This window comes from Photobacterium sp. BZF1 (assembly GCF_014349205.1).
Classification (GTDB): domain Bacteria; phylum Pseudomonadota; class Gammaproteobacteria; order Enterobacterales; family Vibrionaceae; genus Photobacterium.
Genome location: NZ_JACSOF010000026.1, coordinates 1 through 53,765 on the forward strand (window position 1 = coordinate 1; position 53,765 = coordinate 53,765).

Annotated in this window: 57 protein-coding genes and 1 other RNA gene; 33 read left to right on the forward strand and 25 right to left on the reverse strand. The window is 51.8% G+C overall.

The annotated features are described in order from the left end of the window. Window positions 1-170 precede the first annotated feature (170 nt). From mgtE to BIZ37_RS07705, 12 genes are all read right to left on the reverse strand, one after another. On the reverse strand, window positions 171-1,529 hold the full coding sequence (mgtE, locus tag BIZ37_RS07650) for a magnesium transporter (RefSeq protein WP_187461024.1): 1,359 nt from the start codon (window positions 1,527-1,529) through the stop codon (window positions 171-173). Between the two features lie 206 nt (window positions 1,530-1,735). Further along, entirely contained in the window at window positions 1,736-2,011 is a 276-nt protein-coding gene (locus BIZ37_RS07655) for an HPr family phosphocarrier protein (RefSeq protein WP_187461025.1), read from the reverse strand. Further along, window positions 2,008-2,862 carry an RNase adapter RapZ gene (rapZ, locus tag BIZ37_RS07660; RefSeq protein ID WP_187461026.1) on the reverse strand — a complete coding sequence of 285 codons (855 nt, stop codon included), beginning with the start codon at window positions 2,860-2,862 and terminating at the stop codon, window positions 2,008-2,010. The genes BIZ37_RS07655 and rapZ overlap by 4 nt, the downstream gene beginning before the upstream one ends. Before the next feature lie 39 nt (window positions 2,863-2,901). Next, window positions 2,902-3,351, reverse strand: a complete 450-nt coding sequence (gene ptsN, locus BIZ37_RS07665; RefSeq protein ID WP_107300000.1) for a PTS IIA-like nitrogen regulatory protein PtsN — start codon at window positions 3,349-3,351, stop codon at window positions 2,902-2,904. Window positions 3,352-3,354: 3 nt separating this feature from the next. Further along, window positions 3,355-3,642, reverse strand: a complete 288-nt coding sequence (gene hpf, locus BIZ37_RS07670) for a ribosome hibernation promoting factor (protein WP_107300001.1) — start codon at window positions 3,640-3,642, stop codon at window positions 3,355-3,357. Between the two features lie 26 nt (window positions 3,643-3,668). After that, on the reverse strand, window positions 3,669-5,159 hold the full coding sequence (locus BIZ37_RS07675; RefSeq protein WP_187461027.1) for an RNA polymerase factor sigma-54: 1,491 nt from the start codon (window positions 5,157-5,159) through the stop codon (window positions 3,669-3,671). 109 nt (window positions 5,160-5,268) lie between these two features. Beyond that, window positions 5,269-5,994, reverse strand: a complete 726-nt coding sequence (lptB, locus tag BIZ37_RS07680; RefSeq protein WP_107300003.1) for an LPS export ABC transporter ATP-binding protein — start codon at window positions 5,992-5,994, stop codon at window positions 5,269-5,271. Window positions 5,995-6,000: 6 nt separating this feature from the next. Then, the gene (gene lptA, locus BIZ37_RS07685; RefSeq protein ID WP_187461028.1) at window positions 6,001-6,504 is read right to left on the reverse strand and encodes a lipopolysaccharide transport periplasmic protein LptA; all 504 of its coding nucleotides are present in this window, start codon (window positions 6,502-6,504) and stop codon (window positions 6,001-6,003) included. Continuing rightward, window positions 6,491-7,048, reverse strand: coding sequence for an LPS export ABC transporter periplasmic protein LptC (gene lptC, locus BIZ37_RS07690; protein ID WP_187461029.1), 558 nt, complete (start codon window positions 7,046-7,048; stop codon window positions 6,491-6,493). Before lptC ends, lptA begins: the two co-directional genes overlap by 14 nt. Then, window positions 7,045-7,596 carry a 3-deoxy-manno-octulosonate-8-phosphatase KdsC gene (kdsC, locus tag BIZ37_RS07695; protein WP_187461030.1) on the reverse strand — a complete coding sequence of 184 codons (552 nt, stop codon included), beginning with the start codon at window positions 7,594-7,596 and terminating at the stop codon, window positions 7,045-7,047. The genes lptC and kdsC overlap by 4 nt, the downstream gene beginning before the upstream one ends. Continuing rightward, the gene (locus tag BIZ37_RS07700; RefSeq protein ID WP_187461031.1) at window positions 7,596-8,567 is read right to left on the reverse strand and encodes a KpsF/GutQ family sugar-phosphate isomerase; all 972 of its coding nucleotides are present in this window, start codon (window positions 8,565-8,567) and stop codon (window positions 7,596-7,598) included. The genes kdsC and BIZ37_RS07700 overlap by 1 nt, the downstream gene beginning before the upstream one ends. Before the next feature lie 14 nt (window positions 8,568-8,581). Continuing rightward, entirely contained in the window at window positions 8,582-9,550 is a 969-nt protein-coding gene (locus BIZ37_RS07705; RefSeq protein ID WP_187461032.1) for a calcium/sodium antiporter, read from the reverse strand. Between the two features lie 457 nt (window positions 9,551-10,007). Here BIZ37_RS07705 and mlaF point away from each other — a divergent pair, with 457 nt between their 5' ends. Genes mlaF through murA form a run of 7 tightly spaced genes read left to right on the forward strand, consistent with a single transcriptional unit; the run spans window position 10,008 to window position 14,631 of the window. Further along, complete coding sequence (gene mlaF / locus BIZ37_RS07710) at window positions 10,008-10,832, forward strand: phospholipid ABC transporter ATP-binding protein MlaF (protein WP_187461033.1); 825 nt, start codon at window positions 10,008-10,010, stop codon at window positions 10,830-10,832. Continuing rightward, window positions 10,829-11,611 (forward strand): lipid asymmetry maintenance ABC transporter permease subunit MlaE, encoded by a 783-nt coding sequence (gene mlaE / locus BIZ37_RS07715; protein ID WP_370577320.1) that lies wholly within the window; start codon window positions 10,829-10,831, stop codon window positions 11,609-11,611. The genes mlaF and mlaE overlap by 4 nt, the downstream gene beginning before the upstream one ends. A 37-nt stretch (window positions 11,612-11,648) precedes the next feature. Beyond that, window positions 11,649-12,125, forward strand: a complete 477-nt coding sequence (mlaD, locus tag BIZ37_RS07720; RefSeq protein ID WP_107300011.1) for an outer membrane lipid asymmetry maintenance protein MlaD — start codon at window positions 11,649-11,651, stop codon at window positions 12,123-12,125. Window positions 12,126-12,137: 12 nt separating this feature from the next. Next, window positions 12,138-12,782: a phospholipid-binding protein MlaC gene (mlaC, locus tag BIZ37_RS07725; protein ID WP_187461034.1), complete on the forward strand. Its 645-nt coding sequence runs from the start codon at window positions 12,138-12,140 to the stop codon at window positions 12,780-12,782. Next, the gene (locus tag BIZ37_RS07730; RefSeq protein ID WP_187461035.1) at window positions 12,775-13,086 is read left to right on the forward strand and encodes a lipid asymmetry maintenance protein MlaB; all 312 of its coding nucleotides are present in this window, start codon (window positions 12,775-12,777) and stop codon (window positions 13,084-13,086) included. The genes mlaC and BIZ37_RS07730 overlap by 8 nt, the downstream gene beginning before the upstream one ends. A gap of 20 nt (window positions 13,087-13,106) precedes the next feature. Continuing rightward, window positions 13,107-13,364: a BolA family iron metabolism protein IbaG gene (ibaG, locus tag BIZ37_RS07735; protein ID WP_107300014.1), complete on the forward strand. Its 258-nt coding sequence runs from the start codon at window positions 13,107-13,109 to the stop codon at window positions 13,362-13,364. A gap of 10 nt (window positions 13,365-13,374) precedes the next feature. After that, window positions 13,375-14,631, forward strand: coding sequence for a UDP-N-acetylglucosamine 1-carboxyvinyltransferase (gene murA / locus BIZ37_RS07740; protein WP_187461062.1), 1,257 nt, complete (start codon window positions 13,375-13,377; stop codon window positions 14,629-14,631). A gap of 202 nt (window positions 14,632-14,833) precedes the next feature. Here the strand turns inward: murA and degS are convergent, their stop codons facing one another. The 3 genes from degS to zapG all read right to left on the reverse strand — a co-directional run bounded on the left by degS (window position 14,834) and on the right by zapG (window position 18,015). After that, window positions 14,834-15,901 (reverse strand): outer membrane-stress sensor serine endopeptidase DegS, encoded by a 1,068-nt coding sequence (gene degS / locus BIZ37_RS07745; protein WP_107300016.1) that lies wholly within the window; start codon window positions 15,899-15,901, stop codon window positions 14,834-14,836. A gap of 189 nt (window positions 15,902-16,090) precedes the next feature. Further along, window positions 16,091-17,458 (reverse strand): Do family serine endopeptidase, encoded by a 1,368-nt coding sequence (locus tag BIZ37_RS07750; protein WP_187461036.1) that lies wholly within the window; start codon window positions 17,456-17,458, stop codon window positions 16,091-16,093. A 107-nt stretch (window positions 17,459-17,565) separates the two neighbouring features. After that, window positions 17,566-18,015 carry a Z-ring associated protein ZapG gene (gene zapG, locus BIZ37_RS07755; RefSeq protein WP_187461037.1) on the reverse strand — a complete coding sequence of 150 codons (450 nt, stop codon included), beginning with the start codon at window positions 18,013-18,015 and terminating at the stop codon, window positions 17,566-17,568. Between the two features lie 243 nt (window positions 18,016-18,258). Here zapG and zapE point away from each other — a divergent pair, with 243 nt between their 5' ends. From zapE to sspB, 8 genes are all read left to right on the forward strand, one after another. After that, window positions 18,259-19,356, forward strand: coding sequence for a cell division protein ZapE (gene zapE / locus BIZ37_RS07760; RefSeq protein WP_187461063.1), 1,098 nt, complete (start codon window positions 18,259-18,261; stop codon window positions 19,354-19,356). Window positions 19,357-19,641: 285 nt separating this feature from the next. After that, window positions 19,642-20,070: a 50S ribosomal protein L13 gene (gene rplM / locus BIZ37_RS07765; RefSeq protein WP_107300019.1), complete on the forward strand. Its 429-nt coding sequence runs from the start codon at window positions 19,642-19,644 to the stop codon at window positions 20,068-20,070. A gap of 15 nt (window positions 20,071-20,085) precedes the next feature. Continuing rightward, complete coding sequence (gene rpsI, locus BIZ37_RS07770) at window positions 20,086-20,478, forward strand: 30S ribosomal protein S9 (RefSeq protein ID WP_107300020.1); 393 nt, start codon at window positions 20,086-20,088, stop codon at window positions 20,476-20,478. A gap of 446 nt (window positions 20,479-20,924) precedes the next feature. Beyond that, a complete protein-coding gene (gene petA, locus BIZ37_RS07775; protein ID WP_107300021.1) occupies window positions 20,925-21,515 on the forward strand; it encodes a ubiquinol-cytochrome c reductase iron-sulfur subunit in 591 nt (196 codons plus the stop codon). Next, the gene (locus BIZ37_RS07780; RefSeq protein ID WP_107300022.1) at window positions 21,515-22,780 is read left to right on the forward strand and encodes a cytochrome bc complex cytochrome b subunit; all 1,266 of its coding nucleotides are present in this window, start codon (window positions 21,515-21,517) and stop codon (window positions 22,778-22,780) included. The genes petA and BIZ37_RS07780 overlap by 1 nt, the downstream gene beginning before the upstream one ends. Next, entirely contained in the window at window positions 22,777-23,514 is a 738-nt protein-coding gene (locus BIZ37_RS07785; protein ID WP_107300023.1) for a cytochrome c1, read from the forward strand. Before BIZ37_RS07780 ends, BIZ37_RS07785 begins: the two co-directional genes overlap by 4 nt. A gap of 85 nt (window positions 23,515-23,599) precedes the next feature. Then, window positions 23,600-24,238 carry a stringent starvation protein SspA gene (gene sspA / locus BIZ37_RS07790; protein WP_107300024.1) on the forward strand — a complete coding sequence of 213 codons (639 nt, stop codon included), beginning with the start codon at window positions 23,600-23,602 and terminating at the stop codon, window positions 24,236-24,238. Between the two features lie 2 nt (window positions 24,239-24,240). Next, entirely contained in the window at window positions 24,241-24,735 is a 495-nt protein-coding gene (sspB, locus tag BIZ37_RS07795) for a ClpXP protease specificity-enhancing factor (RefSeq protein WP_187461064.1), read from the forward strand. Between the two features lie 101 nt (window positions 24,736-24,836). Here sspB and BIZ37_RS07800 read toward each other — a convergent pair whose 3' ends face one another. From BIZ37_RS07800 to BIZ37_RS07815, 4 genes are read right to left on the reverse strand one after another with little or no spacing between them, the layout of a single operon-like run. Next, window positions 24,837-25,373, reverse strand: a complete 537-nt coding sequence (locus BIZ37_RS07800) for a BON domain-containing protein (RefSeq protein ID WP_187461038.1) — start codon at window positions 25,371-25,373, stop codon at window positions 24,837-24,839. A gap of 20 nt (window positions 25,374-25,393) precedes the next feature. Further along, window positions 25,394-25,984 (reverse strand): phosphoheptose isomerase, encoded by a 591-nt coding sequence (locus tag BIZ37_RS07805; protein ID WP_107300027.1) that lies wholly within the window; start codon window positions 25,982-25,984, stop codon window positions 25,394-25,396. A 3-nt stretch (window positions 25,985-25,987) separates the two neighbouring features. After that, window positions 25,988-26,356, reverse strand: coding sequence for a YraN family protein (locus tag BIZ37_RS07810; RefSeq protein WP_187461039.1), 369 nt, complete (start codon window positions 26,354-26,356; stop codon window positions 25,988-25,990). Continuing rightward, window positions 26,340-28,166 carry a penicillin-binding protein activator gene (locus tag BIZ37_RS07815; RefSeq protein ID WP_187461040.1) on the reverse strand — a complete coding sequence of 609 codons (1,827 nt, stop codon included), beginning with the start codon at window positions 28,164-28,166 and terminating at the stop codon, window positions 26,340-26,342. Before BIZ37_RS07815 ends, BIZ37_RS07810 begins: the two co-directional genes overlap by 17 nt. A gap of 61 nt (window positions 28,167-28,227) precedes the next feature. On the opposite strand from BIZ37_RS07815, the gene rsmI reads away from it, so the two are divergent. Beyond that, window positions 28,228-29,088, forward strand: coding sequence for a 16S rRNA (cytidine(1402)-2'-O)-methyltransferase (gene rsmI / locus BIZ37_RS07820; RefSeq protein WP_187461041.1), 861 nt, complete (start codon window positions 28,228-28,230; stop codon window positions 29,086-29,088). Window positions 29,089-29,267: 179 nt separating this feature from the next. On the opposite strand, the gene BIZ37_RS30410 is transcribed toward rsmI, so the two are convergent. Beyond that, window positions 29,268-29,396: a hypothetical protein gene (locus BIZ37_RS30410; protein ID WP_255526701.1), complete on the reverse strand. Its 129-nt coding sequence runs from the start codon at window positions 29,394-29,396 to the stop codon at window positions 29,268-29,270. Between the two features lie 37 nt (window positions 29,397-29,433). Here BIZ37_RS30410 and rnpB point away from each other — a divergent pair. From rnpB to lpxC, 15 genes are all read left to right on the forward strand, one after another. Then, window positions 29,434-29,822: RNase P RNA component class A (rnpB, locus tag BIZ37_RS07825), an RNA gene on the forward strand. Between the two features lie 312 nt (window positions 29,823-30,134). Continuing rightward, window positions 30,135-31,082, forward strand: coding sequence for a 16S rRNA (cytosine(1402)-N(4))-methyltransferase RsmH (gene rsmH / locus BIZ37_RS07830; protein ID WP_187461042.1), 948 nt, complete (start codon window positions 30,135-30,137; stop codon window positions 31,080-31,082). Then, on the forward strand, window positions 31,079-31,399 hold the full coding sequence (gene ftsL / locus BIZ37_RS07835) for a cell division protein FtsL (protein ID WP_187461043.1): 321 nt from the start codon (window positions 31,079-31,081) through the stop codon (window positions 31,397-31,399). Before rsmH ends, ftsL begins: the two co-directional genes overlap by 4 nt. After that, entirely contained in the window at window positions 31,399-33,177 is a 1,779-nt protein-coding gene (locus BIZ37_RS07840) for a penicillin-binding transpeptidase domain-containing protein (RefSeq protein WP_187461044.1), read from the forward strand. Before ftsL ends, BIZ37_RS07840 begins: the two co-directional genes overlap by 1 nt. Continuing rightward, window positions 33,164-34,675 (forward strand): UDP-N-acetylmuramoyl-L-alanyl-D-glutamate--2,6-diaminopimelate ligase, encoded by a 1,512-nt coding sequence (gene murE / locus BIZ37_RS07845; protein ID WP_187461045.1) that lies wholly within the window; start codon window positions 33,164-33,166, stop codon window positions 34,673-34,675. The genes BIZ37_RS07840 and murE overlap by 14 nt, the downstream gene beginning before the upstream one ends. Further along, window positions 34,672-36,063 carry a UDP-N-acetylmuramoyl-tripeptide--D-alanyl-D-alanine ligase gene (gene murF / locus BIZ37_RS07850; protein WP_187461046.1) on the forward strand — a complete coding sequence of 464 codons (1,392 nt, stop codon included), beginning with the start codon at window positions 34,672-34,674 and terminating at the stop codon, window positions 36,061-36,063. Before murE ends, murF begins: the two co-directional genes overlap by 4 nt. Continuing rightward, window positions 36,060-37,142, forward strand: coding sequence for a phospho-N-acetylmuramoyl-pentapeptide-transferase (gene mraY / locus BIZ37_RS07855; protein ID WP_107300036.1), 1,083 nt, complete (start codon window positions 36,060-36,062; stop codon window positions 37,140-37,142). The genes murF and mraY overlap by 4 nt, the downstream gene beginning before the upstream one ends. A gap of 1 nt (window position 37,143) precedes the next feature. Further along, the gene (gene murD, locus BIZ37_RS07860) at window positions 37,144-38,508 is read left to right on the forward strand and encodes a UDP-N-acetylmuramoyl-L-alanine--D-glutamate ligase (protein ID WP_187461047.1); all 1,365 of its coding nucleotides are present in this window, start codon (window positions 37,144-37,146) and stop codon (window positions 38,506-38,508) included. Further along, window positions 38,508-39,716, forward strand: a complete 1,209-nt coding sequence (ftsW, locus tag BIZ37_RS07865; RefSeq protein WP_187461048.1) for a cell division protein FtsW — start codon at window positions 38,508-38,510, stop codon at window positions 39,714-39,716. Before murD ends, ftsW begins: the two co-directional genes overlap by 1 nt. After that, the gene (gene murG / locus BIZ37_RS07870; protein WP_187461049.1) at window positions 39,703-40,776 is read left to right on the forward strand and encodes an undecaprenyldiphospho-muramoylpentapeptide beta-N-acetylglucosaminyltransferase; all 1,074 of its coding nucleotides are present in this window, start codon (window positions 39,703-39,705) and stop codon (window positions 40,774-40,776) included. Before ftsW ends, murG begins: the two co-directional genes overlap by 14 nt. Before the next feature lie 14 nt (window positions 40,777-40,790). Further along, entirely contained in the window at window positions 40,791-42,248 is a 1,458-nt protein-coding gene (murC, locus tag BIZ37_RS07875; RefSeq protein WP_187461050.1) for a UDP-N-acetylmuramate--L-alanine ligase, read from the forward strand. A gap of 216 nt (window positions 42,249-42,464) precedes the next feature. Next, window positions 42,465-43,232 carry a cell division protein FtsQ/DivIB gene (locus tag BIZ37_RS07880; protein WP_187461051.1) on the forward strand — a complete coding sequence of 256 codons (768 nt, stop codon included), beginning with the start codon at window positions 42,465-42,467 and terminating at the stop codon, window positions 43,230-43,232. Window positions 43,233-43,284: 52 nt separating this feature from the next. Next, window positions 43,285-44,541, forward strand: coding sequence for a cell division protein FtsA (ftsA, locus tag BIZ37_RS07885; RefSeq protein WP_187461052.1), 1,257 nt, complete (start codon window positions 43,285-43,287; stop codon window positions 44,539-44,541). 34 nt (window positions 44,542-44,575) lie between these two features. Then, the gene (gene ftsZ / locus BIZ37_RS07890) at window positions 44,576-45,769 is read left to right on the forward strand and encodes a cell division protein FtsZ (RefSeq protein WP_187461053.1); all 1,194 of its coding nucleotides are present in this window, start codon (window positions 44,576-44,578) and stop codon (window positions 45,767-45,769) included. Window positions 45,770-45,884: 115 nt separating this feature from the next. Further along, the gene (gene lpxC, locus BIZ37_RS07895) at window positions 45,885-46,802 is read left to right on the forward strand and encodes a UDP-3-O-acyl-N-acetylglucosamine deacetylase (protein WP_187461054.1); all 918 of its coding nucleotides are present in this window, start codon (window positions 45,885-45,887) and stop codon (window positions 46,800-46,802) included. Window positions 46,803-46,868: 66 nt separating this feature from the next. Here the strand turns inward: lpxC and BIZ37_RS07900 are convergent, their stop codons facing one another. Continuing rightward, on the reverse strand, window positions 46,869-47,333 hold the full coding sequence (locus BIZ37_RS07900; protein WP_187461055.1) for a DUF721 domain-containing protein: 465 nt from the start codon (window positions 47,331-47,333) through the stop codon (window positions 46,869-46,871). 434 nt (window positions 47,334-47,767) lie between these two features. On the opposite strand from BIZ37_RS07900, the gene secA reads away from it, so the two are divergent. After that, window positions 47,768-50,494, forward strand: coding sequence for a preprotein translocase subunit SecA (secA, locus tag BIZ37_RS07905; RefSeq protein WP_187461056.1), 2,727 nt, complete (start codon window positions 47,768-47,770; stop codon window positions 50,492-50,494). A 130-nt stretch (window positions 50,495-50,624) separates the two neighbouring features. Next, window positions 50,625-51,032, forward strand: coding sequence for an 8-oxo-dGTP diphosphatase MutT (gene mutT, locus BIZ37_RS07910; RefSeq protein ID WP_187461057.1), 408 nt, complete (start codon window positions 50,625-50,627; stop codon window positions 51,030-51,032). A 125-nt stretch (window positions 51,033-51,157) separates the two neighbouring features. Here the strand turns inward: mutT and yacG are convergent, their stop codons facing one another. From yacG to BIZ37_RS07930, 4 genes are read right to left on the reverse strand one after another with little or no spacing between them, the layout of a single operon-like run. Beyond that, window positions 51,158-51,376 carry a DNA gyrase inhibitor YacG gene (gene yacG / locus BIZ37_RS07915; RefSeq protein ID WP_039459319.1) on the reverse strand — a complete coding sequence of 73 codons (219 nt, stop codon included), beginning with the start codon at window positions 51,374-51,376 and terminating at the stop codon, window positions 51,158-51,160. 8 nt (window positions 51,377-51,384) lie between these two features. Further along, complete coding sequence (gene zapD / locus BIZ37_RS07920) at window positions 51,385-52,122, reverse strand: cell division protein ZapD (protein ID WP_187461058.1); 738 nt, start codon at window positions 52,120-52,122, stop codon at window positions 51,385-51,387. 19 nt (window positions 52,123-52,141) lie between these two features. Continuing rightward, window positions 52,142-52,762: a dephospho-CoA kinase gene (gene coaE / locus BIZ37_RS07925; RefSeq protein ID WP_187461059.1), complete on the reverse strand. Its 621-nt coding sequence runs from the start codon at window positions 52,760-52,762 to the stop codon at window positions 52,142-52,144. Between the two features lie 3 nt (window positions 52,763-52,765). Further along, window positions 52,766-53,635, reverse strand: a complete 870-nt coding sequence (locus BIZ37_RS07930; RefSeq protein ID WP_187461060.1) for an A24 family peptidase — start codon at window positions 53,633-53,635, stop codon at window positions 52,766-52,768. Window positions 53,636-53,765 lie beyond the last annotated feature (130 nt).

Consider the following 53,765-nt stretch of genomic DNA (forward strand, 5'->3'; position numbering starts at 1 on the left):
GACTGAGTCCCATGATGTACGAACTGAGAAATTAACCCCCGTGTCTACTTTACGGGGGTCATATCAACCCAGGACCCAGGACCCAGGACCCAGGACCCAAAAACAAGCGAGAGGCTTTCACCTCTCGCTTTTTTAATGGTTGTCGTTCGGGCTAGCCGCTTACAAAGTGTTTAGACAAGAAAGAGGGTCGCTAAGCCAAGGAAGACCGAAAGGCCGACAATGTCGGTAATGGTGGTCAGGGCCATACCGCCCGCCAGCGCCGGGTCGATGTTCATCTTCTTGAGCATGATCGGGATACATACCCCGGCAACTCCGGCAACCAGTAGGTTGGTCAGCATAGCCCCGGCGATAATCGCCCCGAGTAACAGGTTACCTTTCCACAGCACGACAACTCCACCGATAATAGCGGCCCACAGCACACCGTTTAGTAGGCCTACCCGTGCTTCTTTACTCAACAGCCAGCGGGTATTGGTCTCACCGATATGGCCTACGGCCAAACCACGGATCACTAGGGCGACTGTCTGGTTACCGGCAACACCACCCATTGATGGGACAATCGTCATCAGGATAGCAATCGCCGCCATTTGCTCCAGCGTGTCTTCGAATAGGTTGGAGACCGATGCGGCGGCCAGTGCCGCGAGCACGTTGACCCCAAGCCAGATGCTACGTCGTTTGGCTGATTTGACTACAGGGGCAAAGGTATCTTCATCGTCATCCATACCGGCCATACTCATCATCGAGTGCTCGGCATCTTCACGGATAATATCAACCACGTCATCGATGGTGATACGGCCGACCAGTTGGTCGTCGGCATCAACCACCGGGGCCGAGAGCCAGTTACGGCGTTCGAATAGGTTAGCGACTTCACCATCATCCATATCAAACGGAATAGCCTCGTCGGCATCATCCATCACATCATGGATTTCGGTATCCGGTTGGGTGGTGATCAGGGTGGCTAATGACAGGTGGCCGATAAGCTTTTCGTTCTGATCGACTACATACAGGGCATCCGTCGCTTCTGGCAATTCACCTTTCATCCGCAGGTAACGCAGTACCACATCTGCAGTGACATCACCCCGGATGGTGATAAAGTCGGTGCTCATGATCCCGCCGGCAGTTTCCTCCGGGTAGGCCAGAGCTTTCTCGACCCGGTGCCTATCGGTGGCATCCATCTGGGCAAGTACCTCTTGGTACTTGCTATCAGGCAGGCTACGCAGGACGTAGGCAACGTCATCGGTTTCCATGCCTTCGGTCACCGCTGCCAGTTTGTCCGGTGCCATCTGGGCAACAATGCCGTCTTTAACGTCTTCTGATAGCTCGTCGAGGATCTCGCCCTGCTCTTCAGGATCGGTTAACTGCCAAAGTACTTGACGTTCTTTGGGGGGAGAAGCTTCTAGCAGGTGGGCAATATCTTCCGGCTCCATATCCTGAAGCATACGGCGGACATGGACAAACATGCCGTTTTCAAGCGCTTGGTTAACTTCTTGCAGCGTTTGATGAGTTTGATCTTGATCGATGACATCGGCCATTGTTTGCAGTACCCCAAATGACTCTGATGTGAAATACCCCAGTGTCCTGAATGCGAATGGTGGACAGGTGGACGGTATATCAGCGCAATAAATTGAATTTTAACGCAATCGTTAGGGTGTTGTCTCACCAGAAGTGAGAGGAATTGATGAATTATTGAAGAAATGCCTGCCCGGAGAACGGCGGGTAGGGGGAGTTCGGCCTGTGACTAGCTTTCTTCGTCAAAGCCAGCTTCGATGAGCTCGCTGACCGCATTGAGGGCTTGCTCGGCATCGCCACCCTCTGCACAAACTAATACTTGCTGGCCTTGGGCCGACTCAAGCATCAAAAGTCCCATCACACTGTCTGCGGTGGCACTCTTCTCGCCATTGCTGATGGTGATGCAGGATTCAAAGCTCTGCGCCAGCTCAACCAGTTTAATGGCTGCCCGGGCATGGAGACCCAGGCGATTTTTGATAAACAGCTCACGCGAGAAAATGGTCATGACTTTGTAGTTTCCAGAGTACGGTGCCTAACCTGGACTTGGTGTCCCTCATAGCGGAAGTACTCTGCCAGTTGCTGGGTAATGTAGACCGAACGGTGTTGACCTCCGGTACAGCCGATCGCCACCGTGAGGTAACTGCGGTTGTTCTTTTCCAGCATCGGTAGCCAAGTCTCGATGAAGTTGCGTATCTGGTAGATAAGCTGGCTGACTTCAGCATGGCCAGAGAGGTAGTCTTTGACTTCCTGATCTAGGCCGGTCAGGGGCTTGAGCTCTGGGATCCAATGAGGGTTAGGCAGGAAACGGACGTCAAAGACATAGTCAGCATCATTCGGTAGGCCGTGTTTGAAACCAAATGACTCGAACACCATGATCAGCTCGCGGGCGTCGCGGCCAAGTACTCGTGAACGAACCGTTTCACTCAGGTCATGAATCGACTTGGTGGTGGTATCAATCACCAGATCTGCCCGGGCTTTTAAGCTAGACAACTGGGTACTCTCGGACAAGATTGCCTGCTCGAGCGTCATGCCATGTCGAGAAAGTGGGTGTAGGCGGCGGGTTTCGCTATAGCGCTTGACCAGGGTTTTGTCATCGGCGTCAAGGTAAATCACATTGACGTCGACATCGTCACCAAGGGTGTCCAGGGTATGGCTGATTTCCTCGGGATCTTCCGGCATATTGCGCACATCAATACTGACGGCAATATTTTGCTGGTTACCTTGCTGGGTCTCGATAAATTGAGGAAGCAGGTTGACCGGCAGGTTATCAACACAGTAGTAGCCCAGATCTTCTAATACTCGCAGGGCAATAGATTTACCTGAGCCCGAGCGTCCGCTTACGACCATTAACATCATGGCTAGCTGTCCTTAACATTCATGGGTGGTTGAAGGTCATTATGAATCACAGGTGAGTATTTGATAAAGCTCTTCGTCGCTTTTTGCGGTACGTAGTTGCTTACAAACCTGCTTGTTGCTGAGCTTTTCAGCCATGCTAGAGAGGGTTTTGAGGTGCTGTTGGCACTGTTCGTCGGGTACCAGCAAGGCAAACAGAAGGTCGACGGGTTGATTGTCGATAGCATCAAACTGAATCGGGTCCTGACATTGGATCAGGACGGCGATTGCTTGATCACTGCTGCTGATTCGACCGTGAGGGATAGCGATACCGTTGCCGATCCCGGTGCTGCCCATTTTTTCGCGGTTGAGCATACACTCGAACAACGGCTGGGGGTTTTGGTCTAGGTGCTTGGCAGCGACTTCGCTGATGATTTCCAAGGCACGTTTTTTACTGGAGCAAGGGACTGCACTTTTCGTGCAGTCCAGGCTCAATACATTACTCAGTTGCATGATTCAGTGGCTTTTGAGCTTATCTTTGTGTTTGTTAAGTTGACGCACCAGTTTATCAGTTAATGCATCAATAGCGGCATACATATTTTCCGAATCCGCTTTGGCGTGGATTTCTCCAGCGTTAATATGCAACGTTGCTTCAGCCACTTGCTGTAGCTTTTCCACGTTCAGAATGACTTGAACATTATTGATCTTATCGAAAAACCGCTCCAGCTTATCGAACTTCGTCTCCACGTACTCACGCATGGATGGGGTGATTTCAACATGGTGGCCAGTAAGATTGATTTGCATAGACAACTTCCTTCTTGTGGCGTCTGTTAGAGCAGACGTTTTCGCTGATTGGACGGCGGGATACCCAGCGATTCACGGTATTTGGCAATGGTCCGTCTTGCTACCATGATCCCTTGTTCCGCCAGTAATGTCGCTATCTTGCTGTCACTCAGCGGTTTGGCCTGGTTTTCGGCGGCAACCAGCTTTTTCACCAAGGCCCGGATAGCGGTGGATGAACACTCGCCACCGTTGTCGGTGCTGACGTGACTGGAGAAGAAGTATTTCAGTTCAAAAATCCCACGCGGTGTATGCATGTATTTCTGCGTTGTAACGCGTGAGATGGTGGACTCATGCATGTCGACCGCCAGGGCGATGTCGTTAAGTACCATAGGCTTCATGGCTTCCTCGCCATATTCGAAGAAGTCCTGTTGGTGCTCGACAATGCAGCGGGCGACCTTCAATAAGGTTTCGTTGCGGCTTTCTAGGCTCTTGATCAGCCATTTGGCATCTTGCAAATGGGTACGGATAAATTGGCTGTCGGCCGAGTTACGGGTATTTTTGCTAAGGGCTGCATATTGCTCGTTGACCTTAATACGCGGCACGCTATCTGGATTGATGGTCACGACCCACTTGCCATGATCTTTGAATACCGACACATCCGGCACCACGTACTCAGTGTCGGAAGCAACCACGCGGTTACCCGGTCGAGGGTCAAGGCCGTGGATCAGTTGCATCACCTGCTTGAGTTCAGGCTCTTTGAGCTTGGTGTCACGCATTAACTGGCGGTAATCACGGTTGGCCAGCAGGTCGATATAATCGGTCAGCAGCATCCGGGCTTCTGGAAGCCAAGGCGTATCGGGTTGGAAGGTTGCAAGTTGGAGCAAGAGGCATTCCTGCAAGTTGCGTGAGGCCACCCCGAGCGGGTCGAACTGCTGGATCCGTTTAAGTACGGCTTCAACTTCGTCGAGCTCGACTTCGTCATCGCCCAGGCTTTCAAGGATGTCTTCGGCTGAGCAGGTTAGGTAACCTTTCTCGTCGATGGCATCAATGATCGCCGTGGCAATAGTACGGTCAGTTTCACTAAAAGGAGTTAGTTCGACCTGCCACATTAGGTAATCCTGCAGGCTTTCGGTGGTTTCACCTTGGTAAACCGGCATGTCATCATCTAGCGCGATACCGGTATTGCCCGTGCTGGCACTGTAGACATCATCCCAGGTCGTATCGACTGGGAGATCTTCTGGCATTTCCTGTTGCTCGATGGCATCGGACGTATCGAAAGCTTCGCTGTCGGCGACTTCGGACAGGCCGTCGTCATTGCCGCTATCGCTGGCTTCAGCTGTTGCTGAGTTGCTTTCGTCTTCGCTGTTGGTGGCTTCAGGGGTCCCTTCTTCCAGCTCGAGTAATGGGTTTGCATCCAATGCTTCCTGGATTTCTTGTTGTAAATCCAGGGTAGATAGCTGCAACAAGCGGATAGCTTGCTGAAGCTGTGGCGTCATTGCCAATTGTTGACCAAGTTTAAGCTGGAGCGAGGTTTTCATATTATTGTACGTACCTTATTTTTATCGCTGGTTCTTGCTGCCTAGTACCCTAAATGGTGATCAAATCCCCTGCTTCCGCGTAGACTTCCATGAAGCATCTATAAATTAACTATAGACGGAACTGGTCACCCAGATAGACTCGTTTTACATGTTCATCATTGAGTACTTCTGATGGCGTACCATGGGCGATTAATTGCCCCTGGCTGACGATGTAGGCTTGCTCACAGACATCCAGCGTTTCCCTAACATTATGATCGGTGATCAGTACGCCAAGCCCACGATCGCGCAAATGTTCTATGATTTTCTTGATATCGATCACGGATATAGGGTCAACGCCGGCAAAAGGTTCATCCAGTAGGATGAATTTTGGGTTTGCGGCTAGCGCGCGAGCGATTTCTACCCGGCGTCGTTCACCCCCTGATAGTGCCATACCTAAGCTGTTACGAATGTGCTGTATGTTGAATTCATCCAACAATTCTTCCAGTTTTTCCTGGCGCTCAAGCTTGGTTAGCTCTTTACGGGTCTGCAGGACCGCCATCAGGTTATCGTGCACCGAGAGTTTGCGGAAAATAGAGGCTTCCTGCGGCAGGTAGCCGATACCCATGCGCGAACGGTTGTGCATAGGCTGCAAACTGATGTCGGTATCATCAATGGTGATAACCCCTTCATCGCGGGCGACAAGACCAACAATCATGTAGAAAGAGGTGGTCTTACCGGCACCGTTGGGGCCAAGCAGGCCGACAATCTTGCCCGACTCAACTTGAAGGCTGACATCAGAAACCACTTTGCGGCCATTATAGCTTTTGGCCAAATGCTGTGCTTTTAAGGTTGCCATGCGTGGTTACTTCTTGTCGTTGTTTAGCTGGTTAGGCTGGAGGATCGTGGTAACGCGCTGCTTCTTGCCGCTTTCTGCCACCAGTTTTTGCTGGTCGATACGGTAGCTGATCACATTACCTTTGATTTCGCTGCCTTCTTGGATCAGAACGGCATCCTCGGTCATCTTGAGGAACTCAGTAGCCGTTTCGTAACGCATTTTCTTGGCTGCGCCGTCAATAGGTTTGCCGTCATCCATGACCTGATGGAAGGTGGCTGGATTACCATAGGCATCGATGGTCTCTTTACCTTCCTCGCCGCCAGGGCGGGTGACAACGACTTTGTCGGCTCGGATATCGATACTGCCTTGGCGCAGGATGACATTGCCGGTGAAGGTGACGACATTCTTCTGAATGTCCAACTCCTGGTTATCTGAGTCGATATAGATAGGCTGCTCAGTGTCATTACTCAGTGCCCAGCTGGCTGTGCTCAGGCACAGGCAGAGCAGGGTGGTTAATTTATAGCGCTTCATATCTACCTTTTACATTATTCAATAAGGTGGCGATGTTACGGTCCATGTTGCCTTTCATGCCGATCCCTTCGTTTTGGAAGGCATCACCGGTAATAATGACATGATCCTGTGTGTCAAAATCCTTGCTGATTAAATCCAAACGCAATGTATCGGTCTGGATAACGCGTACCGCGGACTCTGGAAGCAAGTTGAAGATACGCACATTACCTGTCATCTGCAGGATATGGTCTTTGTCCAAACGCGCTTCATTGGAACTGATCCGCCATTCAGTCTCGCTGCCGTCTTTGTATACCCACAAGACCGGTTCAACAAAGTCCGTATTACCGCTCTGGCTAAAATGCTCTAGGTAATCAGCATCTATCTGATAGCTGCGCAGCCCTGATTCATTGTAGGCCGTATTGACAACGGACTTACCGGTAAAGATTGGTTTCTCTGCATCCGGAGCAACCTGGACATCTTCAGCCCAGTGTTTTTCCAGCAGGTAATAGCCTGTCCATGCACAAAAAACAATGAGTAGTGCATAGAATAGCCGCTTTAAGGTCATATACTTAAGCCTTTATGTTTATCTAATTCCCCTCGGGCTTCAAGGATCAGATCACACACTTCGCGCACGGCACCGAAACCGCCTTGGATACGGGTGACAAAGTCTGCACGTTGAGCCAGTAGGGGGTGCCCGTCGGCAACGCACACGGACAGGCCGATTTTTTCCATTACCGGCCAGTCGATCAGGTCATCGCCAATGTAGGCGGTGTGCTCAGGGGAGATACCCAGGTTGGCCATGATGTCTTCATAAGCCGCTAGCTTGTTGTCCTGTCCCTGGTAAACATGTTTGATACCCAGGGCGGACATACGGTTTTCGACAATTGCTGATTTGCGGCCAGTAATGATGGCGACCTCGATGCCGGCACCCATTAGGGATTTGATGCCATAGCCATCACGGGTATGGAAGGTCTTCAGCTCCTCGCCATCATTGCCCATGTAGATGCGGCCGTCGGAAAAGACACCGTCGACATCACAGATCAGTAGCTGGATAGTACGGGCACGGGAGAATATAGCTTGGCTAACTGGGCCATAAAGCGTTTCGATTTGCATTACATCACTCCCGCTTTTAATAGATCATGCATATTTAGCGCACCGACAAGCTTGCCATTGTCGGTAACCAGTAGTCCGCTAATCTTGCGATCTTCCAGTAACTTCAGTCCTTCAGCTGCCAGTACGTCGGCACTAATGGTCGCTGGGTTACGGGTCATCACCGCACCAATGGTTGTCGAATGAATGTCTACGCGGTTATCCAGTAAGCGGCGCAGGTCACCATCGGTAAAGATACCAAGTAGTTGTTGGTCTTTATCAATGATAGCTGTCATTCCCAAGCCTTTGCGAGAGACTTCGAGCAAGGCATCTTTGATCAGCGCTTCTTCGCCAACCAATGGAAGGCGTTCGCCCGTGTGCATGATATCGCTGATACGGAGTAGCAGCTTGCGGCCCAGCGCACCACCTGGATGGGAGAGGGCAAAGTCATCAGCGGTAAAGCCACGCGCCTCCATAAGGGCTATTGCAAGGGCATCGCCCATTGCTAGGGTCGCTGTCGTGCTGGACGTTGGCGCGAGGTTCAGCGGACAGGCTTCTTTGTTGACAGTGATCTGCAAGTGGATCTGAGACAGCTGTGCCATGCTGGATTCTGGCTTGCCCGTCATGCTGATCAATGGGATACCCAAGCGTTTGATCACAGGAAGCAAGGTCAGAACCTCCGATGCTTCTCCTGAGTTAGAAATTGCCAGAACCACATCGCCTTTTTCTATCATGCCTAAATCACCATGGCTGGCCTCGCCAGGGTGAACAAAGAAGGCTGGTGTGCCGGTGCTGGCCAAGGTTGCGGCAATCTTGTTACCGATATGGCCCGACTTCCCCATCCCCATCACGATGACTTTGCCGTTACATTCATGAATGAGCTGGCAAGCCTGAGTGAAGCTGCCATTGATGTAATGGGTCAGGCCATGAAGCGCTTCTGCTTCAATTTCAATAACTTTTCGGCCGATTTCGCAATAATCAAACGCTGTAGACATAATAATTCTCTCCGTTAGGCGGCCAGATTATAAAACAGATAACCTTGATAGGCGATAAAGGTCACCAATAGGATCAAACCTTCTACACGGTTGATTCGGCGGCGCTTTCCAAGTGCCATCAAAACTAGCAATACAGATACACCCAGCATGACATAGTAATCGCGTCCCATTGCCAGTGGGCTTAGGGTCGATGGGTTTAGCAGGCCCGGGATCCCCATAACAGCCAGGATATTGAAGACATTGGAGCCGATAATATTACCAACTGCCATGTCATCTTCGCCTTTGAACAGGCTGGCAACAGAGGCCGCGAGTTCGGGCAGGCTGGTACCAATCGCAATAATGGTTAGGCCAATCACCAGATCGCTCATACCGAAGTATTTGGCAATGGTTACCGCAGAATCAACCAGCATGCTGGCAGCATAAGGCAGTAGCACCAAACCGATAAGTGTCCACATAACCGCTTTCGGGTTGCTGACACCGTCGGGGATATCTGATTCTTGCTCTTCAACCAGAGGATCACCGCCAGTGGCTTTGGCATTGCGGCTGATTCTCAGCATTGCCAGCAAAAAGGCAACGAACAGCACGACGAGCAGCACACCTTCAAAGAAACCTAGGTGGCTATCCCACAGCAGGACGCCGGCAATCAAGGTGACGCCCATCATTAGCGGCAGTTCGCGGCGGATAATCTCAGAGCTGATTGAAAGGGGTTTTATCAGCGCAGTGATACCTAGGATAAGGGCAATATTGGCGATATTTGAACCCAGCACATTGCCGACTGCGGTGTCTGTTTTGCCATCTAGGGCAGCGGTGGCTGACACCATCATTTCAGGCGCCGAAGAGCCCATAGCGAGGATGGTCATACCAATGACCAGCGGGGTGACACCAAGATTTTTCGCAAGCGCCGCAGCGCCATAAACAAGTCGATCTGCGCTCCATACCAGTAAGGTCAGGCCGATACAGAGAAACACGATGGCTTCGAGCATTGTTATCCCTTTTGTAAAAATGTGCTGGATTGAATCACGACAGCATGCCGATAAAGCGGCAGCGATCCAATTGGGGTGATTAATAATAAGAGACTAATTTTGACGGTTCAGCCATGAAAAAGAAAGCAAAAGGGGTGAGAAATTACTTATTGCCTGTGCTTTTTTAATAGCTTGGGACCATTGCTAAATATGGTGGGGAGGTGAAATCACAATTGTGTTGGGAGTTGGGAGTGACAGACGACTTTTTTCGAGCCTTATACAGGGGGAAGAGGAGCATTGTTTTCATTTTACTGACTAATAAATCACAGACTTCTTACAGTTCATCTCTTGAGTTGGTAGTATTATCTACCTATCATCAAAGACATAAAGATAACTAATTAATTCTATTCATATAATGTCGCTTGTTATTTTAGCAGGCCGACTTTTGGACTGGCAGGACAGCCATAATAAGGTAACTATGGAGCAGACAGAGGCGCTGGTTTCTATCCGGCAAATGACCTTCTCCCGTGGTGAACGGAAAATCTTTGACGATGTTTCGTTGGATGTGCCCAAGGGCAAAGTGACAGCGATTATGGGGCCGTCGGGAATAGGCAAAACCACCTTGCTACGGTTAATCGGCGGCCAGATCTTGCCTGATAGCGGTGATATCTGGTTTGAAGGCTGGAATATTCCAGTATTGAGCCGCAGTGAACTGTATCTGGCCCGCAAGAAAATGAGCATGCTTTTCCAATCCGGCGCCTTGTTCACCGATATGACAGTGTTTGACAATGTCGCATTTCCGCTCCGTGAGCATACCCAACTTCCCGAAGACTTATTGCGTACCCTTGTGCTACTCAAGCTCGAAGCTGTTGGGCTCCGGGGGGCTGCGCAACTCATGCCGAGTGAGTTGTCGGGTGGTATGGCCCGCCGAGCTGCGCTCGCTCGTGCGATTGCCTTGGACCCTGATTTGATCTTGTACGACGAGCCTTTCGTTGGCCAAGATCCGATCACTATGGGGGTACTGGTTAAGCTGATCCGTGATCTTAATCAGGCTCTGGGTACGACGTCAGTGATTGTCTCTCACGATGTGCCGGAGGTGATGAGTATTGCTGACTATGTCTACATTCTTTCTGGCAGTAAGATTATCGGCCAGGGGACACCACAGCAACTGCTAGATAACCCTGACCCGCGTATCCGTCAGTTCCTCGATGGCGATGCCGATGGGCCGGTACCGTTTCGATTCCCTGCAGAGCCGATGGAGCAGGAATTGTTTGCGCTTGACGGTAAGGAGCGCAGTGCATGATGACTGAATTTATTTCCCGACAAGGGCGTCGGGCGCTGGATGTTTTCCAGACGATGGGGCGGGCGACCCTTGTGCTATTTGGCGCCTTGGTCAGTCGGCCACAGCCTGGCAAGATGTTTCCGTTACTGGTACGCCAACTCTACAATGTCGGTGTCTTGTCAGTTGCTATTATATTGGTCTCTGGGCTGTTTATCGGCATGGTGCTTAGCTTGCAGGGCTACATTGTGCTGGTGGATTTCGGGGCTGAAACCAGCTTGGGCCAAATGGTTGCCTTGTCCCTGTTACGGGAGTTAGGGCCAGTGGTGACCGCTTTGCTATTTGCTGGCCGAGCAGGCTCGGCACTGACGGCTGAAATTGGTTTGATGAAAACCACCGAGCAATTGTCGAGCATGGAAATGATGGCGGTAGACCCGCTGCGTCAGGTTATTGCCCCGCGCTTCTGGGCCGGCGTGATTTCAATGCCATTGCTGGCGATGCTGTTCTGTGCCGTAGGTATTTGGGGTGGCGAGCTGGTGGGTGTCGAGTGGAAAGGGATCGATCACGGCAGTTTCTGGTCAGTGATGCAGTCTTCAGTCGACCTTGGCTACGACATCGGCAACAGCATAATCAAATCTGTCGTTTTCGCAATTACCGTCACATGGATTGCGGTTTTCAATGGTTACGATGCGGTGCCGACATCCGAGGGGATCAGCCGCGCAACCACACGTACCGTAGTGAATTCGTCACTGGCTGTATTGGGACTGGATTTTGTCCTTACGGCCCTGATGTTTGGCAACTGATAAAGCCGCAATGCGGTAATACAACAGGAATTAACTGATGCAGCAAACGAAAAAACTAGAATTATGGGTAGGCAGCTTTGTATTGGCTGGCCTTGCTGCCCTGCTGGTCTTGATCTTCAAAGTTGCCGATGTCCAGAATTTAGGTGGCTCGGAGACTTATACCCTTAAGGCCCATTTCGACAATATTGGTGGCCTGAAAGTGCGCTCACCGATCAAGGTAGGTGGCGTAACCGTTGGTAAAATCACCAACATTACCTTGGATACAGAAACGTATGTCCCAGTGGTAACACTGTCAATCGAGAAGAAGTATGGCTATTTCCCAGAAACCAGTTCGGCAGCCATTCTTACCTCTGGCCTGTTGGGTGAGCAGTATCTGGGCATTTCCCCAGGCTTTGTTGATGAAGACATTGAAATGTTGGGAGACGGTGATCTACTTGAGGACACCAAGTCTGCACTAGTATTGGAAGATATGATTGGCCAGGTGCTGTACAGCATCGGCGGAGACAGTAACTAAGAGAGCACAATTATGAAATGGTTTCGCTATGTACTTATGATGTTTGTCTGCCTGCCGTTGGTATCACAGGCAGCGCTGGTTGATAAGACCAACCCCTATACTATGATGGATCAGGTTTCGCAGAAGACCTTTTCCCGCCTGAAGTCCGAGCAGGGATTGATCCAGCAAAACCCTGAGCGCTTGCGTACCGTCGTGCAGCAGGAGTTGTTGCCTTACATCAATACCCGCTATGCCGCTTATAAGGTGTTGGGGCCGCAACTGAAGAAAACGACCGCTCAGCAGCGTAATGATTTCGTGGCAGCATTTACCGATTACCTAGTGGCGTCTTATGCCCAGGTACTGACCCAGTACACCGATCAGGATATTGAAATTGAATCGCCAAAATCGATTCCTGCTGATCGTAGCGTGGTGTCTGTTCGGGTTGATATCGTCGACAGCAAACGCCCACCTATCCGTTTGGATTTCAAGCTACGCAAGAACAAGAAGACGGGTGAGTGGCAGGGTTTCGATATGGTGGCCGAAGGGGTCAGCATGATCTCGACCAAGCAGAGCGAGTGGAGCGGCCAGCTGCGTAACCAAGGTATAGACGCTGTGACCCAGGATCTGAAGCGATTGGCCGCCAAGCCAATTCGCCGTGAGCCAGAAAACAATGACTAAGCAAAAGATTGAGTGGCAAGCTCAGGAAAATGGTCTTTACTGCTTGTCAGGGGCATTGGAACGTGACACAGTTCCAACTTTTTGGCAGCAACGCCATGAATGGATGCCGAAGGATAGCCAGGTCAAGTTGGACCTGGCCTCAGTCGGGCGTATCGATTCTGCCGGTATGGTGATGTTGCTACACGTATACCAACAGCTGAGACAGAATGGGTCTGAGCTGAAAATATTGAATGTGCCAGAGCAGCTAGTCACGCTGCTTCGTCTGAGTCACGTTGAGTCAATGTTAGCAGCTTGCATCGAGTGAGCTGCGAAAGAGGATAGCTTGTGGAAATCTCTGAAATTAAAGAAATTCTAGAAAATGCTCTGGAACTTGACGAAGTGATCGTCAAGAGCGACGGCAGCCACTACGAAGTGATTGCGGTTGGCGCCATGTTCGAAGGTATGAACCGTGTGAAGAAACAGCAGGCTATTTACGGCCCGCTGATGGGACAGATCGCAGCGAATGAAATTCATGCGTTGAGCATCAAGACGTACACACCGGAAGAGTGGGCACGTGACAAAAAATTGATGTCGCTGTCTTAAGAGGTTAATGATGCAGAAGTTTCGAATCCAGGGCGGTGGCCCATTAAGTGGCGAAGTCTCCATTTCTGGTGCTAAAAATGCAGCATTGCCTATTTTGTTCGCAGCCTTGCTGGCCGAAGAGCCGGTAGAAGTGGCGAATGTACCAAAGCTACGTGATATCGACACAACCATGGAGCTATTGAGCCGCCTGGGTGCCAAGGTATCGCGCAACGGTTCAGTATACGTAGATGCAGGTCCAGTTAACGAATTCTGTGCGCCGTATGATTTGGTAAAAACCATGCGTGCGTCTATTTGGGCTTTGGGTCCATTGGTAGCGCGCTTTGGCCAGGGCCAGGTATCACTACCAGGCGGCTGTGCGATTGGTGCCCGTCCAGTTGACTTGCATATTCACGGCCTTGAGCAGCTAGGTGCGGAAATCACCTTGGAAGAAGGCTACGTCAAAGCGACGGTTGATGGCCGCCTTAAAGGTGCCCACATCGTTATGGATAAAGTCAGCGTGGGTGCGACAGTAACTATCATGTCTGCAGCAACATTGGCTGAAGGCACAACTGTGATCGAGAATGCGGCCCGTGAGCCAGAAATCGTCGATACAGCGGATTTCCTTAACACCCTAGGTGCGAAAATCACTGGTGCAGGTACTGATACCATCACTATCGAAGGTGTTGAGCGTTTGGGCGGTGGTTACCATGAAGTAGTTGCTGACCGTATCGAAACCGGTACTTTCCTTGTCGCAGCAGCGGTATCTGGCGGTAAGATCATGTGTCGCCACACCCGTCCATCACTGCTAGAAGCAGCGTTGGCAAAACTAGAAGAAGCCGGTGCCAAGATTGAAACCGGTGACGATTGGATCAGCTTGGACATGACTGATCGTGAGTTGAAGGCGGTAAATATCCGTACTGCTCCGCACCCTGGTTTCCCAACCGATATGCAGGCCCAGTTCTCGCTACTGAACCTGATCGCCAAAGGTACAGGTATCATTACCGAAACTATCTTCGAAAACCGTTTCATGCACATTCCTGAGCTGATCCGTATGGGCGCCCGTGCTGAAATCGAAGGTAACACAGTAATTTGTGGTGATACCGATGGTTTGAGCGGTGCACAGGTAATGGCAACAGACCTTCGTGCGTCTGCTAGTTTGGTCATCGCCGGCAGCATTGCCAAAGGCGAAACGATCGTTGATCGCATCTACCACATCGACCGTGGCTACGAGCACATCGAAGACAAGTTCAGCGCCCTAGGCATGAACATCGAGCGCTTTAGCGAGTAAAAGCTATTTTGCTTGAACTGAATATGTAAAAAATCCCCGGCCTTAGCTGGGGATTTTTTTATTGAGAGGAAAGAATATGGCCCTAGGAAAAGCGGGCCCTAGGCGCTGGGAAGAGCCGAAGAGCATGACAATGATTTAGCTCCTGGCTTTGTTAGCTTTTCCCATAGCCCCGAGCCGAGGACCCAGAGCCTGAGCCTCCGGCTCAGTACCCATTCGGCTCATCGCCAATCTGGACTGTTAGGTCGGTTGGTTGGCCGTTGCGCAGGACCTTCATTACCACTTCGGTTCCCGGGCGAAGCTCGGTGACGATATCCAGTACGTTGCGGCGGTCGGTGACCCGCTTGCCGTCAATCTCGATCAGGATATCCTGTACCTTGAAGCCGGCTTTGGCGGCGGGCCCATTCGGATCCATGCCCATGACAATGATCCCACTGATCTGTTCAGCATCGTAAAGCCTTGCCATGACCGGGTTGATATCCCGCGCTTCCAAACCGATATAACCACGGATCACGCGTCCGTCGGCAATCAGCTTGTCCATGATCTTGCGGGTCAGTTCATAAGGGATTGCAAAAGAAATACCGTAGGTTTCAATATCGGTGGCCTGCTGGAAAGAGGCGGTATTGATCCCGACCAATTCACCACGGGTGTTGACCAAGGCACCACCGGAATTACCTTCATTGATTGCCGCATCGGTCTGCAGGAAGTCCTGCCTGCCGTAAAAACTCATGCCTGAACGGCCGGTGGCCGAGATAATACCGTAAGTTGTTGTCTGCCCAAGGTTGTAAGGGTTACCTATTGCTAGCACAACGTCGCCAACGGCTGGACGGTAGTCTGGGCTTGTGGGGATCACAGGTAGGTTTTCGGCTTGGATCTTCAATACTGCGAGGTCGGTCCGTTGGTCTTTACCAATTAATTGGGCGGTAAGGATGCGACCGTCTTGCAAGGCAACGATGACCTGATCGGCTTCGGCGACAACGTGGTAATTGGTAACGATATAGCCCTTGTCACTCATGATCACGCCGGAGCCTAGGCCCTGGGTACTGAGTTGTAGACGGTCTTCGGCGTTATAGCGACGATTGTAGATATTCACCACCGCTGGAGAGGCACGGCGTACTGCGTAGTTGAAAGAGACTTGGGTCTGATTTACTTCAACTGGAGCCAATACCTGAGGTGTATCAAGCATTTGGGTCCGGAGATCAGGGAAGATCAGTAGCAGGGCGGTGGCCGTAATGACACCAAGCAACGTGGATCTAGCCAAAAAAGCCAGCATGTGTGCTCCCTTGAATGAATAAACTACTGATAATAACCGAAGAGGGTACCATTACCTTAGACAAGATACCAAATGTTGGCTGTGTATTTTATTGAATAATGTAGCGAAAGCATAACCGCAATATGCCTGCGGCAGCTGATGTGGGGAGAGGGGATGGCAGCCGGTGTTGGCCGACTGCCGGGGAGCGGCTTAACGGATAATGAGGTAAAGGACGCTGTTGTCTCGTTTCACTTCGAGGGCCAGCACGCTAGGCTTTTTATCCAGCGCTTTTCTCAACTCTCCGAGGTTTCGGATTGGCTGGCGGTTAACACCCTGAATGATATCGCCTTCGCGCAAGCCATAACGGGCAGCTTCGGAGTTCTCCTGCAGACTGGTGACCTTGACGCCTTTGGCACCGTCCTTCGAGGTTGTGTTGGCAAATTCGGCACCGGCAAGGCCTTCGTGCATACTCTCGGCTTTCACCTTGTTAACCGTGGCTTCCTGCAGTTTGGCAGTGACATCCATTTCCTTTCCGTCACGGACAATACCTAGGGATACATCTTTGCCTGCGCCAAGGGTAGCGATTTTCGCTCTCAGCTCACCGAAGGTGCGGATCTGTTTGCCATTGACCGACACAATAATATCACCGGCCTTCAGGCCTGCTTTTTCGGCGGCAGAATCAGGCATTACCTGGTTGATAAAGGCACCATGGTTGGTTTCGTAGCCGAACGCTTCAGCCAATTCAGAAGTGAGCTCACCACCTTGTACTCCGAGGATACCGCGTTTGACCTCACCGAACTCAATGATCTGCTCGGTCAGGTTCTTCACCATATTGACCGGAATCGCAAAGCCGATGCCGACGTTACCGCCGTTAGGGCCAAGGATTGCTGTGTTGATACCGACGAGCTCACCATTGAGGTTGACCAGTGCACCGCCGGAGTTACCGCTGTTAATAGCAGCATCGGTCTGGATAAAGTTTTCGAAGTTCTCGATATTTAGGCCGCTGCGGCCAAGGGCTGAAATGATCCCGGAGGTGACAGTCTGGCCCAGGCCAAATGGGTTACCGATGGCCACTGCAAAATCACCGACACGTAGCTTGTCTGAGTCGGCCAATTTGATTTCGGTCAGGTCGCTGGCGTCCTTGAGTTTGAGCAGGGCGATATCAGACATCTCGTCGCTACCAATCAGCTCGGCAGTGACTTCACGGCCATCATGCAGCTGGACCATGATTTTATCCGCGCCACCGATGACGTGGTGGTTGGTGACGATATAGCCCTTGTCGGCATCGACAATTACCCCTGAGCCCAGGCCGCGGAACGGGCGCTCTCGCATTTGCTCTTCAGGGAAGTCGGGACCGAAAAAGAAGCGGAATGTTTCTGGTAAGCGTTGCCTGGATACTTGTTTACCTTCAACGGCAATACTGACGACAGCGGGCGTTACCTGCTCTAGCATCGGAGCCAAGCTGGGAACCTGTTGGTTGCTGACTGATTGGGGAAGGGCGGCGGTTGCCGTCACAGGGGTAATAACTGAGCTGATGCCGATAGTCAGGGCACTTAAAACAAGTAAAGTTTTTTTCATTATTACTAAACTCCGGTTTCCAAGTCCAATCGCGGCCATAGATCCTAGTGTACTGATATGGCTGCTTAATCTCAGACTTGAAATCCGGTGTTTAGTTCCTAAGAATTTTAGCTTGCCTTTGACTCTTCAGCGGCAGGCTTCGGCTCTTCGGCGACCACTTCAGGTTTTTGGTCCTTTAGCAGGCCGGTAGCACCGTTGGCGTAATCGCGAGGTTGCTCGTCCTTGTTTTCCTTGACGTCTTTTACCGCTTCCAGTGTGCTAATACGGTGGGCAAACGGGTTGTCTTGCTCTGGTAGGTTTGGCATCAGTTCGGTTGAGGTTTTCGCCATGTGCTCGTACAGCTTGCTGTAATCTTTGGCGATGTTGTCCAGAAGTTCTGAGCTCTGGGCAAAGTGATCGACCAACTCCTGACGGAATTGCTCAAGTTCGTATTTTGATTTATCCAGCTCTTTTTTCAGTTCTTTTTGCTGTTTCAAGCCTTTATTGCTCAGCCTCGTGGCAAAGGCACCAACAATGGCACCGGCAATGAAAATCAGCAGCGCATAAATCCAAGCCATGAAAAACTCCTTTTGCTCTTCTCTTATATAGGGACAGGGGGATAACGTACCACGGGCAGGCTTACCTGCCGGGGGAGTGGTGTACGTACATCATCATGCCTGTTGTATAACATCGAGATTTAATTGGTGCTGAATAGCACGACAACTTCATCTGCGCATCAACTTGTCTAGATACTATACATGTACATGAAGCAGCATGGTACTATCTCGCATACGGAGAATGACAGTTTGGGCTTTACAAGGATGACCCCACAACAAAAATATCAACAAGACCTTCAGCGCAGTGATTTCGCTGCCGATCCAGCCCAGGCTGCGGCTGTCGGCCATCTTGATGATTTGTATCACCGGCTTCAAGCCCCGAAGCCCGAAGTAGCCCGGAGTTGGGTTGACCGCTTGATGCGCCGCTCGGCTGAGCCACTGGCGCCGGTAAAAGGCCTCTATTTCTGGGGTGGGGTGGGGCGAGGCAAGACCTATTTGGTCGATACCTTTTTTGACTGCTTGCCGACAGAGCGCAAAATGCGGGTCCATTTCCATCGGTTCATGCACCGGGTGCATCAGGAAATGAAGCAGTTAGAGCAGCAAAGTGATCCGCTGGAAACCGTGGCTGAGCGGTTTGCTGCCGAGACCGATATTATCTGCTTCGATGAGTTCTTTGTGTCGGACATTACCGATGCCATGATCCTTGGCACCTTGTTCGAGGCTCTGTTCCGCCGGGGGATCACCTTAGTGGCTACTTCGAATATTCCACCGGACGAGTTGTACCGCAATGGCCTACAACGGGCGCGCTTCCTGCCGGCCATTGACCTTATCAACACCCACTGCGAAGTGGTCAATGTCGACTCGGGGGTAGATTACCGCCTGCGTACACTTGAACAGGCCGAAATCTATCATTATCCGCTGGATGCTCAGGCTGAGCAGAATATGCTGCACTATTTCCAGCAACTGGCTGCCGGCGAACAACGCGAGGGCGGCTCGATAGAAATCAACAACAGGACCTTGCCTATCCGGCATGAAGGGGAGGGGGTGATCCATTTTGATTTTGCCACCCTGTGCCAAACAGCCCGCAGCCAAAGTGATTATATGGAGCTGTCGCAGATCTACCATACCGTCCTGTTGTCACAGGTCGTCCAGATGCAAGAGGATGACAGTGATGCCGCAAGGCGCTTTATCGCATTAGTGGATGAATTTTACGAGCGCAATGTCAAACTGATCATCTCGGCTGAAGTCGAACTGGCACAGCTTTACCAGGGCGAAAGGCTGGCTTTCGAGTTCAAGCGCTGTTGCTCTAGGCTTATAGAAATGCAGAGCCACGGCTACCTGGCTAGCCCGCATATTCCATAACGCAACGTGTACTGGGCCAGCCATCTGTGATGGGAAAACCGCCCAAATTAGAGGTTGATAACCTGCTGTTTTGGGCCTTAAACCGCTCCAGAGAAAAAATCGCAATTTTTTTTCAAAAAAAGGTGATTTTTTCTCCACCCTTCCCTATAATCTTGCGACCCACCGTACCTGTAACGGCAAAAGCCGGGAGTGCCAACCACTCGAAGGGGTGATGAGAGGGCTCTGTACAGAGGGAGCATTATGCTCCTATGAAGTGAAACTATTTAATTTTGGGTAAGAATTAGCATGAAAACTTTCGTTGCTAAACCAGAAACTGTAAAACGTGACTGGTATGTTGTTGACGCTGAAGGTAAAACTCTTGGTCGTCTAGCAACTGAAATCGCATCTCGTCTACGTGGTAAGCACAAGCCGGAGTACACTCCGCACGTTGACACTGGTGACTACATCGTAGTTATCAACGCTGAAAAAGTTGCAGTAACTGGTGCTAAGCGCACTGACAAGATGTACCACCACCACACTGGCTACATCGGTGGTCTGAAGTCTATCAGCTTCGACAAGCTTCTTGATAAGAAACCAGAAATGATTATCGAGACTGCTGTTAAAGGCATGCTTCCTAAAGGTCCTCTAGGCCGTGCTATGTACCGTAAGCTGAAAGTTTACGCGGGTACTGAGCACAACCACGCTGCACAACAGCCTAAAGTTCTAGACATCTAATTGGGGAAGATGACAATGGCAGAGAATCAATACTACGGCACTGGTCGCCGCAAAAGCTCAGCTGCTCGCGTTTTCATTAAACCGGGTACTGGTAACATCGTAATCAACAAGCGCAGCATCGAAGAATACTTCGGTCGCGAAACTGCTCGCATGGTTGTTCGTCAGCCACTTGAGCTAGTTGAAATGATTGAGAAACTAGATCTATACATCACTGTTAAAGGTGGTGGTATCACTGGTCAATCAGGCGCTATCCGTCACGGTATCACTCGTGCACTTATGGAATACGATGAGACTCTACGTCCAGCACTACGCGCAGCGGGTTACGTAACTCGTGACGCACGTAAAGTTGAGCGTAAGAAAGTTGGTCTACGTAAAGCACGTCGTCGTCCACAGTTCTCTAAGCGTTAATTTTACGCTTCAGAATTTATTCTGGAAACTGTGTGCAAAAGCTCAACCTTCGGGTTGGGCTTTTTTATTGCCTGAAATTCAGCGCTTGGTATTTCTCTCGGTTGTCACATCTAGGCAACAAACCACGGCTTTCTAGCCCGTAATCCGCACCATTATCTTTCCTCTTTTCCCAATCAAAATACCGTAGCAACAGCTGTTTGCATTACAGGTAGTAACAAAAAGCACATACCTCTCACATTTGTTGCGAAAAAGTAGCTTTATCTTGTCAAAAGGTGGGGTTTTTTTTATCATTTGGCGTGATAAGCAACAGCTTTATACCGCCACTTTAGCCTTCCGGGTTGGAAGGGGTTGCTGTTGTTTCTTTCCGTTGAAAGTTAGCCGTAAGCTCCAGGGACGCACAAGGACATAATAATAATCCAGAGCGGGAGCACATGGGAGAATGTTGGATGAGCAATGCGCCAGTAAGTAACGGCCGACGCCGCTTCCTGACTGCAACGACTTCGGTTGTTGGAGGCTTGGGTGCAGCTGCTGTAGCTGTGCCTTTTATCAAATCTTGGAACCCGAGCGCGAAAGCAAAAGCCGCCGGTGCGCCAGTTGAAGTTGATATCAGCAAGTTGGAAGAAGGCCAGATGGTCCGCGTCGAGTGGCGTGGTAAACCTGTCTGGGTAGTCCGCCGTAGCGATGCTGTTTTAAATGAATTGGGTGGCCATGATGGTCAGCTTCGTGATCCGTCTTCGGCGGAGCCGCAGCAACCCGAATATGCCCAAAATAAATTTCGTTCAGTTAAACCTGAAATCTTTCTAGCCGTAGGTATTTGTACCCACCTAGGCTGTTCACCTACCTATTTACCCAATACCTTCAGTGAGCAGGTAAGTGGTATTTCAGCCGGTTTCTTCTGTCCTTGCCACGGGTCGAAGTTCGATATGGCTGGCCGGGTCTTTGCAGGGGTGCCAGCACCATTGAACCTGGTTGTGCCGCCTCATACGTTCCTGGATGACAATACCATTCTGGTCGGTGTAGATGAGGAGGCAGCCTAATGGACGGTTTACTTGGATGGGTTGAAAAACGCCTGCCAATGATGAATGCCTATAAAAAGCATTTGTCTGAATACCCGATGCCGAAGAACTTCAACTTTTGGTATCTGTTTGGATCACTAGCCATGCTGGTACTGGTCAACCAGATCATTACCGGGATCTGGCTGACTATGAACTATGTGCCTTCCGGCGACGGGGCCTTTGCCTCGATCGAATACATCATGCGTGATGTAGAGTACGGTTGGCTACTACGTTATATGCACTCGACGGGCGCCTCGGCCTTCTTTGTCGTGGTTTACCTGCATATGTTCCGTGGTTTGATCTACGGTTCTTACCAGAAACCCCGTGAGCTGCTATGGCTGTTCGGGATGCTGATCTTCTTGGTACTGATGGCTGAAGCCTTTATGGGCTACCTACTGCCATGGGGCCAGATGTCTTACTGGGGTGCTCAGGTAATCATCTCGCTATTTGGTGCGATTCCGGTCATCGGTGATGATCTCACGCTTTGGATCCGTGGTGATTACGTGATCTCCGGCGCGACCCTGAACCGCTTCTTTGCCCTTCACGTTATCGCATTGCCTATCGTGCTGTTGCTGCTGGTTGTTCTGCACATTCTTGCGTTGCACGAAGTGGGTTCTAACAACCCGGACGGTATCGAGACCAAGCTGCCTAAGGGTACTAAGGGTGAGGACTACAAAACCCAGTTCCCGTTCCATAGCTACTACAGCAAGAAGTACGACATTATCGACTCTATTCCTTTCCACCCATACGGGACGGTGAAGGATATGGTAGGTATTGCCGTGTTCGCCTTCTTGTTCAGCTACGTGATCTTCTTCAACCCTGAGATGGGCGGCTACTTCCTTGAACCACCTAACTTTGAAGCGGCTAACCCGCTGAAGACCCCAGAGCACATTGCACCGGTTTGGTACTTCACACCGTTCTACGCTATTTTGCGTGCGGTTCCTGACAAACTGCTGGGTGTTGTGGCGATGGGTGCCTCGATCGTGGCGTTGTTCCTGCTGCCATGGCTTGACCGCTGTAAGGTGCGCTCTTACCGCTACCGCAGCAAATTGCATTTGGCTAACATTGTCCAGTTCACCATCAGCTTCATTGCTTTGGGTATTCTGGGTGCATTGCCGGCAACCCCGACATACACCATCCTGGCGCAGATCTTCAGCTTTGCGTATTTCATGTTCTTCGTCCTGCTGTTCTTCTATAGCAAGAATGAAGCAACCAAACCGCTACCAGAGAGGGTAACATTCAAATGAAGAAGTTGATTGTAATGCTATTTGCCCTGCTGCCTTCTCTGGCTATGGCAGCGGGTCCGTCGGTGCCACTGGACAAAGCCGGTAATGATCTGACGGACAAGGCCTCGCTGCAGCGCGGTGCCCAGACCTTCATGAATTACTGTTTTGGCTGTCACGCCACCCAGTACCAGCGTTATGAGCGAGTGGCGACAGATCTGGGGATCCCTGCCGATCTCATGATGGATAACATGGTGTTTGACCCAGAAGCCAAAATTGGTGATCTGATGGTCAATGCTATCCCGACCGAGTATGCTGCGGCTTCGTTCGGTGCTCCGGCGCCGGACCTGACCATGGTTGCCCGTGTTCGAGGCAGCGACTGGCTTTACACCTACCTACGCTCTTTCTATGCGGATCCTAGCCGTCCGTTTGGGGTCAATAACGTAGTTTTCCCGAGTGTAGGTATGCCCCATGTCCTGGAAGAGTTGCAGGGTGTACCGACTAAAGTGTACGAAACCCGCCTCATTGACGGTGAAGAAGTACAGGAATATGTTGGTATCAAGTCTGACGGCACGGGTGAACTGAACGATGAAGAATATGACGAGGCTGTTCGCGATCTGGTCAATTTCCTCGAATATTCAGCAGAACCAATGAAGTTGGAACGCCAGCGTCTGGGTTACTGGGTAATGGGCTTTATTGCCGTATTCTTTGTACTAACATTACTGTTGAAGAAAGAATATTGGCGTGATGTCCACTGATCAGGTAATCTAGTGGGTTGGAATCTCGCAATGGGGGCCGGTGCCCCCGTTGCTTTTTGTGTATTTAAGTATACTGGAGGGGTTAATGGCTGTTGCTGCCAATAAACGCTCTGTGATGACTCTGTATTCTGATGCTTCTGACATCTACAGCCATCAGGTGCGTATCGTACTAGCAGAAAAAGGTGTAAGCGTTGAAATCGAGCTGGTTGACCCAAACAACCTGCCTGAAGACTTACTAGACCTAAACCCGTACAACTCTGTGCCGACTTTGGTTGACCGTGAGCTTGCACTTTACCAAGCAAGCATCATTATGGAGTATCTGGATGAGCGCTTCCCTCATCCACCATTGATGCCTGTTTACCCTGTTGCTCGTGGTAACAGCCGTTTGATGATGTACCGTATCGAACGTAACTGGTACACACTGGCAGAAAAAATTAACAAAGGCTCTGGTGACGAAGCTGATAAAGCACGCAAGCAATTGCGTGAAGAGCTATTGGCTCTTGCTCCAGTATTTGCTGAGTTCCCATACTTCATGAGCGATGAGTTCAGCCTAGTTGACTGTTACCTGGCACCGCTGTTGTGGCGTCTGCCGGAAATGGGCATCGAACTGACTGGCGCTGGTGCAAAAGAAGTTAAGAACTACATGACCCGCGTTTTCGAACGTGATTCATTCTTAGCCTCTTTGACTGAAGCAGAGCGCGAAATGCGCTTGGCTGGCAGCTAATGATGGACATCGACAACATGACACCGCGCCGGCCTTACCTGCTGCGAGCTTTCTATGATTGGTTGGTAGATAATGATTTGACCCCCCACTTGGTGGTCGATGCTACGTTGCCAGGTGTCAAGGTTCCGATGGAATTTGTCAGTGACGGACAGATTGTCCTGAACATTGCCCCGCGTGCTGTGGGTAACCTGGAATTGGGCAACGAGGCGATCAGCTTCAGTGCCCGTTTCAGCGGCCGTCCTCACTCGGTGATCGTTCCACTTTATGCCGCTATGGCTATCTACGCGCGTGAAAACGGTGCTGGCACCATGTTCGAGCCAGAACCTGCTTATGCGACAGACATGGCAGATATCGAAGAAGTGGAAGAAATCGCAGATGAGCAGATGCAGGATGCACTAGCGCCTGTTGAGCCTGTGACTGAAGCGGTTTCAGATATCGAACCTGATGATGAGCCACCTCGCCCTCGCGGCCGTCCAAGCTTGCGAGTTGTGAAGTAATTTCATAGCGCTCCCATCAAGCTTACCGCATTAAAAAACGCAGCATCCGCTGCGTTTTTCTTTTCCTGGCTGGGTATCGTTGACCCTGCCAATAACCTCTACTACTCAGGGTACTCAAAGACCTTGACGACTTTTTTGACCCCGGAAACATTGCGGGCGATATCTGCTGCGACATTACCTTGTTCACGGCTGACATAGCCGAGCAGGAACACCTCCTGGCCTTCGGTGATGACTTTGATCGTCGCATCGCGCAGTTGCTTGCTGCCAATCAGCTGGGCCTTGACCTTGGTTGTCAGCCAACTGTCTTTGCTCACCTCGCCAAGTTGTGGCAGCGGGCGGATCTGGATTTGGTTATAGACGGTATTGACGTTTTTCAGCTCACGAACCTGTTGCTCTAGCTGGTTGCTATAGGTTGGCTCTGTGGCTTGGCCGACCAGCAATACCTTGCCCTCGACAGCTATCGCATTCACCCGGGTATGCTGGCGATAGGGTGGTTTGTTGGCCAGCCCACCGACTTCCATTTCGATCTCTTGATCATACCATTGCTGCTTGGTCGAGCGGGTATCAGCCGGATCCAAAGCGGCACACGCCTGCAGGCCGAACGCCAGCAGCAGAACAATTAGCGGACGCCAGTTCATGGTTACCTTCCTTGTTGTATTTATCCTTCGTGGTGAGGGAACAGGACCTTGTCGATCAGATCGCACAGGCAGTGGACCACCAATAACTGGCCTTCCTGGATCCTTGCCGTACGCTGGGACGGAATTCGGATCTCGACATCTTGGATGCCCAGCAACCCTGCCATTTCGCCACCGTCCTTGCCGGTCAGGGCGATGATAGTCATATCACGGGTCAGGGCGGCTTCCATCGCCTTGATGATGTTCTTGCTATTGCCGCTCGTCGATAGCACAAACAGGATATCCCCACCTTGGCCTAGGGCCCTGACTTGTTTGGAGAAAATCTCATCGTGGTGGTAGTCGTTGGCAACAGCCGTCAAGGTGGTGGTATCCGCGGTCAGCGCTAATGCTGGCAGGCTTGGACGCTCGGTCTCGAAACGGTTGATCAGGCAGGAGGCAAAGTGCTGTGAGTTTGCCGCCGAGCCACCGTTACCGCAGCAGAGGATTTTGTTGCCATTGAGCAGGCTTTGCACCATGACCTGTGCTGCCTGGGAAATTGCGTCTGGCAGGGCCTCGGCGGCGGCAATCTGGGTTTGGATGCTTTCGGTGAAACTTTCTTTGATGCTCTCTAGCATGGATTAACCTTCTACTAGGGTGTTGGTAAACCATTCGATCTGTGGTGGTGTGCCCTCAAGCGAGACCACATCAAACCGAAACTCTGTATGTTCAATGGCGAAGCCATTTTTCTTTAGCCAAAACAAGGCCGCACGCTTAACACGTTGTTGCTTGCGCCAGTTTACCGCTTCTGCGGCCGAACCGTAATGATTGTTTTTGCGGAATTTGACTTCAACAAAGACCCAGCACTGCCGGGAGCGCATGATCAGGTCAATTTCGCCGCTGCGGCACTGGAAGTTGCGGGTGTGGGGGTGTAGGCCATGGCGGCAGAGGTACTGCTCGGCCATGGCCTCGTAGGTTTGCCCTTGTTGGCGCTTATTGAGCAGGCTCAATACCGTTCCCGGTATAGATTGCCCAGCTTAGCTGGCGCTGGATGACACACTGGTCATCAAGGCTCAGTTGGCCGGTGTTGCCCTGGGTGCTGTAGTTATCGACGACACGCATCTGCGGTAGCTCGGACACCATCTTGTAGGCATCCATCCCGAAGGCGTGGAGACGAACATCGGTATTCTTGCTATCCGGCCACAGTTCTTCATAACGGTTCATGAAGTTGTGGTTAGCATCGACTAGCAACGGGATGTCGCTGAACTCGATACCACGGATCTCGGAGGTATCTGCGTTGCGGTCAGGGTAACTGCGCGAACTGGCGTATAGCTTAGGCTGGGAAGCATCCGGGTTAATAGCGACTTCGATAAACGGTTTGAGCAAGGTCAGCTCATTGACGTTGGCAATCAGGTAAACCGAATCGGTATCACGGCGGCTGCGCGGCTCGGCTTCCAGTTCCATACCCAATACCTGCTGCATCTGCTTGATGCGGTTCTGGCTGTCGGTTAGGCCGAACACCGAGGCAATTTCTTGCTGGATCTGCTTACGTGAGCTGAACTGGCGGGTTGCCGGTGTCTTGCCTGTCAATTGCTGCCATTGCTCGATGAACGCATTGCTGACGCGTTCGCCGTAGCTGTTGCCCGGGGCCAAGACCATCGGGTACTGGTGCCCTTTGGCAAACAGGTGGCGGGCAGCTTGCTCTGCTTCCTGTTCTGGAGATAGCGAGAAGTAACAGGCATTGTCTTGGGTGAGCTGGCTTGGATCTGGCTCGTTCAAGGCCAGCAAGGCAATATTGCTGCTATTCGCACGCTGGAACTCGGTAATCTTGTTCTTGCGCAGCGGACCGATCACCATTTCAACACCGGTTTGCTCAAGCTTGGCCATAATGGAAGCCATGCTTTCTGCCTCGGTATCATAGACCGTCAGCTCGGTCTGTGCCTCGCGGCCAGAATCATCGAGCATGGCGTTGATAAAGCCATCGCGCACTGCTTTGCCTGACTGCTCGAAGCGGCCAGTCAGTGGAAGTAACAGGGCCACATTGTCAAGCTGGGCAATTTCCAGCGACATGATGCTCTCTAGATCGGTTGGCAGGTACTGGTTTGCCGGGTGGTATGGGTTGCTGCCCAGCCACTCTTCGACCATCGCCTTGAGCTTGGCTGGGCGCTGGGAGTAGGTGTTTTTCAGTACTGCCAACTGAATCCAGCCCCGCAGCACTTCTTCATCACCGGCTAGGGAAACAGACTGCAGCTGGTTGTTGTTGTAGTTGGACAGATCCTGCCACAAGTTCTGCCAGTTGGCCGCTTTCTTGTCATTGCTCAGGTACTGGTCCAAAGCCGTGCGGGAGCGGGCAGCATTGAGTGACTGGTTGGTTTGACGGAATAACTCTGCGCGCAGCATGTGGTAGCGCAGGTACTGGCTGTCAGCCAGTGTCCACCATGGTTGGAAGTTGAGTGAGTCAAGGGCCGCTTTAGGTTGGCCTTGCTGGTAGCGCAGGGTCGCACGTGCCAGTTGCCATTCGGCCATTTGCAGCGGATCCATGTTCATCCGGCTCAGACGGTCGGCAAGTTGCTCGGCCTGATTCCATTGGCCTTCCTTGATTAATGCCTTGAGTGCCAAGATATTAAAGTTGATGCTTTCGGCACCTTCACTTGACTCGGCTTTGATCAGATAATTGGCTGCGCTATCAGTAGCGGCAGCTGTAATATCGGTGACCACGACAGGTTGGTTAGAGGTACTACAGCTTGCCAGAAGCACGGCAAGGGCTACAGGGGCTAACAGTCGTGATACACTTTTACGCTTATGGGTAAAATTGAGCATTGAATTCATTCAACTGTGACAAATTACTCTCTATATTAATTGCAGATGAGATCTTAGACAAATGAGTGAGACCAATTCATGCACGGTAGATGTCGCAACTTTGTACATCGTACCTACTCCAATCGGTAATTTGGCGGATATCACGCAGCGTGCATTGGACGTATTGGCAAATGTCGATCTGATTGCCGCCGAGGATACGCGACACACATCGCGCCTGCTGACCCATTTTTCGATCTCGACCCGCACCTTTGCGCTTCACGATCATAACGAGCAGCAAAAAGCTGACTATCTGATCGAAAAACTTCAGGCCGGTACCAGTATCGCACTTGTGTCCGATGCCGGTACGCCGCTGATCAGTGATCCAGGATACCATCTTGTCAATCGTTGTCGTCAGGCGGGTGTTAAAGTTGTCCCACTTCCAGGGCCTTGCGCGGTTGTCACTGCATTAAGTGGTGCCGGCCTGCCATCGGATCGCTTCAGCTTTGAAGGCTTCCTACCGCCAAAAAGCAAGGGCCGCCGCGATCGCTTTCAAGAGTTGGCCAATGACGAGCGCACCATGATTTTCTACGAGTCACCGCACCGCATCATGGACTCGCTGGCTGATATGCTGGCTGTACTTGGCCCTGAACGCCAAGTCGTGTTGGCCCGCGAACTAACCAAGACCTACGAGACTATCCACGGCGCGCCGCTGGGCGAATTGATTGACTGGTTGGGTGAAGACAGCAACCGTACCCGTGGAGAAATGGTACTGCTGGTGGCCGGCCATCGCGCCGAGAAAGAAGACCTTCCTGCTGACGCGCTACGCACCCTTGGCCTGCTGGTCAAAGAACTTCCCCTGAAGAAGGCGGCAGCACTGACAGCAGAGATCCACGGCGTGAAGAAGAACGCGCTGTATAAGTGGGGGCTGGAGAATTTAGGTTAATGGCCCTATGTGGCTATGGTTCTATGGCCCTGTGGGTAAACAGTGAATTGTCGGCCTAAATATTATCGATAAAGAAAATCCCCGAACAAAAATCGGGGATTTTTATATGCTTACAAATTTTTGTTCACATTGTTGTATGCCTTGGGAAATAAAGAGCATTGACAAGATGAGTGGATGAATCAATCTTGCCAGCACCACAGCACCACAGCACCACAGCACCACAGCACCACAGCACCACAGCACCACAGCACCACAGCACCGCTCTTGCTTCCTTTTCCACCGCTTCGCGCTTTTGTCGGCTTTTTCACTGGTAACTGTGAGCCAAGTCCTATACAATCGCCCGCCTGAGTTGGCCAGGTAACCGCTGCCTCGTTGATGTCCTTTGGGAGACTGACGGGGGGGAGGAAAGTCCGGGCTCCACAGGGCAGGGTGCCAGATAACGTCTGGGAGGCGCGAGCCTACGACCAGTGCAGCAGAGAGCAGACCGCCGATGGCCCATTCTTCGGAGTGGTGCACAGGTAAGGGTGAAAGGGTGCGGTAAGAGCGCACCGCGCGGCTAGTAATAGTTCGTGGCACGGTAAACTCCACCCGGAGCAAGACCAAATAGGTCCCTAATGGCGTGGCCCGCGTTGGGGACGGGTAGGTTGCTTGAGCCTGTGAGTGATTGCAGGCCTAGAGGAATGGTTACCACCGCGCAAGCGGGACAGAACCCGGCTCATCGGCCAACTCACCCCTTTAAGTACAAAAGGTGATGTGAGGTCTCAAATGAGGCTTTACATCACCTTTTGTCGTTTTGGGCCCGGTGAATTTACCGTGGGCCTCTGCCTTAGCCCCCGTAATTTATTTCAAGTGATTGTTAGAATTGCGGCCCTCGGCTTGACATCTTTTTTATCAAATACGTACACTTTGCGGTGGGAATTTGCGGAAAATGCTTTTAAAACAGCGTTTTAATAGCCTAAGTTAATGAATTTCCACTGTTACTGGATTTTATGCTGACTTGTTGACTAACGGGTTGGCTCGCTTTTACAAGAGCTGAATAATTACTTATGTCTGAACAGTTTGAGCACGTCTCGGTTTTACTTCATGAATCTGTTGATGGCTTGGCCATCAAACCAGATGGTATCTACGTCGATGGTACATTTGGTCGCGGTGGACACAGCCGCCTGATCCTATCCCAGCTAGGTGAAAACGGACGCCTTTACAGTATTGACCGCGATCCCCAGGCGATTGCCGAAGCCCAGAAGATTGATGACCCACGCTTTACGATTATCCATGGCCCGTTTTCTGGCATGGAAAAATACATGGAAGAGCGCGATCTGATCGGCCGTGTTGACGGTGTGTTGTTGGACTTGGGGGTTTCTTCCCCGCAATTGGACGATGCCGAACGTGGCTTTAGTTTTATGCGCGATGGGCCGCTTGATATGCGTATGGACCCAACGTCTGGTATTTCTGCGGCAGATTGGCTGGCAGAAGCGGAAGCGGATGACATTGCCTGGGTATTGAAAGAATTTGGTGAAGAACGTTTTGCCAAGCGTATTGCCCGTGGCATTGTTGCTTACCGTGAGGATCCTGAGAACGAGCCGTTGACCCGTACTACACAGCTGGCCAAGTTGATTGCGGATGTTTCGCCGTTCAAAGATAAGCACAAGCACCCAGCTACCCGTAGCTTCCAGGCGATCCGTATTTATATCAACAGTGAGCTTGAAGAGATTGAAACAGCCCTTAAAGGTGCGGTGAATATCCTAGCTACAGGTGGCCGCCTATCGGTGATCAGCTTCCACTCGCTGGAAGATCGTATGGTTAAGCGCTTTATTCGTAAGCAGAGCAAAGGGCCAGAAGTCCCGGCGGGTCTGCCATTGACTGAAGAACAGATCAAAGCACTGGGCAGTCCTGATCTCAAGCCAGTCGGCAAAGCGATCAAGCCATCGAAAAACGAAGTGAGCGATAACGCTCGTTCCCGTAGTTCTGTACTGCGATTGGCTGAACGCCTATGAACCAGCAGCCGGAACCAACAAACAACCTGGCCCAGATCATTGGCCGGGATTTGATTTCTGTCGGCCGTATTCCGCTGATAATGTTGGTTCTGGTACTGATTTCTGCAATGGGGGTGGTATTGATCACCCACCATTCACGCCAGTTGATTGCCCAGCAGGAGCAATTGCTTATTGAGCGGGATCAGCTCGATATCGAGTGGCGAAATCAGATCCTTGAAGAAAGTTCATTGGCCGAGCACAGTCGAATTGAACGTCTAGCCGAACAGGAGATGGAGATGCAACGTCCATCCCGTGATAGCGAAATTATTGTTAAATAATGAAAATAACAAAATCCTTCAAGCGTTCTGACAAACAGAATCAACGTCGCCAGAAAGCGCCACCGGCATTTATCCCGTGGCGCTTTGGTGTTATTTGTACATGTATTTTACTGGCTATGGTCGCGCTGATTGCACGCTCGGCCTATATCCAGGTCCTCGAGCCGGGCAAGCTTATCCAGGAAGGTGACCTGCGCTCGCTACGGGTCAAGGCACTCCCTTCGGCCCGCGGTATTATTTCTGATCGAAATGGCGAACAGCTCGCGGTCAGTGTACCTGTGCAGGCGGTGTGGGCTGATCCGGTCCAGATTTTTAAAAATGGTGGCTTGGACCAGGCAGAGCGTTGGTACGCCCTGGCAGATGTGCTGGGGCTTGATCGCCAAGGCCTGATGACGCGCCTTGAGAAGAACAGCAAACGCCGCTTTATCTACCTGCAACGCCAGGTTAGTCCTGCTATGGCAGCCTATGTCAGCAAGCTCAAGCTACCCGGCATTGGCCTCAAAGACGAATCCCGCCGTTTTTATCCTGCCGGTGAAGTCAGTGCCCACCTGATTGGTGTGACGGGGATTGATAGCCACGGCCTTGAAGGCGTGGAGCGTACCTATGATGGTTGGCTAACCGGGGAGCCGGGCCGCCGTACCGTCCGAAAAGACCGCTATGGCCGGGTGGTTGAGAATATCTCACTCAAGAAGCGTGAGCCGGGCCAGTCACTTAGCCTGAGTATCGATCAGCGGTTGCAAGCTGTTGCATACCGTGCAGTAAAACAGGCCGTTGCCGATTACCAGGCAACTTCCGCCTCGGTGGTTATGGTGGATGTGCGTACCGGCGAGGTACTGGCGATGGTCAATGCACCGTCCTACAACCCGAACAACCGCGACCAGCTACAGAGCTTCAGGATGCGCAACCGGGTAATTACCGATGCGATGGAGCCGGGCTCGACTATCAAACCGTTTGTGGTATTGGCGGCGTTGGAAAATGACGTGGCCGATGAAGATACCATTATCGATACCGGCAACGGGCTGATGCAGATCGGCGGTAGCCGGGTGCGAGATGTCTCCCGGGTCGGCAAGGCGGATCTGGCCAAGATCCTGCAAAAGTCCAGTAATATCGGTGTTAGTAAACTTTCGCTAGCGATGCCGGTCGATGCCGTGCTGGGTATGTACAGCAGTGTCGGTATGGGGGATGCCTCGGGTATCAACCTGATCGGCGAGGCGCAAGGTTTCTTCCCGGATCGCCGCCGCTGGTCTGACTTTGAACGTGCCACCCTGTCTTTCGGTTACGGTATTTCTGTTACCCCAATCCAGTTGGTACGTGCATACGCGACCCTGGGCGCAATGGGCGTAAATCGCCCGCTTTCTATCCTCAAGACCGAGTCGGTAGTGCCAGGTCGCCAGGTCGTGTCGGCTGAAAATACCCGCAAGCTGCTCAATATGCTTGAGCTGGTTACTCACAAAGGGGGCAGTGCCCGCCGTGCTGCTGTGGCAGGTTATCGTGTTGGTGCTAAAACCGGTACCGCGAAAAAAGCAGCAGCCGGTGGTTATAGCGATGAATATGTCGCGATGACCGCCGGATTGGCCCCGATCAGCAATCCGCGACTGGCGATGGTTGTGGTGGTTAACGAGCCACAGGGTGATGCCTATTATGGTGGTGCGATTGCCGCACCGATCTTCTCCGAAGTGATGGAGAGCGCCTTACAGATTTTGAATATCCCGCCGGATGCGGGAACGCTTGAAGAGTTAAACGTTGTGAACCACAGGGGCAATACCCATGCCGGAACCTAAACAATTACACGCTATCGGTGAGTTATTATCACCATGGCTGGAAGGCCTTTGCCTGCCGCAATCATTGGCAGCAGAGACAATTTCTGGGATGACCCTTGATAGCCGGCAGATCAATGCCGGAGAGATGTTTGTTGCCGTGAAGGGCCACACGGTTGATGGCCGTCAGTTTATTGGCAAGGCACAGCAAGCCGGTGCGGCTATCGTGTTGGCTGAAGCGGATACCGAACAAGCTTATCTTGAACACACTGACAACGGTGCCGTGATTTATCTCCCATTACTTGGCGATTTGCTGTCGGCGATTGCCAAGCGCTTCTATGGGGCACCGGACGAACAGATCGAAGTGGTTGCCGTAACGGGAACCAATGGTAAAACCACCATCAGCCAGATACTGGCCCAGTGGGCAATGCTACTAGGTAAGCCAGCAGGGGTGATGGGGACGACTGGCAATGGCCTTTTGGGGCATATCCAACCGGCAACCAATACCACAGGCAGTGCACTGGAGATCCCTTGCGTACTTCAGCAAATGGCTGGCCAAGGGGCCCGTTTTGCCGCGATGGAAGTCTCATCTCATGGTTTGGTACAAGGACGGGTGAAAGCGCTAGAGTTCAAAGCCAGCATCTTTACCAACCTGAGCCGTGACCACCTTGATTACCATGGTGATATGGCGAGTTATGCCGCCGCGAAGAAAACCCTGTTTACCGAGCACCAGAGTGGTGTTGCGGTGATCAATGCCGATGATGAGGTTGGCCGCGAATGGTTAACTGATCTACCGCAGGCTGTTGCTGTTACTATGTCTCAGGCAAATTTAGTGGGCCATCAAGGCCAGTCACTATGGCTGGAATCGGTTGAGTACAGCGCAAAAGGCGTGACCGTCGCTTTTGATTCAAGTTGGGGGGCCGGGCAGTTTACGGCGCCTTTGGTTGGTGCCTTTAACGTGACTAATTTGCTGTTGTCACTGGCTACCTTGCTGGCGACAGGCCATGAGATGGCTGCGCTTTTGGCTGTGGCTCCGCAACTTCAGGCGGTCACTGGCCGGATGGAAGTTTTTCAAAAGCCTGACAAACCTATGATGGTTGTTGATTATGCTCACACCCCTGATGCACTGGAAAAAGCCCTGCAGGCGCTGCGCGTACACTGCCATGGCAAACTCTGGTGCATTTTTGGTTGTGGTGGTGACCGTGATCGTGGCAAGCGCCCATTGATGGCGGTAGCGGCGGAAAGCTTGGCAGACCAGGTGATCCTGACCGACGACAACCCGCGTAGCGAAGCACCAGAAGCGATAATGGCTGATATGCTGGCAGGTCTGGCGCAGCCGGATCAGGCCCGAACCATTCACGATCGCCGAGAAGCCTGTCAGTGGGCACTTACCCATGCCGGTGCTGATGATATCGTGTTGGTGGCAGGCAAGGGCCATGAGGATTACCAAATCTTGGCTGATCGCACTATTCATTACTCTGACCGTGAAACGGTCGCCGAATTGTTGGAGGCAAAGGGATGATCCCTGTTCAACTTTCTCTATTGGCTGACGTATTGGGTGGCCAGTTGATTGGTTCTGATACGACTATCTCGGCAGTTTCTACCGATACCCGCCAGATAGCAGATGATACCCTGTTCATTGCTTTGGTCGGCGAGCGTTTCGATGCCCATGACTTTTGCCAGAACGCCAAAGAGCAAGGTGCATCGGCATTGCTAGTAAGCAAGCACTTACCTGTCGACTTGCCTCAGCTGGTGGTTGAAGATACCCATCAGGCGCTAGGCCAATTGGGTGCTTGGCTCAAAGCCGAAATGGAACAGCGTCATGGCCTGAAGACAGTGTCACTGACAGGAAGCTGTGGTAAAACCACGGTCAAAGAGATGACAGCCGCTATCTTGGCACACAAAGGCAAGGTGCTGGCAACGGGCGGAAACTTCAATAATGACATTGGTGTCCCGCTGACCTTGCTTCGCTTGGAACCTGAGCATGAATTTGCGGTGATTGAGCTAGGTGCCAACCACCAGAAAGAGATTTCCTACACCACCAACCTGGTCAAGCCGCAAGTAGCATTGATCAACAACCTGGCAGCTGCCCACCTTGAAGGGTTTGGCTCGCTGGACGGGGTGGCGAAAGCCAAAGGGGAGATTTTCGAAGGGCTTGAGGAACGCGGTAAAGAAGCTGTCGCGATTATTAATCTAGATTCCAATGACCAGAAAAAATGGCAGTTAATGCTAGAAAAGCACCAACTGCAGACATTTTCTGCCACTCAGCCTGAAGCAGATTTTCACGCTCTTGACATAAACATTAACAGTATGGGTCGCGCTTGCTTTACAATGCGCACCCCCTTGGCAACATTTCCGGTCAGTTTAACGCTGGCTGGTGGCCATAATGTCGCCAACGCTCTAGCAGCCGCAGCGTTAGCTATGGCGATGGGGGCAACGCCAGAGCAGGTACAGGCAGGCCTGGGTGGTGTGGCCAATGTCAAAGGCCGCGCTGATGTGACCGAGCCGCGTCCTAATCTGAGGCTGGTCGATGATACCTACAATGCCAGTGTCGCATCTGTAAAGGCGGCAATTGACTTGTTGGCTGGTTTTGACGGCCAGCGCTGGTTTGTATTGGGGGACATGGCTGAGTTGGGTGATGATAGTGCAGCGCTGCACCAAGAAGTTGCAGAATATGCGCGCGCGCGTCGCCTCGACAAGGTGCTGACATTTGGTAAAGCGAGCCAGATCGTCAGTACGCTCAACAATGGCCAACACTTTAACGATAAAACAGCATTGATTGAGACCCTGCATCAGCAGCTTGATCCTTTGCTCAATGAAGACAACATCCAAGTGACAGTGCTAGCAAAAGGAGCCCGCAGCTCCCGCATGGAAGATGTGATTGTTGCACTGCAGGAACATAAAGAATGATTTACTGGTTAGCTGATTTACTGGAATCGACATTTCCATTTTTTCGACTGTTTGAATACCTGACTTTCCGCGCCATCATCAGCATCTTGACGGCTTTGATGCTGTCACTGTGGATGGGGCCGCGTTTGATTGCCCGCCTGCAGATGCTGCAGATCGGCCAAGTGGTTCGCCACGATGGCCCAGAATCGCACTTTAGTAAGCGCGGCACCCCGACAATGGGCGGGATCATGATCCTGGCCTCCATCGCGATTACCGTGTTGCTTTGGGCTGACCTGACCAACCCGTATGTGTGGGCGGTACTGGTCGTGATGCTGGGCTATGGCGCAGTGGGTTTCGTCGATGACTACCGCAAGGTGGTACGTAAGAATACCGATGGCCTGATCGCCCGTTGGAAATACTTCTGGCAGTCAGTGATAGCGCTCGGTGTGGCTTTTGCACTGTATGTCCACGGCCAAGATACCGTAGCGACTCAACTGGTGGTGCCGTTCTTCAAGGATGTGATGCCGCAACTTGGCCTGTTCTATATTGTTTTCACTTACTTTGTTATTGTCGGTACCAGTAATGCGGTTAACCTGACCGATGGCCTAGATGGCTTGGCGATTATGCCAACCGTGATGGTTGCCGGTGGTATGGCATTTATCGCTTGGGCGACGGGTAACGTCAACTTTGCCAATTACCTGCACATCCCTTACCTCAAAGATGCCAGTGAACTGGTCGTCGTTTGTACCGCTATCGTCGGTGCGGGGCTTGGTTTCTTGTGGTTCAACACCTACCCAGCACAAGTCTTTATGGGTGATGTGGGCTCATTGGCACTCGGTGGCGCATTGGGCACTATTGCCGTATTGGTTCGTCAGGAACTGCTGCTGGTTGTGATGGGTGGCGTATTCGTAATGGAAACCGTATCGGTGATCCTGCAGGTTGGCTCATACAAACTGCGTGGTCAGCGTATCTTCCGCATGGCGCCAATCCACCACCACTATGAACTGAAAGGCTGGCCGGAGCCACGGGTTATCGTGCGTTTCTGGATCATTACCCTAATGCTGGTACTGATCGCACTGGCAACCCTGAAGGTACGATAAGATGAAAGGCTTGGAAGGCGTAAGGCAGGTGGTAGTGATTGGGCTGGGGATGACCGGCCTGTCGGTGGTGGACCACCTGCTGAGGGCTCCTCAGTCGCTGGACATCAAGGTCATTGATACCCGCGACAACCCTCCAGGCCGTGAGCAGCTGCCCCCGTCGGTAGCACTTTGCAGTGGCCAGTGGCAGATGGATTGGCTGATGGCTGCCGATTTGATTGTTTCGAGCCCGGGTATCGCCCTAGCCACCCCGCAACTGCAGCAGGCTGCTAGCGTGGGGATTGAAATTGTCGGTGATATCGAACTGTTTGCCCGTGCGGTAGAGAAGCCTGTGGTCGCGATCACTGGCTCCAATGGCAAGAGCACAGTGACTAGCCTAGTTGGCGAGATGGCCAAAGAGGCCGGCATCAATGTCGGTGTCGGTGGCAATATCGGGTTTGCTGCGCTGGATATGCTGGCAGAGGGTCACGATCTGTATGTCCTCGAGCTGTCCAGTTTTCAACTGGAAACGACGTCGAGCCTGTCGCTCAAAGCGGCGGCTTACCTCAACCTGTCTGAAGACCATATGGACAGGTACCCTGGCGGCTTGGCGCAGTACAGCGCAGCCAAGATGCGTATTTTTACCCATGCGGAGCTTGCGGTTTTCAACCGGGAAGATCTGGCGACCAAACCGGATACTGATGCGTGTGAGCTTGAGCTAGTCAGCTTTGGCCTCAATGTTGGAAGCGGTGATAGTACCGAGCGCTACGGCTTGGTCGAGCACCAAGGCGAAGAGTGGCTGGCTATCGCTGGAGCGCCTTTGATGCCTAGCAATGATATTGCATTGGTAGGCCGCCACAATGTAGCCAATAGCTTGGCTGCACTAGCGCTGGCGGATGCGGTAGGTATTGACCGCGAAGCTTCATGCCGCGCGCTGCGTCGCTACAATGGCCTAGCTCATCGCTGCCAGTTGGTGGCTGAGCAGCATGGCGTGAAATGGGTCAATGATTCCAAGGCGACCAATCTCGCCAGTACCTTGGCTGCCCTGAAAGGTTTACAGCTTAATGGCAAGCTTCACTTGCTGGTGGGCGGTGACGGCAAGGGCGCCGATTTCTCCGAGCTGGCACCTGTCCTGGCGAAATTAGATGCCCAGTTGTACTGCTTTGGCCGCGATGGTTCACACTTTGCCCCACTGGTTGATAACCCCTTGATGGTCGAGACCATGGAGCAAGCCATGTCACAGGCTGCAAAAATAGCCAGTGCGGGAGATATGATCTTGTTGTCTCCGGCCTGTGCGAGCTTCGATCAATTTGCTAACTTTATGGTGCGTGGTGATACGTTTGTCGAATTGGCACAGGCACTACAGCACCGGGTAGGCAAGGACACCTGATGGCGGGAGCGGTAAAAGAAGGGATGGGGCAGTTTTTTGATTGGATGACAAAACCGGCGGCGCAGAGCCCGTATGACAGGCAGCTGGTTTGGATTGCATTAGCCTTGATGGCAACGGGTTTGGTGATGGTTACGTCAGCCTCAGTGCCGATCGCGACCCGCCTGACAGACATGCCGTTCTATTTTGCCCTACGCCATGGATTCTTCCTTGTTTGCTCTCTGGTGCTAGCCAGTTTTGTACTGATGATCCCGCTTGAAAAGTGGCGCCAGTACAGCGTGCCGATGCTGATAGTATCGATTGTGCTGTTGGTTGCTGTACTGGGTGTCGGCCGCTCGGTCAACGGTGCTTCCCGCTGGATCCCGCTGGGTATCTTTAACCTGCAGCCTGCTGAAGTCGCCAAGCTTTCCCTATTCCTGTTTTTATCTGGCTATTTGGTGCGTCAGTACCAGCAAGTTCGCGAAACCTTCATCGGTTTTGCCAAGCCTTTGCTGGTGCTTGTCCTGCTAGGCTTCTTGCTGCTTGAACAGCCCGATCTTGGTTCGTTCGTGGTGATGTTTGTCACCACGGTTGGCATGCTGTTTATCGCCGGGGCCAAGCTATGGCAATTCATCGTAATGATAGCCACGGCGGGCGTCGGTATCGCCTCCCTGATTTATTTCGAACCATACCGTTGGCGTCGCGTTACCTCGTTCCTCGATCCGTGGGATGATCCTTTCGGTAGTGGTTACCAGCTTACCCAATCCCTGATGGCCTTTGGCCGTGGTGAATGGTTGGGGCAAGGTCTGGGTAACTCTATCCAGAAGCTGGAATATTTGCCTGAGGCCCACACCGACTTTGTATTTGCCGTATTGGCAGAGGAAGTTGGCCTTATTGGGGTGACGGTTGTTCTGCTGCTTATTTTTGCCCTGGTATTTAAAGCCTTGATGATTGGCCGTCGCTGCTTGCAGACAGAGCAGTTATACGGTGGCTTCTTGGCCTTTGGCTTTGCTTTCTGGTTTGCTTTTCAAACCTTGGTCAATGTTGGTGCGGCTGCCGGTATGGTACCGACCAAAGGGCTAACCTTGCCACTTATCAGTTACGGTGGCTCCAGTTTATTTATTATGGCTACTGCGGTCGCCATTTTGATCCGGATAGATTATGAGCAGCGAATCGCTGCTAGATCAATGCCGGACCCGGAAGTAGAAGAAAATGACAATGAACAAGAATAAGCGCTTGCTCGTCATGGCGGGCGGCACCGGCGGCCATGTCTTCCCTGGCTTGGCCGTTGCCAAGCGGTTACAGCAAGAAGGCTGGGAGATCCGCTGGCTTGGTACAGCTGATCGTATGGAAGCCGAATTGGTGCCCAAGCACGGTATTGATATCGACTTTATCAAGGTCAAGGGCTTACGTGGTCAGGGCGTTACGCGCTTGTTGGCTGCGCCTTTCAAGATTGTTGGTGCCATTTTGCAGGCCCGGAGATATATCAAGGCGTGGCAGCCTGATGCGGTACTCGGCATGGGCGGTTATGTCAGCGGGCCGGGCGGTGTTGCTGCATGGTTATCGGGCGTGCCGGTGATTCTACATGAGCAAAACGCAGTTGCCGGTTTGACGAACCAATGGCTTTCACGCATAGCGGCGAGTGTACTGCAGGCATTCCCTGGTGCTTTCCCAAACCGCGAGGTGGTAGGTAATCCAGTTCGTCAGGACGTAGTTGCACTAGCCTCTCCGGAGCAGCGCTTTGTTGAACGTGACGGTCCAATTCGGGTATTGGTGATGGGAGGCAGCCAGGGGGCACGCATCCTTAACCAAACTCTGCCTCAAGTTGCGGGTTTGCTGGGCGATAAAGTCACTGTATGGCATCAGGCCGGTAAAGGTGCCCAGGTGCAAACTGAACAAGATTATGCCCAGTACGCCGATGCGCAGGGCAATAACTACCAAGTAACAGAATTTATCGACGATGTAGCTGCAGCTTATGCTTGGGCTGATATCGTTGTTTGTCGCTCGGGTGCCCTGACGGTGTCTGAACTGTCAGCGGCCGGTCTTGGTGCGGTCTTTGTGCCATTCATGCATAAGGATCGCCAGCAGGCGCTCAATGCCGACCACCTCGTACAGTGTGGCGCGGCGAAAATGATTGAACAGCCTGAACTGACAGTAGAAGGGCTGGCCGACACCTTACAACAATTAGACCGTGCACAGTTGGCCAAGATGGCGCAGGCGGCACGGGACGCAGCGATTATTGATGCTGACCGCCGGGTGGCGGAGGTGATCAAATCGTTGGCAAAGCAATAAGACGAGACAAAGTGATGAGTAAACTGGATAACCAGCAATTAGCAAAAATTAGAACCATGGTGCCAGAGATGCGCCGCGTAGAGCGTATCCACTTTGTTGGGATCGGCGGTGCCGGTATGAGCGGTATCGCAGAAGTTTTGGTTAACGAAGGCTACAACGTCAGTGGATCAGACTTGGCGCCGAATGCGGTGACTAACCGTTTGGCGAGCAAGGGCGCTGAGATCTTCTTCGGCCACCAAGCCAGCAATATCGATGGCTCTAGCGTGGTGGTTGCTTCGACGGCCATTGATCAGAGCAACCCTGAATTGGCTGCAGCTCGTGAGCTGCGTATTCCTGTGGTACGCCGTGCGGAGATGCTGGCAGAGCTGATGCGCTACCGTCATGGCATAGCCATTGCCGGTACTCACGGTAAAACAACCACGACAGCCTTGGTTACTCAGATTTACTCTGAAGCAGGGTTGGATCCAACATTTGTTAACGGCGGTCTGGTGAAAAGTGCCGGTACTAATGCCCGTCTTGGCTCCAGCCGTTATCTGATTGCTGAAGCTGACGAAAGTGATGCTTCATTCCTGCACCTGCAGCCGATGGTGTGTGTCGTCACCAATATCGAAGCTGACCATATGGACACTTATGGTGGTGATTTCGAAGTATTGAAGCAGACATTTGTCGATTTCTTGCACAACCTACCTTTCTACGGTTTGGCGGTAATGTGCATTGATGATCCAGTCGTGCGTGAGCTTCTTCCAAAAATTGGCCGCCAAGTGATCACATATGGCTTTTCTGAGGATGCAGATGTGCGTTTGGTTGATTATGATCAGCGCGGCCAGCAGGGACATTTCTCGATACTACGTAAAGGTAAGCCAGCGCTTGAGATCAAACTGAACATTCCGGGTAAGCACAATGCCTTGAATGCGACGGCCGCTGTTGCGGTGGCAACCGAAGAAGGTGTCGATGATGACGCCATCATCCGTGCATTGGCTGAATTCGAAGGCACTGGCCGACGCTTTGATCACCTTGGGGAGTTCGAAACCGGTAATGGTAAGGTGATGCTGGTCGATGACTACGGCCATCACCCGAGCGAGGTTGATGTGACTATTCAGGCTGCGCGCGCAGGTTGGGAAGACAAGCGTCTGGTGATGGTATTCCAGCCACACCGTTACAGCCGCACCCGTGATCTATATGACGATTTTGCCAATGTGCTTGAACAGGTTGATGTGCTTGTCATGCTGGATGTGTATGCTGCGGGTGAAGTGCCTATTGCCGGTGCAGATGGCCGTGCCCTGTGCCGTACCATTCGTGGCCGTGGCAAACTGGACCCGATTTTTGTGCCAACTATCGATGCCCTGCCGTCAGCGTTAGCCAATATTCTACAAAATGATGATTTGGTTCTGACACAAGGTGCCGGTGATGTTGGCAAGATTGCTAGGCAGCTTGCGGATATGCAACTGAATATTGAGCAAATGAGCCAGTAATCTTACTGTATAAAAAATATATATTTGGCTTGTTTTTTGCTTTGATTTAAGCTTATAGCCAGAGATCTGCGAGGAATCGGCTTTCAGATGTTGGAGAGCCGAGGCTTGCTCGCTATAATCTGTCAACTTTACGCGAGAAAGCGGAAAGGGTTGAGGGAATGGCCTTGCCGCTTTTGCTAGGTAAATATCGGCTATGACATCGGGATTAAACTATTTATGGCTGATAGTGTCCTAAAAAGAATATCGTTTTCCCCTGTGGCGCCAAAGCACCACCGTGGGGGACTGGCTTTTTTTCTCTTTGTGATCGGGTTTGTTGTCTGGCTGTTCAGCGCGGCAATCAACTGGATGACAGATGCCAACCGGCTGCCGTTGTCACAGCTGGTGATTCAAGGTGAGCTGCATTACCTGACTCCTGGCGATGTCCGGGAAGGAATTATGCACCTTGAGCAGCTAGGCAGTTTCATGACCCAAGATGTTGATGACATTCAACATGTGCTGGAGGCTATGCCTTGGGTGGCAAGGGCGGCGGTGCGCAAGCAGTGGCCCGATACCCTCAAAGTGTTTTTGGTCGAGCAAGAGCCGGCGGCTTCTTGGAATGGCCACGCGATGGTCAACCAAGACGGGGAAGTCTTTGAGGCCCCCCCTGAGCAAGCAGGCCAACTACTGGTTGGCCTTGCAGGGCCGGACGGTACCAGCCTTGAAGTGTTGAGTGCATTGCGCGAAATGCAACCGAGGTTACAGCATGCGGGCTTTGAAATTGCTACGCTGGCATTGAATGAACGTCGGGCTTGGCGGGTTTGGTTAACTAACGGCGTCAGGCTTGAATTAGGGCGTAAGGAGCGGATGGAGCGGATCGAACGTTTCATTGCCTTATCCCCGCAATTAGAACAGCAAGGAAAGGCTATCGAGTACATAGACTTACGTTATGATACCGGAGCTGCTGTAGGCTGGGTCACTGACCCAGAGCAAAGCGAGTCCAAATAGATCGGCTCTGCCGCAGCCTGTTTGGCTTAAGAGAACTATAAGAGTAGGCGCTATGACGAAGGCGGCAGATAAAAAACTGATAGTAGGCCTGGATATTGGCACGTCCAAAGTCAGTGCTTTGGTCGGTGAAGTGCTACCGGATGGCGAAGTGAATGTCATCGGTGAAGGTAGCAGTCCGTCCGGTGGGATGGACAAAGGCGGTGTAAATGATCTCGAGTCTGTAGTTAAATCGGTACAGGGCGCGATCTACAAAGCTGAGTTGATGGCTGACTGTCAGATTTCATCGGTATTTTTGTCCCTGTCGGGCAAGCACATTCGCTGCCAGACAGAAGAGGGCATGGTGCCGATTTCCGACAAAGAAGTGACTCAGGATGATGTTGATAATGTCATCCATACCGCTAAATCGGTAAAAATTAGTGACGAACATAAAGTTTTGCATGTAATTCCTCAGGAATTTGCTATTGATTATCAAGAGGGAATTAAAAACCCTGTTGGTCTATCTGGGGTACGCATGGAAGCGAGTGTTCATTTGATCACCTGCCATAACGACATGGCGCGGAATATCGTCAAGGCGGTAGAGCGCTGTGACCTCAAAGTCGATCAGCTTATTTTCTCCGGCTTGGCTGCCAGCCACGCAGTATTGACGCCTGATGAGCGTGAACTGGGTGTCTGCGTGGTCGACATCGGCGGCGGTACCATGGATATCGCTGTCTGGACCGGTGGTGCACTGCGCCATGCGGCCGTGATTCCTTATGCCGGCAATGTGGTAACCAGTGACATTGCCTATGCGTTCGGCACCCCGCTTGGGGATGCCGAGGAAATTAAAGTGAAATTTGGCTGTGCGCTAAGCGAGCTTGTTAGCAAGGATGCCAAGGTAGATGTGCCGAGTGTTGGCGGTCGACCTTCGCGTAGCCTGCAGAGCCAAACATTGGCGGAAGTGATAGAGCCCCGTTACAGCGAGCTGTTGGGACTGGTTAATCAGAAGCTGATAGAAGTACAAGAACAACTGCGTAATGCGGGAGTGAAGCACCAACTGGCAGCAGGCATTGTCTTAACTGGCGGTGCAGCTCAGATGGAAGGCCTGGTAGAGTGCGCCGAGCGCGTTTTCAGCAACCAGGTACGTGTTGGCTTGCCACTTAACGTGACAGGGCTGACCGAACATGTGCAATTCCCACATTATGCGACTGCAGTAGGTCTACTGCATTACGGAAAGGATAGTCAGACATTTGATGACAGTGAAATTGAGCAGAAACGTTCTGTTTCTGGCTTTTTCACTAAACTAAGTGGCTGGTTTAGAAAAGAATTTTAAAACCTGATGCGAACAGGATGGACGGAGAGAACACATGTTTGAACCGATGATGGAAATGTCTGACGAAGCGGTAATTAAAGTCATAGGCGTTGGCGGCGGCGGTGGTAATGCTGTCGATCACATGGTACGTGAATCAATCGAAGGTGTTGAGTTTATCAGTGTGAACACTGATGCTCAGGCACTACGTAAAACCAATGTAAGTACAGTGATCCAGATCGGTGGGGCAATCACCAAAGGTCTGGGTGCGGGTGCCAACCCACAGGTTGGTCGTGACTCGGCACTGGAAGATCGCGAAGCGATCAAAGCTGAGCTTGAAGGCTCAGACATGATCTTCATCGCAGCCGGCATGGGGGGCGGTACCGGTACCGGTGCAGCGCCAATTATTGCCGAGGTGGCGAAAGAGTTAGGGATCCTGACTGTAGCGGTGGTGACCAAGCCATTTAGCTTCGAAGGCAAAAAGCGTATGGCGTTTGCCGAGCAGGGCATCGAGGAACTGTCTAAGCACGTTGACTCGCTGATCACTATCCCGAACGAGAAGCTTCTGAAAGTACTTGGCCGTGGCATCACACTGCTTGATGCGTTTGCCAAGGCTAACGATGTACTGAAAAACGCAGTCCAGGGTATCGCCGAGCTGATCACCCGTCCGGGCATGATCAACGTCGACTTCGCTGACGTTCGCACTGTAATGTCTGAAATGGGTCATGCCATGATGGGCAGCGGAGTTGCTACTGGTGATGACCGTGCTGAAGAAGCGGCTGAAATGGCTATTTCGAGCCCGCTACTTGAAGATATCGATCTAGCTGGCGCACGCGGCGTGTTGGTTAACATCACAGCTGGCCTAGACATGCGTCTGGATGAGTTCGAAACTGTAGGTAACACGGTGAAAGCCTTTGCCTCTGACAACGCTACCGTTGTTATCGGTACCTCGCTTGACCCAGAAATGTCTGATGAGCTACGCGTAACCGTTGTTGCAACGGGTATTGGCAAAGAGTGCAAGCCAGATATCACTTTGGTAACCGGTACTGCGAAGCCAGTACAGGCAGTGGCATCTGAGAAGCCTGCTGCTACAGCGGCACCAGCTGAAGAGGCCAAAGCAGCGCCTTTGAGCCAGCCAGCCCCAGCAGCAGATACTGCAAACCAGCAGGCGGCAACGGCGGCAAACCCTAAGCCTCAGGCGGATCACGACTACTTGGATATCCCAGCATTTTTGCGCAAGCAAGCTGACTAAGCGCGCAATTAATTTTGGGAAACTGGTCAAAAAGTGATATGATGCACGTCCCTGTCCTTTTTTTGACGAAGGATAGGGGCCGATATCATGGCAATTTTATAGTTGAGAAAAGCAGATGATAAGACAACGTACACTGAAAAGCATTGTGCAAACGACTGGGGTGGGCCTTCACTCTGGGCGTAAAGTGACGCTTATTCTTCGTCCTGCTGCTGCAAACACTGGTGTGATTTATCGCCGTACCGATTTGAATCCGCCTGTTGATTTCCCAGCAGATGCAGATTCGGTCCGCGACACCATGTTGTGTACTGCCTTGGTTAACGAGCAAGGCGTACGTATCTCAACCGTTGAGCACCTTAACGCTGCGTTGGCAGGAATGGGTATCGATAATGTAATTATCGAAGTTGATGCACCTGAAATCCCTATTATGGATGGCAGTGCGAGCCCGTTCATCTACCTGCTGCAGTCTGCCGGCATCGATACCCTGAATGCGCCTAAGCGTTTCTTGCGTATCAAGAAAACTGTTCGCGTCGAAGATGGTGACAAATGGGCTGAACTCCGTCCTTACAACGGGTTCCGTCTTGATTTCGCTATTGAGTTTAACCACCCGGCGATTGAATCAGAGCAGCAGCGTTTGGTATTGGATTTCTCCAGCCAGTCATTTGTTAAAGATATCAGCCGTGCCCGTACCTTCGGTTTCATGCGCGATATCGAATACCTCCAGTCACAGAACCTGTGTCTAGGTGGTAGCTTTGACAATGCCATCGTGCTTGACGATTACCGTATCCTCAATGACGAAGGCCTTCGTTTCGACAACGAGTTGGTTACCCACAAGGTATTGGATGCTATTGGCGACCTTTACATGTGTGGTCACAATATTATTGGTGAAATGGTGGCTTACAAGTCAGGCCATGCGCTTAACAACAAGCTACTGCGTGCAGTACTTGCTGATCAGGAAGCGTATGAGTGGTCTACTTTCACAGATGAACAACAGGTTCCTGTAACCTTTGCTCAGCCTGGAATGGTATTGGCCTAATCGGTTTTTGCCTCAAACGAATTTATAAACGCCGGACATTGTCCGGCGTTTTCTTTATCTGGCCTATTATTTGTTTTGGCCTGCCTTCTCTGCAGCCAGCGCTGCAATGCGCTCGAGCCGCGATTTAATCTTGTCCGGTGCGCCCTCGGCTGTATGGAGCAGGTAGCCGGCTGCCTTGGCGGAAATAGGCTTGCGAACGATATCCGGTTGCTTTTCTTTTACCGGGGCCGCTGCTGCCAGAGCCGGGTTGACCTTAACCTCTATTTTGGCCAAGTTGGGCAGCAGCTTCTCGCGTAATTTGGTAATGAGTGTGTTGCGCTCGTAGTTCAAGCGCATCGACCACGCCGCAGAGGCGGTCTCGATGATAAGGGTACCTTGGCGGTAGTTGCTGACCCGGCAATGATCGGCACAGGCAAGGTGCTGTTTGACCGCCTTGTCCAATTTGCTCAGGGCAATGGCTCGCTGCTGGATGTTCCCCACGTGGTTGTCATCAAGCAAACTTGCCGGTGTTTGTGGGCGATGATCGCGCATAGCTTAGTTTTCCTGGCTAAAAGTGGTGGCTAAGTTCTAATTTTTCGAATATGAAAAACATCGTCTGGGCATTTGCCATAGGCGACACAGTCAATATGGCTTATTATATCAAGCTTGGGAGAGCATTGACCAAGATCGTTTTAGCTTCTTGGGTCTGCTTGGGTTTACACCCTCAACGGATAGCCGATGGTGCTCAATTTCTGGTATTGTTTTCATTTATCCCTTGAAATGGTCGACTCGTACCACAATATCATCAATAACCATTGTTTTTCGTATCGGCTTCCGTAGTCACAAAAGTGGCGAATTTAGACGGGACAGGGATGATTAATCGCAAGTCTTGGCCTAGCGCCTTGCTGATATAATCCCGGTTGAAAAATTCAAATTAAAAATTCAGCCTCGAGAGGCTGAAATAACTAAGAGAAAACGGCAACGCCATGTTATCAAAACTACTGACCAAAGTTATCGGTAGCCGTAACGACCGCACACTGCGTCGTATGCGCAAAATTGTTGACCAAATCAACAAGCTTGAACCTCAATTCGAAAGCTTGCAGGACGAAGAACTAAAGGCAAAAACGGTTGAGTTCCGTGAGCGTCTGGAGCAGGGTGAGAACCTTGACCAGCTACTGCCAGAAGCCTTTGCAACAGTACGTGAAGCGTCCAAGCGTGTATACGGTATGCGCCACTTCGACGTTCAGCTTATCGGTGGTATGGTACTGAACGCTTGCCAAATCGCAGAGATGCGTACCGGTGAGGGTAAAACCCTGACGGCAACCCTGCCAGCTTACCTTAACGCCCTGACCGGCAAAGGCGTTCACATCGTAACAGTGAATGACTACCTGGCCGCGCGTGATGCCGAAACTAACCGACCACTTTTTGAATTCCTAGGTATGACCGTTGGCGTTAACGTGCCAAACATGCCTCCTCAGGCGAAGAAAGAAGCCTACGCTGCCGACATCCTTTACGGTACAAACAACGAATTTGGTTTTGACTACCTGCGTGACAACATGGCGTTCCGCCCGGAAGATCGCGTACAGCGCGAGCGCTTCTTTGCGGTAGTCGATGAAGTTGACTCCATCCTTATCGATGAAGCCCGTACCCCGCTAATCATCTCGGGCCCTGCGGAAGATAGCTCTGAGCTATACACCAAGATCAATACCTTGATCCCTCAGCTTGTTAAGCAGGATCAGGAAGACAGCGAAGAATACCGTGGCGAAGGCCACTACACGGTTGATGAAAAGTCGAAGCAAGCCCACCTTACCGAGAATGGTCAGGAGTTTGTCGAAGAGTTGCTTAAGCAAAATGGCATGATGGAAGAGGACGACACTCTTTACTCGCCAACTAACATCAGCCTGCTTCACCATGTTAACGCAGCCCTGCGTGCCCATGTTCTGTTCGAGCGTGACGTTGACTACATTGTTAAAGATGACGAAGTGATCATCGTTGATGAGCACACTGGCCGTACTATGCCGGGCCGCCGTTGGTCTGAAGGTCTGCACCAGGCTGTAGAAGCAAAAGAAGGTGTGAAGATCCAGAATGAAAACCAGACGCTGGCGTCGATCACTTTCCAGAACTACTTCCGCCTGTACACCAAACTGTCTGGTATGACAGGTACAGCCGATACCGAAGCGTTCGAATTCCAGTCTATCTACGGTCTTGAGACCGTCGTGCTGCCAACCAACAAGCCGATGATCCGTGATGACATGGGTGACTTGGTTTACATGACCGAGCTGGAAAAATTTGCTGCGATCAGCGAAGACATCAAGAACCGTGTCGAAAATGGTCAGCCTGTTCTGGTTGGTACCGTATCGATTGAAAAATCTGAGCTATTGTCTAAATCGCTGAAGAAACAAGGTATCAAGCACGAAGTCTTGAACGCCAAGTTCCACGAGCGTGAAGCAGACATCGTTGCCCAGGCGGGTGCACCAAAAGCGGTAACTATCGCGACTAACATGGCTGGCCGTGGTACGGATATCGTACTGGGTGGTTCATGGCAGAGCGAAGTTGCCAAACTGGACAACCCAACTGACGATCAAATTGCCAAGATCAAAGCGGACTGGAAGGTCAAACACGATGCTGTTCTGGCCTCTGGTGGCCTACACATCATCGGTACCGAGCGTCACGAATCTCGCCGTATCGATAACCAGCTACGTGGTCGTTCGGGCCGTCAGGGTGATGCCGGTTCTTCCCGTTTCTACCTATCGATGGAAGATGGCCTGATGCGTATCTTCGCTTCGGATCGTGTTTCTAACATGATGAAGAAGCTGGGTATGGAAGAGGGCGAAGCGATTGAGCACCCATGGGTGACCAAGGCTATCGAAAATGCCCAGCGTAAAGTTGAAGGCCGTAACTTCGATATCCGTAAGCAGCTGCTTGAATTCGATGACGTAGCTAACGACCAGCGTAAGGTGGTTTACGAGCTTCGTGATGAGCTGATGAATGCCGAAGACATCAGCGAAATGATCGAGCAGAACCGCGAAGACGTTATCCAGGCGGTTATCGATGGCTACATCCCGCCACAGTCGTTGGAAGAGATGTGGGACATCCAAGGTCTGGAAGAGCGCCTGAAGGCCGACTACGACATGGAACTACCTATCCAGGAGTGGTTGGACAGCGAAGAGAAGCTGTACGAAGAAGCACTGCGTGAGCGTATCGTCGAGAAAGCGGTTGAGATCTACCGTCACAAAGAAGAAGTGGTTGGTGCACCGGTACTACGCAACTTCGAGAAGACGGTGATGCTGCAAAACCTGGATACGCTATGGAAAGAGCACCTAGCAGCAATGGACCACTTGCGTCAGGGTATCCACCTACGTGGTTATGCGCAGAAGAACCCGAAACAGGAATACAAGCGTGAGTCGTTTGAACTGTTCGAAGGTATGCTGGAAAGCCTGAAGTCAGACGTGATTGCGATCCTGAGCAAGGTACGTGTCCAGCAGCAGGAAGAAGTTGAACGTGTTGAAGCTGAGCGCCGCCGTCAGGCAGAAGAGCTCGCTCGCCGCCAGCAATTCCAGCACCAGAATGCGGAAAACCAAATTGCCGACGAAAGCCAGGAAAGCGACGAAGCGGCGCCTTACCAGCGTGAAGAGCGCAAGGTAGGCCGTAACGAGCCTTGCCCATGTGGCTCTGGCAAGAAATACAAGCAATGCCACGGTAAAATCAACTAACCAGGCAGCTTAACCCATAAAAAAGGCCGCAATCGCGGCCTTTTTTCTATACCCAGTTAACGGATATCTCTGGGTATATGCTTAAAGAAGAGACCTGCTTAGCAGGCAACGAGAGAGTAAAGGTAACGGTTTGGAAAAGAAACAAGTGTGGATTTCGGCAGGGATCATCCTCAATGCCGAACAGGATAAGGTTTTCATTACCCAGCGCGCCGCCAAAGCGCACAAGGGCGGTTTCTGGGAGTTTGCCGGGGGCAAGGTCGAAACCGGTGAAACAGCCGAGCAGGCGGTGATCAGGGAGCTGCACGAAGAAGTCGGCATCCAAGCAACTGAGCTTGAGCATTTCATGGCACTGGAGCACGACTACCCAGAGAAGTCATTGAAGTTTGATTTCTTCCTGGTACGCGCCTTCGAAGGCAAAGCATACGGCAAGGAAGGCCAGCCAAGCGAGTGGGTACGCCTAGAAGAGCTAACCAACTACGCCTTCCCGGAAGCGAATGAGGTTGTGTTGCAAAAGCTCGCTGCACTTAGCGAGGCCTGAGGCAAATCGGCGAGGGGCTATTGGCTGGGTGAGTAAATTAAATAGTAAAAAGGCGCGTTTTATAGTGAGTTATAAGCGCTTGCTCTTCCCCGCGCCTAGGACCGAGGGCCCTTAGCCCCAAGCCATCAATACCCCATATCTTCCGACCAGCCGTCGGAATCAGACATATCCGGTGCGCCCGGGATGGCCTTTTCTTCTTCAGCCCACTCACCGAGATCGATAAGCTGGCAGCGCTTGCAGCAGAACGGACGGAATGGGCTCTGCTCACCCCAAACAACGTCGGTTTGGCAGGTTGGGCATTTCACCACGGTGATCGGTGTGGTTGGCGTGTTGGATTGCGTCACTTCTTACCTCAGCAAATCGCTAGTTTAAATTCTATCGTCTCGGCAATACCGGCGCCTTCTTCAAATGGCATGAAGCGGATGGCAAACCGGCTGCGGTGTCCCGATATCATAGGGTAGACACCATGGCTGGGGCAAATCTCAAGTCGGATCAAACTGGCTTCTTCGGCTTCATGCTGGAAGAAACCGCCACGTGCGACCTGATCTTGGAACTGTCCGGTTTCCCTGACCAGTTTGAGCCAGAGGTTGAGGGCAACACTTAGCTCTTTGATTTGAGACAGCCAGTTGGCCAGATCATTTTGCTTATGGGCTAGCGGCAGGTGTAGCCAATGGTGCAGGGCCGGTAGATCGAAACAGCAGCTGCCACCAGGAATAGACAGGCGTTGCTTGATCCCGCCAAGGAAGCGGTCTTCACGCAGGGCTTGGCCAAGGCGGTTAGCGGTAAGCAGTTGGTGCTGGGCGAGCTCTAGCTGGTCCAAAAGTGCCAGCAGGGCAGTTTGATCGACCCCTTCAATGTTTAGCCATTGCTTGAGGCGGCCACGTTGCTTCTCAAGATCTTTGGCAAGCTCCGACTTGAGCTGGATTTGATCAAGAATTTCCAGCAAATCAAACAAAGCGCGGAAGAATAGCTGATGCTGCCAAGGATCGGTCAGAGCACTGGCATGTTGCATTTGGCGGATCAGGTATTCCAATCGAAGGTAAATTCGTACCTTCTCATTTAACGGGTGTTCAAAGCGGTTTACTTGCATATCAACGTACCCAAATTAGTTAGCACTGCGGTGTGTTGTTCTGCTGGCGGCTTAGCGCCAGGTATTCTTGGTGCAGTTTGGCAACTTGCTGCTCAAGGTTGTCACCATTGCCATTATTGCAGATCACATCATCGGCAGCCGCAAGGCGTTCTTCGCGGCTGGCCTGGGAAGCAAGGATACTACGAACCTGCTCGGCAGGGACATTATCCCTTTGCTGGGTCCGGGCTACCTGGATCTCCTCATCAACGTCGACCACCAATAAGCGGTCGGTCATGGCCTGCAGGTTATTTTCCACCATAAGCGGCACAACCAGCAAGCAATACGGCGACTGGGCGGCGGCAATATCCTGCTGCATTTTCTCCCTGATCATCGGGTGCAATAATTGGTTAAGCCATTCTTTTAATTGATTATCACTGAAGATGGCTTCACGCAGCTTACTGCGATTAAGCGTACCATCTGTCAGCAAGATGTCAGAACCTAGTTTCGTAACAATGGCTTGCAGACCGGCACTGCCAGGCTCGACCACTTCACGGGCAACGATATCGGCATCAATGATCTCGATCTGCTGGGCTGCGAACAGATTGGCAACCGTGGTTTTGCCGCTACCGATCCCGCCGGTTAACCCAATAACAAAAGACATAGCTTACAGCCCCAGATAAGCGGTTAGGTACCAGTTGAGCAACGGCTCACCCCATAACATGGCCACCCAGCCAGCGATGGCGAGGTAAGGGCCAAAAGAAAACGGTTGTTGGCCGTCGTTCTGCTGGCGGCGCATCATGATAATGCCGCAGATTGCCCCAACCAAAGAGGAAAGCAGCACCACAAAAGGCAGTAACTGCCAGCCAAGCCATGCGCCCAATGCAGCCAGTAGCTTGAAGTCGCCATAGCCCATGCCTTCCTTGCCCGTCAGCAGCTTGAAGGCCCAGTAAAGGCTCCAAAGCGATAAGTAACCGGCCATAGCTCCGATAACGGCATCGTTCAGGCTGACCGGGGATATCCCGAGCAACGACAGCATCAAGCCCGCCCACATCAAGGGTAGGGTAATTTGATCCGGCAGCAGCATTTTGTCGATATCGATAAACGTCAGGGCGATCAGGGCAAAGCTAAACAGGATCACCGCTAGCGCCCACGGCGAGGCCGGTAGGGTGAAAGCGATAGTTGCGCTGATCACTGCGGTTAATGCTTCAATGGCCGGGTAACGGGCACTGATACTGGCTTTACAGTTGCGGCACTGGCCTTTGAGCAGTAGCCAGCTGATCACCGGAATGTTATCCCACATGCTGATTGGGTGCTGGCAATGCGGGCAGCGCGAACGCGGGATACTGAGATTGAAGGTACCGGTGTCTTGCTGCGGGGTAAGCTCAGGGAAATATTCGGTGCAGTCAGCTCTCCATTGGCGCTCCATCATGATCGGCAGGCGGTAGATCACCACGTTAAGGAAGCTACCTACCAGCAACCCGAAAATTGCAGCAAAAACAGGAAATAACCAAGGGTATACAGACAGCAACACCATGAAAAAAGTCTCTTATTACTCAATGGGGATATTGTAGGGGAAATGGGTTCTGGATCATAGGATTGAGGCAGGATTAAGCTGGCCTATGGTTCTGTGGCTCTTTTGGCTTAATCTTGCCACGCCCCACGCC

Bases quoted from the DNA above. Each gene is read 5' to 3' on its own strand.
- mgtE (WP_187461024.1), bottom strand. From the start codon at position 1,529: ATGGCCGATGTCATCGATCAAGATCAAACTCATCAAACGCTGCAAGAA.
- BIZ37_RS07655 (WP_187461025.1), bottom strand. From the start codon at position 2,011: ATGACCATTTTCTCGCGTGAGCTGTTTATCAAAAATCGCCTGGGTCTC.
- rapZ (WP_187461026.1), bottom strand. From the start codon at position 2,862: ATGATGTTAATGGTCGTAAGCGGACGCTCGGGCTCAGGTAAATCTATT.
- ptsN (WP_107300000.1), bottom strand. From the start codon at position 3,351: ATGCAACTGAGTAATGTATTGAGCCTGGACTGCACGAAAAGTGCAGTC.
- hpf (WP_107300001.1), bottom strand. From the start codon at position 3,642: ATGCAAATCAATCTTACTGGCCACCATGTTGAAATCACCCCATCCATG.
- BIZ37_RS07675 (WP_187461027.1), bottom strand. From the start codon at position 5,159: ATGAAAACCTCGCTCCAGCTTAAACTTGGTCAACAATTGGCAATGACG.
- lptB (WP_107300003.1), bottom strand. From the start codon at position 5,994: ATGGCAACCTTAAAAGCACAGCATTTGGCCAAAAGCTATAATGGCCGC.
- lptA (WP_187461028.1), bottom strand. From the start codon at position 6,504: ATGAAGCGCTATAAATTAACCACCCTGCTCTGCCTGTGCCTGAGCACA.
- lptC (WP_187461029.1), bottom strand. From the start codon at position 7,048: ATGACCTTAAAGCGGCTATTCTATGCACTACTCATTGTTTTTTGTGCA.
- kdsC (WP_187461030.1), bottom strand. From the start codon at position 7,596: ATGCAAATCGAAACGCTTTATGGCCCAGTTAGCCAAGCTATATTCTCC.
- BIZ37_RS07700 (WP_187461031.1), bottom strand. From the start codon at position 8,567: ATGTCTACAGCGTTTGATTATTGCGAAATCGGCCGAAAAGTTATTGAA.
- BIZ37_RS07705 (WP_187461032.1), bottom strand. From the start codon at position 9,550: ATGCTCGAAGCCATCGTGTTTCTCTGTATCGGCCTGACCTTACTGGTA.
- mlaF (WP_187461033.1), top strand. From the start codon at position 10,008: ATGGAGCAGACAGAGGCGCTGGTTTCTATCCGGCAAATGACCTTCTCC.
- mlaE (WP_370577320.1), top strand. From the start codon at position 10,829: ATGATGACTGAATTTATTTCCCGACAAGGGCGTCGGGCGCTGGATGTT.
- mlaD (WP_107300011.1), top strand. From the start codon at position 11,649: ATGCAGCAAACGAAAAAACTAGAATTATGGGTAGGCAGCTTTGTATTG.
- mlaC (WP_187461034.1), top strand. From the start codon at position 12,138: ATGAAATGGTTTCGCTATGTACTTATGATGTTTGTCTGCCTGCCGTTG.
- BIZ37_RS07730 (WP_187461035.1), top strand. From the start codon at position 12,775: ATGACTAAGCAAAAGATTGAGTGGCAAGCTCAGGAAAATGGTCTTTAC.
- murA (WP_187461062.1), top strand. From the start codon at position 13,375: ATGCAGAAGTTTCGAATCCAGGGCGGTGGCCCATTAAGTGGCGAAGTC.
- degS (WP_107300016.1), bottom strand. From the start codon at position 15,901: ATGCTGGCTTTTTTGGCTAGATCCACGTTGCTTGGTGTCATTACGGCC.
- BIZ37_RS07750 (WP_187461036.1), bottom strand. From the start codon at position 17,458: ATGAAAAAAACTTTACTTGTTTTAAGTGCCCTGACTATCGGCATCAGC.
- zapG (WP_187461037.1), bottom strand. From the start codon at position 18,015: ATGGCTTGGATTTATGCGCTGCTGATTTTCATTGCCGGTGCCATTGTT.
- zapE (WP_187461063.1), top strand. From the start codon at position 18,259: ATGACCCCACAACAAAAATATCAACAAGACCTTCAGCGCAGTGATTTC.
- rplM (WP_107300019.1), top strand. From the start codon at position 19,642: ATGAAAACTTTCGTTGCTAAACCAGAAACTGTAAAACGTGACTGGTAT.
- rpsI (WP_107300020.1), top strand. From the start codon at position 20,086: ATGGCAGAGAATCAATACTACGGCACTGGTCGCCGCAAAAGCTCAGCT.
- petA (WP_107300021.1), top strand. From the start codon at position 20,925: ATGAGCAATGCGCCAGTAAGTAACGGCCGACGCCGCTTCCTGACTGCA.
- BIZ37_RS07780 (WP_107300022.1), top strand. From the start codon at position 21,515: ATGGACGGTTTACTTGGATGGGTTGAAAAACGCCTGCCAATGATGAAT.
- BIZ37_RS07785 (WP_107300023.1), top strand. From the start codon at position 22,777: ATGAAGAAGTTGATTGTAATGCTATTTGCCCTGCTGCCTTCTCTGGCT.
- sspA (WP_107300024.1), top strand. From the start codon at position 23,600: ATGGCTGTTGCTGCCAATAAACGCTCTGTGATGACTCTGTATTCTGAT.
- sspB (WP_187461064.1), top strand. From the start codon at position 24,241: ATGGACATCGACAACATGACACCGCGCCGGCCTTACCTGCTGCGAGCT.
- BIZ37_RS07800 (WP_187461038.1), bottom strand. From the start codon at position 25,373: ATGAACTGGCGTCCGCTAATTGTTCTGCTGCTGGCGTTCGGCCTGCAG.
- BIZ37_RS07805 (WP_107300027.1), bottom strand. From the start codon at position 25,984: ATGCTAGAGAGCATCAAAGAAAGTTTCACCGAAAGCATCCAAACCCAG.
- BIZ37_RS07815 (WP_187461040.1), bottom strand. From the start codon at position 28,166: ATGCTCAATTTTACCCATAAGCGTAAAAGTGTATCACGACTGTTAGCC.
- rsmI (WP_187461041.1), top strand. From the start codon at position 28,228: ATGAGTGAGACCAATTCATGCACGGTAGATGTCGCAACTTTGTACATC.
- rsmH (WP_187461042.1), top strand. From the start codon at position 30,135: ATGTCTGAACAGTTTGAGCACGTCTCGGTTTTACTTCATGAATCTGTT.
- ftsL (WP_187461043.1), top strand. From the start codon at position 31,079: ATGAACCAGCAGCCGGAACCAACAAACAACCTGGCCCAGATCATTGGC.
- BIZ37_RS07840 (WP_187461044.1), top strand. From the start codon at position 31,399: ATGAAAATAACAAAATCCTTCAAGCGTTCTGACAAACAGAATCAACGT.
- murE (WP_187461045.1), top strand. From the start codon at position 33,164: ATGCCGGAACCTAAACAATTACACGCTATCGGTGAGTTATTATCACCA.
- murF (WP_187461046.1), top strand. From the start codon at position 34,672: ATGATCCCTGTTCAACTTTCTCTATTGGCTGACGTATTGGGTGGCCAG.
- mraY (WP_107300036.1), top strand. From the start codon at position 36,060: ATGATTTACTGGTTAGCTGATTTACTGGAATCGACATTTCCATTTTTT.
- murD (WP_187461047.1), top strand. From the start codon at position 37,144: ATGAAAGGCTTGGAAGGCGTAAGGCAGGTGGTAGTGATTGGGCTGGGG.
- ftsW (WP_187461048.1), top strand. From the start codon at position 38,508: ATGGCGGGAGCGGTAAAAGAAGGGATGGGGCAGTTTTTTGATTGGATG.
- murG (WP_187461049.1), top strand. From the start codon at position 39,703: ATGAACAAGAATAAGCGCTTGCTCGTCATGGCGGGCGGCACCGGCGGC.
- murC (WP_187461050.1), top strand. From the start codon at position 40,791: ATGAGTAAACTGGATAACCAGCAATTAGCAAAAATTAGAACCATGGTG.
- BIZ37_RS07880 (WP_187461051.1), top strand. From the start codon at position 42,465: ATGGCTGATAGTGTCCTAAAAAGAATATCGTTTTCCCCTGTGGCGCCA.
- ftsA (WP_187461052.1), top strand. From the start codon at position 43,285: ATGACGAAGGCGGCAGATAAAAAACTGATAGTAGGCCTGGATATTGGC.
- ftsZ (WP_187461053.1), top strand. From the start codon at position 44,576: ATGTTTGAACCGATGATGGAAATGTCTGACGAAGCGGTAATTAAAGTC.
- lpxC (WP_187461054.1), top strand. From the start codon at position 45,885: ATGATAAGACAACGTACACTGAAAAGCATTGTGCAAACGACTGGGGTG.
- BIZ37_RS07900 (WP_187461055.1), bottom strand. From the start codon at position 47,333: ATGCGCGATCATCGCCCACAAACACCGGCAAGTTTGCTTGATGACAAC.
- secA (WP_187461056.1), top strand. From the start codon at position 47,768: ATGTTATCAAAACTACTGACCAAAGTTATCGGTAGCCGTAACGACCGC.
- zapD (WP_187461058.1), bottom strand. From the start codon at position 52,122: ATGCAAGTAAACCGCTTTGAACACCCGTTAAATGAGAAGGTACGAATT.
- coaE (WP_187461059.1), bottom strand. From the start codon at position 52,762: ATGTCTTTTGTTATTGGGTTAACCGGCGGGATCGGTAGCGGCAAAACC.
- BIZ37_RS07930 (WP_187461060.1), bottom strand. From the start codon at position 53,635: ATGGTGTTGCTGTCTGTATACCCTTGGTTATTTCCTGTTTTTGCTGCA.